Annotated in this window: 50 protein-coding genes, 3 tRNA genes, 1 other RNA gene and 1 pseudogene (2 of these 55 cut by a window edge); 24 read left to right on the top strand and 31 right to left on the bottom strand. The window is 69.2% G+C overall.

All coding sequences use genetic code 11. The features are described from left to right. A protein-coding gene (locus CLV67_RS20885; RefSeq protein ID WP_106320885.1) for a TetR/AcrR family transcriptional regulator crosses the window boundary here: on the top strand, positions 1-368 show its 3' portion. The gene continues 223 nt to the left of window position 1, outside the view; 368 of the gene's 591 nt are visible here — the last part of the coding sequence; its start codon lies off the left edge, out of view; the stop codon is at positions 366-368. Here CLV67_RS20885 and CLV67_RS20880 read toward each other — a convergent pair. Beyond that, positions 365-922 carry a TetR/AcrR family transcriptional regulator gene (locus tag CLV67_RS20880; protein ID WP_106320883.1) on the bottom strand — a complete coding sequence of 186 codons (558 nt, stop codon included), beginning with the start codon at positions 920-922 and terminating at the stop codon, positions 365-367. The two genes, CLV67_RS20885 and CLV67_RS20880, sit on opposite strands and share 4 nt — an antisense overlap. 89 nt (positions 923-1,011) lie before the next feature. Between CLV67_RS20880 and CLV67_RS20875 the strand changes: the two genes are divergently transcribed. After that, entirely contained in the window at positions 1,012-1,767 is a 756-nt protein-coding gene (locus tag CLV67_RS20875; protein WP_106320881.1) for a dienelactone hydrolase family protein, read from the top strand. On the opposite strand, the gene CLV67_RS20870 is transcribed toward CLV67_RS20875, so the two are convergent. From CLV67_RS20870 to CLV67_RS20805, 14 genes are all read right to left on the bottom strand, one after another. Next, a complete protein-coding gene (locus CLV67_RS20870) occupies positions 1,760-2,182 on the bottom strand; it encodes a VOC family protein (protein ID WP_106320879.1) in 423 nt (140 codons plus the stop codon). The genes CLV67_RS20875 and CLV67_RS20870 overlap by 8 nt on opposite strands. Before the next feature lie 38 nt (positions 2,183-2,220). Further along, on the bottom strand, positions 2,221-2,571 hold the full coding sequence (locus CLV67_RS20865; protein ID WP_106320877.1) for a hypothetical protein: 351 nt from the start codon (positions 2,569-2,571) through the stop codon (positions 2,221-2,223). 11 nt (positions 2,572-2,582) lie between these two features. Then, positions 2,583-4,196, bottom strand: coding sequence for a DUF2334 domain-containing protein (locus CLV67_RS20860; RefSeq protein WP_106320875.1), 1,614 nt, complete (start codon positions 4,194-4,196; stop codon positions 2,583-2,585). Continuing rightward, positions 4,196-5,380, bottom strand: a complete 1,185-nt coding sequence (gene wecB / locus CLV67_RS20855; RefSeq protein WP_106320873.1) for a non-hydrolyzing UDP-N-acetylglucosamine 2-epimerase — start codon at positions 5,378-5,380, stop codon at positions 4,196-4,198. Before wecB ends, CLV67_RS20860 begins: the two co-directional genes overlap by 1 nt. Positions 5,381-5,424: 44 nt before the next feature. Next, positions 5,425-6,753, bottom strand: coding sequence for a glycosyltransferase family 2 protein (locus tag CLV67_RS20850; RefSeq protein WP_106320871.1), 1,329 nt, complete (start codon positions 6,751-6,753; stop codon positions 5,425-5,427). Between the two features lie 300 nt (positions 6,754-7,053). Then, the gene (locus CLV67_RS20845) at positions 7,054-7,848 is read right to left on the bottom strand and encodes a hypothetical protein (RefSeq protein ID WP_106320869.1); all 795 of its coding nucleotides are present in this window, start codon (positions 7,846-7,848) and stop codon (positions 7,054-7,056) included. Between the two features lie 121 nt (positions 7,849-7,969). After that, on the bottom strand, positions 7,970-8,596 hold the full coding sequence (locus tag CLV67_RS20840) for a GTP-binding protein (protein WP_093622394.1): 627 nt from the start codon (positions 8,594-8,596) through the stop codon (positions 7,970-7,972). After that, positions 8,574-9,035 (bottom strand): DUF742 domain-containing protein, encoded by a 462-nt coding sequence (locus CLV67_RS20835; protein WP_106320867.1) that lies wholly within the window; start codon positions 9,033-9,035, stop codon positions 8,574-8,576. Before CLV67_RS20835 ends, CLV67_RS20840 begins: the two co-directional genes overlap by 23 nt. Next, positions 9,032-9,478 (bottom strand): roadblock/LC7 domain-containing protein, encoded by a 447-nt coding sequence (locus CLV67_RS20830; protein ID WP_093622396.1) that lies wholly within the window; start codon positions 9,476-9,478, stop codon positions 9,032-9,034. The genes CLV67_RS20835 and CLV67_RS20830 overlap by 4 nt, the downstream gene beginning before the upstream one ends. Then, positions 9,475-12,468, bottom strand: a complete 2,994-nt coding sequence (locus CLV67_RS20825) for a sensor histidine kinase (RefSeq protein WP_106321331.1) — start codon at positions 12,466-12,468, stop codon at positions 9,475-9,477. The genes CLV67_RS20830 and CLV67_RS20825 overlap by 4 nt, the downstream gene beginning before the upstream one ends. Next, positions 12,455-13,612, bottom strand: coding sequence for a hypothetical protein (locus CLV67_RS20820; RefSeq protein ID WP_239166704.1), 1,158 nt, complete (start codon positions 13,610-13,612; stop codon positions 12,455-12,457). Before CLV67_RS20820 ends, CLV67_RS20825 begins: the two co-directional genes overlap by 14 nt. 455 nt (positions 13,613-14,067) lie before the next feature. Further along, a complete protein-coding gene (locus CLV67_RS20815; protein WP_106320863.1) occupies positions 14,068-15,738 on the bottom strand; it encodes a DUF885 domain-containing protein in 1,671 nt (556 codons plus the stop codon). Positions 15,739-15,757: 19 nt separating this feature from the next. Continuing rightward, entirely contained in the window at positions 15,758-16,819 is a 1,062-nt protein-coding gene (locus CLV67_RS20810; protein WP_106320861.1) for a PHP domain-containing protein, read from the bottom strand. Positions 16,820-16,835: 16 nt separating this feature from the next. After that, on the bottom strand, positions 16,836-17,780 hold the full coding sequence (locus CLV67_RS20805; protein WP_106320859.1) for a DUF4034 domain-containing protein: 945 nt from the start codon (positions 17,778-17,780) through the stop codon (positions 16,836-16,838). Positions 17,781-17,896: 116 nt separating this feature from the next. Here CLV67_RS20805 and CLV67_RS20800 point away from each other — a divergent pair, with 116 nt between their 5' ends. Continuing rightward, complete coding sequence (locus CLV67_RS20800) at positions 17,897-19,744, top strand: M48 family metallopeptidase (protein ID WP_106320857.1); 1,848 nt, start codon at positions 17,897-17,899, stop codon at positions 19,742-19,744. 2 nt (positions 19,745-19,746) lie between these two features. Next, positions 19,747-20,709 carry an S-methyl-5-thioribose-1-phosphate isomerase gene (mtnA, locus tag CLV67_RS20795; RefSeq protein ID WP_106320855.1) on the top strand — a complete coding sequence of 321 codons (963 nt, stop codon included), beginning with the start codon at positions 19,747-19,749 and terminating at the stop codon, positions 20,707-20,709. On the opposite strand, the gene CLV67_RS20790 is transcribed toward mtnA, so the two are convergent. The 3 genes from CLV67_RS20790 to CLV67_RS20780 are packed head-to-tail and all read right to left on the bottom strand — an operon-like array spanning position 20,706 to position 23,035. Then, the gene (locus CLV67_RS20790) at positions 20,706-21,278 is read right to left on the bottom strand and encodes a DinB family protein (RefSeq protein WP_106320853.1); all 573 of its coding nucleotides are present in this window, start codon (positions 21,276-21,278) and stop codon (positions 20,706-20,708) included. The genes mtnA and CLV67_RS20790 overlap by 4 nt on opposite strands. Positions 21,279-21,318: 40 nt before the next feature. Continuing rightward, on the bottom strand, positions 21,319-22,359 hold the full coding sequence (locus CLV67_RS20785) for a prephenate dehydrogenase (RefSeq protein ID WP_146169239.1): 1,041 nt from the start codon (positions 22,357-22,359) through the stop codon (positions 21,319-21,321). After that, complete coding sequence (locus tag CLV67_RS20780; RefSeq protein ID WP_106320849.1) at positions 22,274-23,035, bottom strand: M23 family metallopeptidase; 762 nt, start codon at positions 23,033-23,035, stop codon at positions 22,274-22,276. The genes CLV67_RS20785 and CLV67_RS20780 overlap by 86 nt, the downstream gene beginning before the upstream one ends. Before the next feature lie 86 nt (positions 23,036-23,121). On the opposite strand from CLV67_RS20780, the gene CLV67_RS20775 reads away from it, so the two are divergent. From CLV67_RS20775 to CLV67_RS20765, 3 genes are all read left to right on the top strand, one after another. Further along, on the top strand, positions 23,122-23,517 hold the full coding sequence (locus CLV67_RS20775; protein ID WP_106320847.1) for a hypothetical protein: 396 nt from the start codon (positions 23,122-23,124) through the stop codon (positions 23,515-23,517). Positions 23,518-23,879: 362 nt separating this feature from the next. Then, positions 23,880-24,389 carry a tRNA adenosine deaminase-associated protein gene (locus tag CLV67_RS20770; RefSeq protein WP_106320845.1) on the top strand — a complete coding sequence of 170 codons (510 nt, stop codon included), beginning with the start codon at positions 23,880-23,882 and terminating at the stop codon, positions 24,387-24,389. A gap of 26 nt (positions 24,390-24,415) precedes the next feature. Then, positions 24,416-24,832: a nucleoside deaminase gene (locus CLV67_RS20765; protein ID WP_239166707.1), complete on the top strand. Its 417-nt coding sequence runs from the start codon at positions 24,416-24,418 to the stop codon at positions 24,830-24,832. A gap of 22 nt (positions 24,833-24,854) precedes the next feature. On the opposite strand, the gene deoD is transcribed toward CLV67_RS20765, so the two are convergent. Then, positions 24,855-25,562 (bottom strand): purine-nucleoside phosphorylase, encoded by a 708-nt coding sequence (deoD, locus tag CLV67_RS20760; protein WP_106320841.1) that lies wholly within the window; start codon positions 25,560-25,562, stop codon positions 24,855-24,857. Positions 25,563-25,677: 115 nt separating this feature from the next. Here deoD and CLV67_RS20755 point away from each other — a divergent pair. The 4 genes from CLV67_RS20755 (at position 25,678) to CLV67_RS20740 (ending at position 30,357) form a co-directional block, all read left to right on the top strand. Next, positions 25,678-25,767 (top strand) — tRNA-Ser (locus CLV67_RS20755). A 343-nt stretch (positions 25,768-26,110) separates the two neighbouring features. Then, positions 26,111-26,320 (top strand): hypothetical protein, encoded by a 210-nt coding sequence (locus CLV67_RS20750; protein WP_106320839.1) that lies wholly within the window; start codon positions 26,111-26,113, stop codon positions 26,318-26,320. 189 nt (positions 26,321-26,509) lie between these two features. Further along, entirely contained in the window at positions 26,510-26,851 is a 342-nt protein-coding gene (locus CLV67_RS20745) for an STAS domain-containing protein (protein WP_106320837.1), read from the top strand. 215 nt (positions 26,852-27,066) lie between these two features. Continuing rightward, entirely contained in the window at positions 27,067-30,357 is a 3,291-nt protein-coding gene (locus tag CLV67_RS20740; RefSeq protein WP_170153939.1) for a TIR domain-containing protein, read from the top strand. Positions 30,358-30,402: 45 nt separating this feature from the next. On the opposite strand, the gene CLV67_RS20735 is transcribed toward CLV67_RS20740, so the two are convergent. Next, on the bottom strand, positions 30,403-32,733 hold the full coding sequence (locus tag CLV67_RS20735; RefSeq protein ID WP_146169238.1) for an RCC1-like domain-containing protein: 2,331 nt from the start codon (positions 32,731-32,733) through the stop codon (positions 30,403-30,405). Between the two features lie 180 nt (positions 32,734-32,913). Continuing rightward, positions 32,914-33,001: transfer RNA gene (locus tag CLV67_RS20730), tRNA-Ser, on the bottom strand. 84 nt (positions 33,002-33,085) lie between these two features. Between CLV67_RS20730 and ffs the strand changes: the two genes are divergently transcribed. From ffs to CLV67_RS20685, 9 genes are all read left to right on the top strand, one after another. After that, positions 33,086-33,182, top strand: an RNA gene (gene ffs / locus CLV67_RS20725) — signal recognition particle sRNA small type. An 85-nt stretch (positions 33,183-33,267) separates the two neighbouring features. Beyond that, positions 33,268-36,627: a DNA polymerase III subunit gamma and tau gene (locus CLV67_RS20720; RefSeq protein WP_106320831.1), complete on the top strand. Its 3,360-nt coding sequence runs from the start codon at positions 33,268-33,270 to the stop codon at positions 36,625-36,627. Positions 36,628-36,912: 285 nt separating this feature from the next. Next, positions 36,913-37,212, top strand: coding sequence for a YbaB/EbfC family nucleoid-associated protein (locus CLV67_RS20715; protein WP_239166708.1), 300 nt, complete (start codon positions 36,913-36,915; stop codon positions 37,210-37,212). Positions 37,213-37,215: 3 nt separating this feature from the next. Then, positions 37,216-37,809 (top strand): recombination mediator RecR, encoded by a 594-nt coding sequence (recR, locus tag CLV67_RS20710; protein WP_106320827.1) that lies wholly within the window; start codon positions 37,216-37,218, stop codon positions 37,807-37,809. A 155-nt stretch (positions 37,810-37,964) separates the two neighbouring features. Next, positions 37,965-39,629, top strand: coding sequence for an ABC transporter substrate-binding protein (locus CLV67_RS20705; RefSeq protein ID WP_106320825.1), 1,665 nt, complete (start codon positions 37,965-37,967; stop codon positions 39,627-39,629). 94 nt (positions 39,630-39,723) lie between these two features. Further along, positions 39,724-40,728, top strand: coding sequence for an ABC transporter permease (locus CLV67_RS20700; protein ID WP_106320823.1), 1,005 nt, complete (start codon positions 39,724-39,726; stop codon positions 40,726-40,728). Further along, positions 40,725-41,684 carry an ABC transporter permease gene (locus CLV67_RS20695; protein WP_106320821.1) on the top strand — a complete coding sequence of 320 codons (960 nt, stop codon included), beginning with the start codon at positions 40,725-40,727 and terminating at the stop codon, positions 41,682-41,684. The genes CLV67_RS20700 and CLV67_RS20695 overlap by 4 nt, the downstream gene beginning before the upstream one ends. Before the next feature lie 8 nt (positions 41,685-41,692). Continuing rightward, positions 41,693-42,688: an ABC transporter ATP-binding protein gene (locus CLV67_RS20690; protein ID WP_106320819.1), complete on the top strand. Its 996-nt coding sequence runs from the start codon at positions 41,693-41,695 to the stop codon at positions 42,686-42,688. Next, on the top strand, positions 42,685-43,797 hold the full coding sequence (locus CLV67_RS20685; protein ID WP_239166705.1) for an ABC transporter ATP-binding protein: 1,113 nt from the start codon (positions 42,685-42,687) through the stop codon (positions 43,795-43,797). The genes CLV67_RS20690 and CLV67_RS20685 overlap by 4 nt, the downstream gene beginning before the upstream one ends. 49 nt (positions 43,798-43,846) lie before the next feature. Here CLV67_RS20685 and CLV67_RS20680 read toward each other — a convergent pair whose 3' ends face one another. The 5 genes and pseudogenes from CLV67_RS20680 to CLV67_RS20660 all read right to left on the bottom strand — a co-directional run bounded on the left by CLV67_RS20680 (position 43,847) and on the right by CLV67_RS20660 (position 49,032). Then, on the bottom strand, positions 43,847-45,397 hold the full coding sequence (locus CLV67_RS20680) for a beta-N-acetylhexosaminidase (protein ID WP_239166706.1): 1,551 nt from the start codon (positions 45,395-45,397) through the stop codon (positions 43,847-43,849). Positions 45,398-45,426: 29 nt separating this feature from the next. Then, positions 45,427-45,666 (bottom strand): annotated as a pseudogene (locus CLV67_RS20675) (hypothetical protein); the annotation flags it as partial. A gap of 5 nt (positions 45,667-45,671) precedes the next feature. Then, a complete protein-coding gene (locus CLV67_RS20670; RefSeq protein WP_203737507.1) occupies positions 45,672-46,313 on the bottom strand; it encodes an HNH endonuclease family protein in 642 nt (213 codons plus the stop codon). A 37-nt stretch (positions 46,314-46,350) separates the two neighbouring features. After that, positions 46,351-48,072, bottom strand: coding sequence for a 2-isopropylmalate synthase (leuA, locus tag CLV67_RS20665; RefSeq protein WP_106320813.1), 1,722 nt, complete (start codon positions 48,070-48,072; stop codon positions 46,351-46,353). A gap of 192 nt (positions 48,073-48,264) precedes the next feature. After that, positions 48,265-49,032: a hypothetical protein gene (locus CLV67_RS20660; protein ID WP_106320811.1), complete on the bottom strand. Its 768-nt coding sequence runs from the start codon at positions 49,030-49,032 to the stop codon at positions 48,265-48,267. A gap of 176 nt (positions 49,033-49,208) precedes the next feature. Here CLV67_RS20660 and CLV67_RS20655 point away from each other — a divergent pair, with 176 nt between their 5' ends. Beyond that, a complete protein-coding gene (locus tag CLV67_RS20655; protein ID WP_106320809.1) occupies positions 49,209-50,474 on the top strand; it encodes an aspartate kinase in 1,266 nt (421 codons plus the stop codon). Positions 50,475-50,482: 8 nt separating this feature from the next. Then, the gene (locus tag CLV67_RS20650; RefSeq protein WP_106320807.1) at positions 50,483-51,547 is read left to right on the top strand and encodes an aspartate-semialdehyde dehydrogenase; all 1,065 of its coding nucleotides are present in this window, start codon (positions 50,483-50,485) and stop codon (positions 51,545-51,547) included. Positions 51,548-51,855: 308 nt separating this feature from the next. Here CLV67_RS20650 and pyrE read toward each other — a convergent pair whose 3' ends face one another. Further along, positions 51,856-52,383: an orotate phosphoribosyltransferase gene (pyrE, locus tag CLV67_RS20645; protein ID WP_106320805.1), complete on the bottom strand. Its 528-nt coding sequence runs from the start codon at positions 52,381-52,383 to the stop codon at positions 51,856-51,858. A 151-nt stretch (positions 52,384-52,534) separates the two neighbouring features. On the opposite strand from pyrE, the gene CLV67_RS20640 reads away from it, so the two are divergent. Then, positions 52,535-52,804 carry a hypothetical protein gene (locus CLV67_RS20640; protein ID WP_106320803.1) on the top strand — a complete coding sequence of 90 codons (270 nt, stop codon included), beginning with the start codon at positions 52,535-52,537 and terminating at the stop codon, positions 52,802-52,804. 76 nt (positions 52,805-52,880) lie between these two features. Here CLV67_RS20640 and CLV67_RS20635 read toward each other — a convergent pair whose 3' ends face one another. The 3 genes from CLV67_RS20635 to CLV67_RS20625 form a co-directional block, all read right to left on the bottom strand. Further along, on the bottom strand, positions 52,881-53,441 hold the full coding sequence (locus CLV67_RS20635) for a helix-turn-helix domain-containing protein (protein ID WP_106320801.1): 561 nt from the start codon (positions 53,439-53,441) through the stop codon (positions 52,881-52,883). A 419-nt stretch (positions 53,442-53,860) separates the two neighbouring features. Further along, positions 53,861-53,937, bottom strand: a tRNA-Pro gene (locus CLV67_RS20630). A 74-nt stretch (positions 53,938-54,011) separates the two neighbouring features. After that, entirely contained in the window at positions 54,012-54,905 is an 894-nt protein-coding gene (locus tag CLV67_RS20625) for a metallophosphoesterase (RefSeq protein WP_106320799.1), read from the bottom strand. 25 nt (positions 54,906-54,930) lie between these two features. Here CLV67_RS20625 and CLV67_RS20620 point away from each other — a divergent pair, with 25 nt between their 5' ends. After that, positions 54,931-55,383 (top strand): GatB/YqeY domain-containing protein, encoded by a 453-nt coding sequence (locus tag CLV67_RS20620; protein ID WP_106320797.1) that lies wholly within the window; start codon positions 54,931-54,933, stop codon positions 55,381-55,383. 57 nt (positions 55,384-55,440) lie between these two features. On the opposite strand, the gene CLV67_RS20615 is transcribed toward CLV67_RS20620, so the two are convergent. Further along, positions 55,441-57,340, bottom strand: partial view of a transglycosylase domain-containing protein gene (locus CLV67_RS20615; RefSeq protein ID WP_106320795.1) — the 3' portion only. It continues 512 nt past the right edge of the window; 1,900 of the gene's 2,412 nt are visible here — the last part of the coding sequence; its start codon lies beyond the right edge, outside the window; the stop codon is at positions 55,441-55,443.

Here is a 57,340-nt window from a genome sequence, read left to right as displayed (position 1 = left end):
TGGTCCGGGCACGCCCGGCGAGCGAGTCGCCGTGGGCGGCGCTCACCGCGGCGGCCGAGGAGCACTACGCCGGCCTGGGAGATCTCGACCCGGAGTGGGTGGCCCGGGGGCGGCTGGTGCGCCGTCATCCGTCGCTCGCCGCGGCCCAGGTCCAGACCTTCGCCACCATGGAGAGCGAGCTGGCCGCCGAGGTCGCGGCACGACTTCAAGGTCAAGATCCATTGGGTGTACGGGCGAAGCTCGTGGCCGCGACGTTCATGGCCGTGCTGAGGGTCTCGTTGAACGTGTGGCTGGAGCATCCGGCCGAGATCAGTTACTGGGAACTGGCCCGCGAGTCGCTGGCCGAGACGGGCCGCGGATTCACCTAGCGGGCGCCGAGGCCGCCTATGACCAGGGTCAGCTGGCGCCGCCAGGCGTGGGGGTCTGCGGAGTGCTGGGCCACACCCGCGTTCGCCATCATCAGCAACGCGAAGTCGCGGCCGGTGAAGTCGGCTCGCAGGCGGCCGGAGCGCTGGGCCCGGATGAACACGTCGGCGGCCCTCTGCTGGGCGGTGGCCCGCAGGTCGGCGAGCCGTTCGTCGTCGTCGAAGGCGGTGGTCACCAGCAGCTGGGCCAGGCCGCGGTCGGTGGCCTGCAGCTCACAGACCCGGGTCAGGTAACCGACGAACGCCGCCCACGGGTCCGGATGGTCCAGCGCCTGCTCGGCCAATTGGACCGCGGCGGTCATGTGGCTCGCGAAGACCTCGGCGATCAGGTGCCGGCGGCTCGGGAAGCGGCGGTAGAGGGTGGCGTTGCCGACTCCGGCCCGCCGGGCGATCTCGTCCAGCGAGGCATCGAGGCCCTGCTCGGCGAAGACCTCGCGGGCGGCGGCGAGCAGGGCCGCTCGATTGCGGCGTGCGTCCGCGCGCAGCCGGGTGGCCATGCGCCACAGGATACGACGTTCCGCGGAAAAGACGGAGATCGAATGTTACGGTCCGCATGATCATCGGGAATGGCGCGGGAGGTGCGGGAATGCCGCGGATCGAGACAGAGGTGCCCGCTGCGGACGGCGTCGCGGAGGCTTGTCTCGTCACGCCGGACGGCGATGGCCCGTACCCGGCGGTGCTGATGTTCATGGATGCGTTCGGCCTGCGGCCGCGGATCGTCGAAATGGCCGGGCGGATCGCTGAGCGGGGTCATGCCGTCCTCGTCCCGAATCTGTTCTACCGCAGCGCCCGCGGGCCGCTGATCACCCCGGACGAACTGCTCGACGGCGACAAGCGGGGTGCCGCGTTCGGCCGGATCGCCCCGATGATCCGGGAACTGACTCCGGCGCGGATCGGCGCGGACGCGGCCGCCTACCTCGACTTCCTGGACGGGCGGCCGGAGGTGGCGGACGGGCCGGCCGGGATCGTCGGCTACTGCATGGGCGGGCGGAACGCGCTGCTCGCGGCACAGGCGCACCCGCTTCGGTTCGCCGCGCTCGCGAGCTTTCACGCGGGCGGGGTGGTCACCGATGCCGCGGATAGTCCGCATCTGGGTGTCGCCGCGCTGACGGCAGAGGTCTACTTCGGACATGCCGACGACGACGGTTCGATGACGCCGGACCAGATCAAGACCCTGGAGCTGGCCCTCGCCGAGACCGGGGTGGAGTACACCTCCGAGCTCTACGAGGGCGCGCCGCACGGTTTCACGATGAGCGACACCTCGATGTACGACCAGGCCGCCGAACAGCGGCACTGGCAGGTGCTGTTCGCCCTGCTGGAGCGTGCGCTGCCGGTCAGGTGACGCAGAACTCGTTGCCCTCGGGGTCGGACATCGTGAACCACTTGTGCGGGCCCTGGCTGGCCTCCCAGAGGAAGGTCGCGCCGCGTTCGACCAGTTTGTCGCGCTCGGCGTCCCGCTTGTCCTCACCCACCCGTACGTCGACGTGCCAGCGGTTCTTGACCGTCTTGGCGGCCTCGTCGAACTGGAAGAGCAGCCGCCGGTCGTTCTCCGGGTGCCGGATCGCCGCACCGGTCCGCCACACCAGCTTGCCGCGGTGATGGGTGGTCTCGGCGTCGGTGGCGAACCCCTTGGCGACCATCTCCTTGATGAACCCCTCATCCTGGGGCTCGACGTCCCAGCCGAGGGTCTCCGCCCACCAGTCGGCGAGGTCGTGCGGGTTCGTGCAGTCCACGGTGACTTGGAAGTCGTAGGCCATGGATCGCACGCTACCGACGCTTGCGGTCACTTACCGGCCTAATTGGTGTAGAGATCCGGGAAGTACCTGTCGATCGCGGTCACGTCGTACACATGCCGTATCTCGTTGATCTTCTGATTGTCGACGCCGAGGAACTCGACCAGCCGCGCCGTTCCGAACGGCGCGGCCAGGTCGTAGATCAGAGCGGCACCGTCCACCGCGTCGGTTCGGGCGACCAGCGTGACGTGGTCGGCGAAGGCGGCGATCCGGTGCAGCACCTGCAGGAGTTCCTCGTCGTCGACCGGAGCGTCGAAGTTCCACTCCGTCTCGACGTCCGGGGCGAGGAGCTTCCTCGCCCCGGGCAGGTCGTCACTGGTCCAAGACTTGACCCAGAGATCGACCACGTCCATGAGGTTCTCCATCAGCCGTTGAGCATCGTGTCAGCGCTCACGAAGGTGTAACCGGCCTTGATGATGCCCGGAACGAGCTCCTTGAGGTAGTCCGTGCCGAGGTACGGGTGGTAGAAGAAGCTGGCGACACCGTCCCGGACCACGAGGTTGCGCTCGGCGTCGGCGACCAGGTGGGAGGGCAGGCGGACCGGGTGGGTGTTGTACGCCTCCGGCTCCACGTTACCGATGTTCTCCGGCACCACGACCGAGCCGTACACGTCCCGGACGGTGTAGGGGAAGAACTGGCCGAACTGGCGGGCGTAGTCGTACTTCCCGCCGGTCAGCACGCCCGGGAAGTAGAGGCCACGGTCGTACCGCTTGCCGAACAGCGCCTGCACCGCCTGGTAGTCGGCCGGGCTTGCCGCGTAGTGCGGGAACTCGAAGATCTTCGGCACGCCCAGTCCGGTCGCCGCGAAGACCGCGCCGGCCGCGACCATCCGCGAGGTGGCCCAGGCGGCCGAGTCCTCCTTGACCGGACCGTCGTAGATCACCCGGTCGGCCGAGTCGACGTGCGCCATGTAGAACTCGAAGTCGTTGCCGCTGCTGCCGTCGTACGGGTTGTTCACCGCGCCGTACTGGTGGGTGTAGCCGTGCATGAGCAGCGTGCCGCCCTTGGCCTGCATGTACTTGAGCGCGGCCACCACCTCGGGCCGCTTCGCCAGGGTGTAGTCCTCGGCCACGCCGTCGTTCTTGGCGCCCTTCGGGTCGCGGTACCGCGGGTAGGCCGCGATGCTGAACGGCACCTTCATCGACCACAGGTAGTCGGCGATCGCCCGCAGCTGCGCGGGGTCGGCGTCGGGGCCGACGTCCTCGAGCCGGAGCAGTGCCCGGTGCCGCTCGGCGGTCTTCGGCGCCAGCGCGTCGAAGAGCAGGTCCGCGAAGATCAGGTAGCGGTCCTCGTGCGTCACGTACGAGAACGGGATCTCGCTGACGTAGGTGAGGTTGCCGGACCGGACCGCCCACGGCAGGGTCCCGTCGGCCTTCTTCGCGGTGGCCAGCGTGGTGACCTTGGCGGCGTCGCTGATCGACAGGTTCATCAGGCCGGACTTGTTGTCGGCGCTGCGGCCCAGCACCCGGCCCTTGTAGGTCACCTCGGCCACGTCGGCGAAGTCGAAGAGGCCGCTGGTGAAACCGAACTTCGCCGCGAAACCGTCCACCTTGGTCAGCTGCCAGATGTTGTCGCGCACCCAGATCACCGGAAGCGTCGTGGCCATGACGTCAGCCAGGAACGCGGCCGGCAGCGGCTCGTCGTAGGTCGAACCCAGGTAGATCACCGCGGTGTGGTTCTTCAGGTCGCCGGACTTGTACGCGGCCACGGGTGCGGCCGTCCAGGAGCCGAAGTGCGAGGCCAGGTTCGCCGTCTGGGTGGCGTAGACCTCGCCCAGCCAGCCGTAGTCGCCCGTGGTGTCGTACAGCACAAGGGTCTTCGCCGTGCCGCCGCCGGGCGCCGCCTTGCCGGTCTTGACGGTTGCCTTGCCGGTGACGGCGGCGTCGGCCGCGAGGGTGTGGAAACCGACGGCGGCGGCCGTGGCGGCGGCTGCTCCGGCGACGAGGACGCTGCGGCGGGAGACGGGGTTGTTCAGCATCAGGCAACGGCTCCGGTGGCGAGGGCGGTCTGGGGGACGGGCATGGCCTCGGGGGCCGGAGCGAGACCGAGCAGGTTCGCGGTGGCCTGGGCGGTACGGACGGCGGCGAGGCCATCGCCGTACGGGTTGCCGCCGGCCGTCATCGAGTCGCGTCGCGCCCGGCTGTCCAGCAGCGCGGACGCCTCCGACACGATCAGGCCGGTGTCCGAGCCGACCAGCTTGGCGCAGCCGGCGTGCAGCGACTCCACCCGCTCGGTGACGTCCCGCAGCACCAGCGCGGGCACCCCGAACGACGGGGCCTCCTCCTGGATCCCGCCCGAGTCGGTGAGCACCAGGTACGCCTCGGAGAGCAGGCGGGACAGGTCCGGGTAGGGCAGCGGGTCGGTGACCGTGACCCGCTCCACCCCGGCCAGCGCGGCCTCCACCTGCTCGCGGACCGCCGGGTTGGGGTGGCTCGGCAGGATCACGTCGATGTCGTCGTAGCGGGCGATCAGTTCCTTGACCGCGGCCAGGATCCGGTCCAGGGGCTCGCCCCACGACTCGCGGCGGTGCGCGGTCACCAGGACCAGGCGGTTCGTGCTGCCCGCGCGGGCCGCGGCCACGTTCTGGTTCTCGAATGGCAGCTTCCGGCCGGCCACCGCGAGGGTCGCGTCGACCACGGTGTTGCCGGTGACCAGCACGTCGCTCGCCGGGATCTTCTCGTCGAGCAGGTTCATCGCGGCCAGCGGGGTGGGCGCCAGGTGCAGGGCGGCGACCTGGGCGACCAGGCGGCGGTTGCCCTCCTCCGGGAACGGCGACTCGAGGTCACCGGAGCGCAGGCCGGCCTCCAGGTGCACGACCGGGATGCGGCGCCAGAACGCGGCCAGCGCGCCGGCCAGGCTCGTCGTGGTGTCACCCTGCACGATCACGGCGGCCGGAGTGCGTACCGACCAGAGCTCGTCCAGCTCCCGGATCATCGCGGTGAGCAGTTCGGCCTGGCTGCCGGTCGCCCGGTCGACCTGGAGCGTGATGTCCGGCTCGAGGCCGAAAGCGGCGAGTGCCTGGGTGACCATCGTGGGGTGCTGGCCGCTGGCGAGCAGGACCGGCTCGAGGAGACCGGCGTCGCGCATGGCCAGGGCGACCGGGGCGAGCTTCACGGCTTCGGGGCGGGTGCCGCCGACCAGGTGAACTTCACGACGAGACATGGGGGAGCCTTCTCTCGCTTGTTTCGAAAGGGGGGAGGGGTGGATCAGGCCGGGAGAGCCAGTGGTTCTTCGACGAGCCGTTCGGTCTTGGCCCAGGCCTGGCGCCCGCTGGCCTGGCGGCCCAGAGCGCGGTAGGTGGCGGCGAGACCGAGGATCAGGAAGGCGGGGTACGCGAGAGCGGCGGTCAGCATGCGTCCCACGCCCTCGTCTCCGTGCTTGCGCTGGTGGACGGCGGCCCAGAGCAGACCGGGGAAGGTGGTGACGCCGACCCAGACGCCGAAGCTCAGGGCCAGGGCCTCCCAGGTCGGGATGAACACGATCGGGTGGCCGATCAGCAGCCCGCCGAACCCGGCGATCCCGGTGCCGATCAGCAGCACCGTGATCATCGCGTTGGCCCACGGGGAGAGCAGGTAGTGCAGCATCTCGGCCAGCGCGATCCGGGCGACCCGCGGCGACGAGAAGAGCTTGCCCAGGTAGCGGGCGCACTGCATGTTGCCCTGCGCCCAGCGGGTGCGCTGCCGGGTGAGGCGGCGGACGTCGACCACGGCCTGCTGGGTGACCGAGGCGCGGGAGGTGTAGCGGATCCCGTCGCCGTTCAGGTGCATCCGCAGGCCCAGTTCCATGTCCTCGACGAGGCAGCTGGACCAGGGGGCGGTGCCGAGCTTCTGCAGGGTGGAGAGCCGGCTGAACTGGCCGTTGCCGCCGAGACCGACGGTGTCCAGGGCGTCGCGCATGTTCTGGCAGGCGTCGACGATCGCGCCGAACTCGAGGTCCTGCACGGCGCCGAGGAGCTTGTTGCGGTTGCGGATGCGTACCTGCACCTGGGCCGCGCCGATCCGCTCGTCGCGCATCAGCCGGGAGATCTCGACCAGGATGTTCTCGCTGCCCTGGCCGTCGCCGTCGATGATGCCGACGACGACCTTCTCCGGGGCGACACCGGCCTGGGTGGTCAGCATCGAGATGTGCCGGTAGGCCGCGTTCAGCGCCTCGCCCTTGCCCTGCCGGGCCTCGGGCAGGTCGCGCCGCATGACGTGCAGGCGGGGGTGGTCGATCGCGGCGAGCACCTCGGGGGTCCGGTCGTCCGAGCCGTCGTCCACGACCAGCACCCGGGACAGGGTGCCGGACGGGCCGCGCAGCTTGAGGGCCGCACCGACGGTGTTGGCGACCACGGCCTCCTCGTTCAGGGCCGGGACGATGATCCAGAAGTGCTCGGGGCGTCCGTTGCCGCCGGCCACCGACCGGTTGACGGTCTTGGCGCGGTGCGTGCCGTTGTAGCGGAGCGCGAACCAGACCAGTACCACCGTGGTGATCGGCCAGGCCAGCAGGACCGCATAGCCGCCGACCGCGAAGAGCCAGCTGTCAGACGCGGTCATCCGAACCTCCCCCGTGCTCGTCACTGTCCGTTTGCATCCTGGATCGGGGTGACCCCAGCTCCTGGACGTAATAGGACATTAAGGTGCTACGGAGCGTCACTCAAGAGCGGTGAGCGGAACGGAGGAGGAGATCGGCCAAAAGGGCGAACCCAGACATCTCAGACTGCGCTCAGCAGGCGAAACCGGGCGCGTTCAGCGCCATTTCCGGCAAATGGGGGAGGTGTCAGAGCGAGATCAATCAACTGCGGAGAGTGACTTCACCGGACGTGCAGGTGCGACTACGGAAAGTAGTCGCAAGTGCTACTGAGGGCCGTCGAGCAACGTGGGGTCGCTGCGCAGCATGGCTGCCAGCCGGCGGGCCGCCTGCTCGGTCTCCTCCGGGCGTTCCACCTTCAGCGGGATCGGCTCGGGCAGCGGCTCCGGGAAACCGGGCTGCGGCTCGGCGTGCTGGGTCTGGAAGGACGCGGCGGGTGCGGAGGCGTACGGATGCGGCTCCGGCTGGGGTGGCGGCGCGTAGGGGGGCTGCGCGGCCGCGTACGGATGAGGGGGGTTGTTCTGCGGCGGGACCGCGGGCGGCGGTGTCGCGGCGAACGGATGCGGAGTGATGTTGCCTTGATCGGCGTAGCCGGCCGGATCGTAACCGAAGGCCTGCTCGTGCCGGTTGGAGACGAACGGCTGCTCGGCCGTCGTGGGCTCCTCGTAGTCGTACTCGTAGTCGGTCGGCCCGAACCGGTCCTGGTCGTCGCGGCTGGCCCGTGGCCGCTCCGCGGCCGGCGGCTCCTCGGCGGGCTCCTCGACGTCTATCTCGAAGTCCGCGTGTCTGGGCCCGGCCTCGGTGGCGCGGGTCGCGACCGAGTTGTCGGCGGTCACCTGGACCACGCCGTCGGCCATCGCGAAATGCAGCAGCACCGGATCGCCGGCTCCCTCGACACCGACAGTGACGCTCATCTCGGGATTGCGGGACACCACGCCCGCGATCGCCTCGACCAGCTCGGTCACCGCCGGCGGAGTGCCGTTGCTCTCTCCGGCGGCCCGGCGCCTCAGCTCGTCCCGCCGGGCGAGCTTGTCGAGCGCGTCGTCAAGTCCGCCTCGCACGTCACCGTCCTCTTTCCTACGCGGTCGCCCGGTACCCCAACTCTGCCCCTCCGCGGGCCGGTTTGGGAACCGCTCTGCCCCGGGTTCGTGGGAATCCGTGACCGGGCGACCGGACCACACCCTACGACTTCATGCGGATCGCCTTGTCGAGAGCCTGGTCCAGTACCACGAGCAGAGCGTCCCGCACGGATGCGCGGAAGCGTGCATCGAAGGATATGACCGGCACGTCCTCGCGTACCGCGAGGGCCCACCTAACCTCTTCCACGCTGTAGCTCATCTGCCCGTTGAAGGTGTTGATGCCGACCACGAACGGCAGGCCGGCACGCTCGAAGTAGTCGACCGCCGGATAACAGTCGTCTATTCGGTTGGTGTCCACCACGACCAGCGCGCCGAGCGCGCCCTTGACCAGGTCGTCCCACATGAAGGCGAACCGGGTCTGCCCCGGCGTGCCGAAGATGTAGAGCTTCAGGGTCTGGTCGATGGTGAGGACGCCGAAGTCCATCGCGACCGTGGTGCCGGTCTTCATGGTGGCCTGACCGGGATTGTCGATACCGACCGACTCGGAGGTCATCTCGGCCTCGGTGGTCAGGGGCGAGATCTCGGAGATGGCGCCCACGGTGGTCGTCTTGCCCACCCCGAAGCCGCCGGCCACGATGATCTTGACCGGGACCGGCGCCTTCTTGGGGGCCGGGGCTCCCGGTATGCGCGCGGTGCCGACGACGCGGTTAGCTGATGGATCGAAGTCCACGGATCACTCGCATGATGGTGTCGGGGTCAGGTGTGTCGTTTTCCAGCACATGGACGTCGAGCTGGCCGGAGGCACGAAGGTCACCGACCAGGATTCGGGTCACACCCAGGTGCAGGCGAAGGCGCGCGGAGATCTCGGCTACCGAGATCGGACTCTCCTCGCAGAGAGCCACGATCGCCCTGGTTTCCGGGGAGAGCCGGGACGGTGGCGCACCGTGCACCAACGTCACCTGAGTCTCCATACCGATGTCGGGGTCTCCTCCATCGGTCCGCCCGGACGTGATGACGAACGGGCGCAGCTTGTTGGTCGAAGCCTCGACCGGCGGCTGCTCCCCGGTAGGGGTATAGCCACCGGTCGAGTGCTGAGGACCGGATTGCAGGAAGGGCCGGACTCCGGGGCGCGCCGGAGCAACCGGGTCGTCGGGGTCCGGGTAGGTCATTGCTGAACGGCGTTCTTCAGCTCGGCGATCAGGCGCGGGCTGAGGGCGCCACCGGCGCGGGTCGCGAAGAGCGTCATCTCGTACGCCAGCGTGCCGAGGTTGGCCGAGCGGTCCGCGATGACACCCAGGACGGAACCGGCGCTGATCGCGGTGACCAGCAGGTAGCCGTCCGCCATGTCGATGATGACCCGGTTCAGCGCGCCCAGCCGGTACCAGCTCGCGGCACCGCCGGCGAGACTCGTCAGGCCGGAGACCACGGCCGCGAGACGCTCCGCATTGGGCCGGTCCTTGATCGCCGACATGGCCATCAGCAGGCCGTCCGACGAGACCGCGATGGCTTCGATCACACCCGCGGTGCCGGAGGTGAACGAGTCGAGCAGCCAGTTGAAGGTTTTGGCTTCAGCGCTGAGCTGACTTTGCGCGGGGGAGTAAGGGGAAGTCATCGCGGTTGTCCCTCGTGTTGTGGCTGACTTTCGTTCAGTGCGAGTGCGACTCCGTACTCGAACTGATCCATGAGAGCTCGGGCTGCCTCAGGGTCGAGCGCGGCCGGAGCGGGCGGTGTGATCGGTCGGTGCATGTCGTCGGCAGGGAGGGTCGCTCCCGGCACACGACGGGTCAGCGGAGCGCCACCACCGTTGGACGACGGCGGAGCGGGCGGCGCGGCGGGAGCGTCCCACTGCGGCGCCGGAGCCGGAGCCGGGGTGTTCCAATCCGCGGGAGCCGGGTTGTCCCACTGTGCCGGAGCCGGGGTGTCCCAGCTGGGCGCGGCGAAGTTCGGCGCCGGGATCGACGCGCTCGTGTCGTGCGCCCGGACCACGCCTGCCTCGAAGGCGTCGAACGCGGCCCGTGCGGCCAGGGCGTCGTCCTGTGACTTCGGTGCGGCCAGCTGGTGCGGAACGTGCTCCTCCGGCAGCTGACTGCCGGGAACCCGGCGGCGCAGCGGGGTGGGGCCACCGTTGCGCTGCGGCTCCGGTGCGGCCGGAGCCACGGGGGAGACCGGCGCGGCCGGAGGTGCGGGGATCTCGTGGGCGGCCGGGGCCGGAACGTTCCAGCTCGGCTGTACGGCCACCTCGGCGCTCCAGCTGGGCTGGGCCGGGGGAAGCTCCGGCAGCGCGGCCGGAACGCGACCGGCGACCGGGGTGCCCATGTCGAACTGCTGAACCGGCTCGGGGTAGCCGCCAGCGGCCGGGTATGCCGGTTCCTGGTAGGCCGGGCCCGGCGAGTAGACCGGCTCGGCGTCGTAGACCGGCTGACCGGCGTACGGGTCGGCCGGGGCACTGCCGAGCGCCGGGGCGCCCGACCCGCCGAAGGCGTTCCACGAGTGACCGGACTCGACGACCTGGGTGGCGCGGTTGAGCATCACCGGGTCGAACGGCTGCTGGCTGCCCGGCACCGAGCGAACACCGGCGCTGGTGATCGCGACCTCGGTGGTGTTGCCGCGCAGTGCCCCCGAGTACGCGGGAACCGCACCGGACGGGTAGTCGGCGGCCTGGATCTGCGGCACCGCGATCGGTGCCGCGAAGGCCGGAGCCGGGTACGCGGCCGGGGCGATCGGGGTGAGGTTCTCCACCCGCGAGATCAGGTGCGACGGGTTGAGGTCGATCCAGGCGGTCAGACCGCCGTCCGGGGTGTCGGTCAGGGTCACCTCGATGCCGTGCCGGCGGGCGAGCCGGCCGACCACGAAGAGACCCAGAACCTCGGTGGGCGCCAGGTCGAGGCGCTCACGGCGGGTCAGTCGTGCGTTCTCCTCGGCCAGACGCTCGGGCGCGAGGCCCAGGCCGTGGTCGATGATCGCGAGACGGGCGCCGCCGCGCAGCTCGTCGGCGGTGACCGTGACGGTGGTGTGCGGCGGGGAGAAGGTGGTGGCGTTCTCCAGCAGCTCGGCCAGGAGCAGCGTCAGGTCGGCCAGGACGGCCGGCACCACGACGATGTCCTCGGGGATCTCCACCTCGACGCGGGTGTAGTCCTCGATCTCACCGAGGGAGAGGCGGACGACGTCGGAGAGGGCCAGCGGAGCCATGTGCTCGTTCGCGCCGGCGCCACCGGAGAGCACGACCAGCGCGGACGCGTTCCGGCGCAGACGGCTGGACATGTGGTCCAGTCGGTAGAGCTCGCGCAGGCGGTCGCTGTCGGTCTCCTTGCGCTCCAGCGTGTCGATCAGGGACAGCTGACGGCCGACCAGGTTCTGGGTACGACGACCGACGTGACCGAACATCTGGGCGACGTTGCGCCGGCCGTCCACCTGACGCTGCACCAGCCGGGCGGCGGTGGTCTGCACGCGGTCGAACGCTCGCGCCAGGTCGCCGATCTCGTCCTGGGCCTCGACGTCGACCGGGTCCAGTCGGATCGGTCGTACCTGGGCCTCGGCCTCGTCGTCGGCCACCCGCTCGAGCTCGGCCTCGGCGGCGCGGGCGATGCGGTCGGCCGAGGCGGTCAGACGCCGCAGCGGCCGGGCGACCGCGCGGGCCATGAAGATCGACAGCGTGATCACCAGGATGAGCAGCAGGAACGCGCCACCACCGATGAGTGCCGCCTGCCGGATGGCGCTGTCCCGGCTCTCGGTCACCGCGAGGTCCACGTCCTGGGCCACGCGCTGCTCGACGAAGCTACCGAGGATGGTCACGGACTGCAGTGACGGGAAGAGCAGCTGGATCTTGAGGTCTTTCAGCGCCAGCGTCGGGTTCGTCTCGAGCGCCCTGGTGAACTTGTCGCCCACGCGCGCCGCGAACGCCTGCTGGGTGCTGAGGTAGAGCTTGTACTGCGTGTCGGTGAAGTACGACCGCGACGAGGTGATGATCGACTGGATCTGGGCGAACGTCGCGTTGAACTGGCTCAGCAGCAGGGCCGCGTCCTGCGGGTTGCGACCGGAGACGACCGCGGCGGCCAGCCAGCACGAGGCCTGGCTGATCAGGTCGTCGGAGCGCATGGCGCGGTCCAGGGCGTAGATCTGCCGGCCGTCCTGGGTGGTGAGGTCGGCGTTGCCGGACAGGCCCAGGCCCTCGATCATCGGGTTGATGACGTTGGTGAAGTCCTCGATGACGGTCGGCGGCTTGATCGACCGGTTGAGCACGTTCTGCCGGGTGCTGTTCAGCTTGGCCGCGCCGGACAGGGCGCGACGCAGGGCGATCGGGGCCTCGTCGTCCTGGGCCAGGTCGGCCACGATGTCGGCGGACTCGGCCGCCTGCAGGACCAGCGTCGGCCGGTCGACGATGCCGAGCAGGTAACCGACCGAGAGGAGCCGCTCCTCCTGGAGCTCGATCAGGGCCGAACTCACCGAGGTGGCCCGCTGGACCGCGTCCGAGTGGTCCTGGGCGACCTGGGCCTCGTTGATGCGCTCGTAGATGACCGGGACCGCAAGGCCGACGACGCCGAGCAGCGGCACGAGGATCAGCAGGGCCAGTTTGCCCAGGATGCGGAACTTACCGAAGAGCACCGGAACGCTCCCGACCGGCACCGCTGCCGTAGTTGGGGTTGTCGCCGTACGCGGGCACCGGGTCGTACGGGCTGTTGCCGTAGCCGTTCGAGGCGGGGGCGGAGTTGCCGGGGGCGTCGCTGAGGACCGAGACGTCCCGGCCGCTCATGCCGGAGTCGAGGCCGGTCCGGGCGGCGCGGCCACGGGCGACGAACGCGGCACCGATCAGCAGCACGATGCTGACCGAGAGCATGACCCAGGCCTCGGCGCGGCGGTAGTTCAGGTCGTCGAGGCGATCCTCGAGCAGCGTCGACATCTCCTTGAGGAGGACCGTGCTGAGGGCCTTGAGGGCGTTGGTCAGCGAGCTCTGGGCGGTCACCAGAACGGACACGTCCGGGGTGCTGCCGAGGTGGGCGCCACGGTTGGCGTTCTCGACGCCCTGGCGGAACTGGTCCAGGTTGTTGACCGTGTTGCTGGCGAGGGTCGAGCTCTCGGTGTCCTCGGCCGCGGCCTGCAGGTTGTCCGTCAGCTCGGCGACGCTCTCCTCGACGGCCTTGATCTCGGCGCCGAACAGGACCGCGAGCGCGGCCCGCTGGCGCTCCTTCGCGGCGGCGACCATGTTGGCCAGGTCGGCCATGCGGCTCACGTGAGTTACGGCCTCCGGCATGTTGACCGTGACGGTCTCCTGGAGGTACCAGATGTCGCTCTGCTGGTCCTGGTTCAGCCGCGAGTTCTCACGGATCTCGCTGTAGAGCTCGAGAGCGAGGTCGCTGACCTCGATGTGGGCCTCATAGACCTGCTCCGCGGTCCCGCTGATGCCGGGAAGACGGCCGATCTTCTCCTTGAGGCCGGCCCAGCGGCTGCTTGTGTCGAGGTCGTCGCCGAGGTTCTCGTCGACGCCCTGCACGCGCGCGACGGCGGCGGTCAGCGAGGCCGGCTCGGCGGTGACACCCTGCAGGGCCGAGGACTGCGACTCGGCCAGCGCGCTGATCAGCGGAGCCAACTCGGCGAGGTACTCGATGCCCTTTTGCTTGAGCTCCGTGTCGTCCCGCTGAGTGGTGTTCTCGTTCAGGACGCGCAGGAACAGGACTGCGGTCGGCAGCACGACGAGGACCGTCAGCACCACCGCGAGGGCGGAGCCGAAACGGGATCGCCGGCTTTTCACCGAGACTGACATTGCTTTAGTCCTCCGCCATGCACACGCGATGGGCCGATGGGGGGCTACGGAGAGTAGCCATGCGGGCGCACCGATCCGGGTCAATCTATCCGAGAAATCCTCAGAAAACCCCTTTCCAAGGGTCAGAGTTCGCTCGGCTGATCGGGGGATACGCGGCGCCGCCGACTTCGCTGTACGAACTCCCGCCCGGCGGCCTGAAAGGGGAAGGCCCAGTCCACGCGGGTTCCGGAACAAAGTGAGAAGCGCCGCGGGAGATCGTATCCGCCCACCTGGCGGGACGTGAATATGAGTTCTACTTCGGATTTGTTACGTCTCGGCGTCTTCGTGCTTACGCCATGTGGCGGATCAATAGCTCTGCGGAGTGAAGTCACGCATGGTGAGCAAGTGAATACAGAAAGGTGGGTCTCTCCGTCCTGATTTAAGTACGGAGAGACCCGATTGACTCAAATCCTGGCCAGTGCCTTTCGGAGCGGGTCAAGCCCCAGAGAGCCAAGATTCAGGGCGTCACGGTGGAAAGTCTTGAGGTCGAAATCACTTCCTTTGCGAGCTTTCGCCTCGTCGCGAGCCTGCAGCCAGATGCGCTCGCCGACCTTGTACGACGGCGCCTGTCCCGGCCATCCCAGGTAACGCTTCCACTCGAACCGCAGGACCTCCTCCTGCATCCGGGTGTGCGCGCGCAGGAACTCCCAGCCCAGCTCCGGTGTCCATCGCTCACCCGGGCGGAAACCGAACGGATTGTCACGCGGGATCTCGAGCTCGAGGTGCATGCCGATGTCGACGATCACCCGCGCCGCACGCAACGCCTGGCCGTCGAGCATGCCCAGCCGGTCACCCGGATCGCCCAGGTAGCCGAGCTCGTCCATCAGGCGTTCGGCGTACAGGGCCCAGCCCTCGCCGTGCCCGGAACACCAGCAGAGCAGCCGCTGCCAGCGGTTCAGTGTGTCGGCTCGCAGCAGCGTCTGGCTGATCTGCAGGTGGTGGCCCGGAACGCCCTCGTGGAACACCGTGGTGACCTCACGCCACGTGGAGAAGCTCTCCTGCCCCTCCGGCACGGCCCACCACATCCGGCCCGGCCGGGAGAAGTCCTCACTCGGCCCGGTGTAGTAGATGCCACCGTCACTGGTCGGGGTGAGACAGCACTCCAGCTTCTGCGCCGGCGCCTCGATGTCGAAGTGGGTGCCGTTCAGCTCGGTGATCGCCCGGTCGGAGAGTGCCTGCATCCAGTCCCGGAAGGCCTCCTTGCCGGGAATCGTGCGGGCCGGGTCGGCGTCGAGCACCGCCACCGCCTCGTCCACCGACGCACCGGATCCGGCGATCCGCGCCGACACCGAGCGCATCTCCCGCTCCAGCCGGTCCAGCTCGGCGAACCCCCACAGGTACGTCTCCTGCAGGTCGACCTTCGCGCCGAGAAAGTACTGCGAGGCCAGCTCGTACCGTTCCGGGCCGGCCGCCTCCTTGTCCCTGCCGAGGGGAGCGAGCTCGTCACGCAGGAAGGCGCCGAAGGCGGCGGTCGCCGCGGTGGCCGCCTCGGCGCCGCGGCGCAGCTCGGCGGCGAGGGCCCCGGACGCGTTCAGCCGGCCGGCCAGCCCGTGGAAGAAGTCGTCACGGGTCGGATCGGTCCACGCGTCGCACTGCTCGGCCACCGCCGCCAGCTGCTTCGCCGCGCTGACCCGGCCGTCGGCGGCGCCCTCCAGCAGGGTCCGCCGGTACTGATCGAGCGCGCGCGGGAACTCCTTGAGCCGGGCCGTGATGTCGGCGACCGCCTGCTCGCCCTCGGTCGGCATCACGTCGAGCACCATCCGCAGCTCGTGCAGCGCGCTGGTGATGACGCTGACGTCGGTGCTGACGTAACCCGCGTCGTACTGGGCCAGCTGCAGGCCGAGACGCTCCATCATGGCGTCCTTGGCGACCTGTTCGGACTCGTGCTCCGGCTCGGTCACGTCGAGCTCGTTGACGGTCCGGCGGATCAGCTCGGCCTGCGCCGCGAAGCCCTCGGGCGAGAGGTCGTCGGTCTTGTCCTCGAAGCCGGTCATGCCGACTGCGGTGGCGCCCGTCGGGTTGAGCGCGGCCCACTCGTCGACATAGCGGTTCGCGAGTTCGTCAATTTGTCCCACGGCGCGACACTACGGGACCTCACGCATGCGAGGCAGTCCAGTTAATCAGGCCCTCGACCGGCCAGGTATTGACGATCCGCTCGGCCGGGACACCGCACAGCGCGGCCCTTTCGCAGCCGAGATCCAGCCAGTCCAGCTGACCCGGCGCGTGCGCGTCGGTGTCGATCGTGAAGAGACAGCCGGCCTCCACCGCGACGGTGAGCATCCGCTTCGGCGGGTCCAGCCGGTCCGGCCGCGAATTGATCTCGACGGCCTTGCCGTGCTCGAGGCAGGCGGCGAGCACCTTCTCCAGGTCGAAGTCGCTCGGCGGCCGGGTCCGGACCTTCGAGTGGGCGGCGTCGCCGGCACCGGCCGCGGCCACCTTCCGTCCGGTCATGTGCCCGAGGACGTCCAGGTGCGGGTTGGCGATGGCGGTCACCATCCGCCGGGTCATCCGGGCCGAGTCGTCGCGCAGTTTGCTGTGCACCGAACCGACCACCAGGTCGAGCCGGGCCAGCAGCTCGTCCTCCTGATCCAGGCGGCCGTCCTCCAGGATGTCCACCTCGATGCCGGTCAGGATCCGGAAACCGTCGGGCAGGGCCTCGTTGAGCCGGGCCACATGGTCGAGCTGACGGCGCAGCCGGTCGGCGGTCAGCCCGCGGGCCACGGTCAGCCGCGGCGAGTGGTCGGTCAGCACGAAGTACTCGTGGCCCAGGTCGGCGGCGGCCAGGGCCATCTCCTCGATCGGCGAACCGCCGTCGGACCAGTCCGAGTGCACATGGCAGTCACCGCGCAGCGCCGCCCGCAGCGCGGCCGCCTCGGCCGGCAGGTCGGTGCCCGCGGTCGCGGTGATCCGGCGCAGGTAGACCGGCTCCTCACCGGCCAGCGACTCGGTCACGCACCGGGCCGTCACATCGCCGACGCCGGACAGCTTCGCCAGGGTGCCGGCGGTGGCCCGCTCGACCACCTCGTCGCGTGGGGTGTTCGCGATCGCCGTCGCCGCCGACCGGAACGCGCGTACCCGGTAGGTCGCCTCGTTGGCCCGTTCGAGCAGGAACGCGATGCGTCGCAGGTCGGCGACCGGATCACGGGACTCAGCCATGTCCGCAGCCTAGGCGTCAGCGGCCGAAGGCGTACGCGTCCTTGCGAGCCGAGACGAACTGCTTGGCCGCGTTGCCCCGGTACTCCCACGGCCACTCGGTGACGTGATCGCCGATCAGGTCGAAGACGCGTGCCGCGTGCGCGTACTCACCGCTCATGTGGAGCGCCATCGCGAACGTGTTGGCCCGGGACGGCCAGCCGGGGACGAACCGGAACGCGGGGTTCAGCACCGACTGGTAGGTCGCGGCGACCAGCTCCTGCCGTACCTGCGGATTGCGCATGTGCTCCTGATCCTCACCCGACGGCAGGCTGAGCCAGTACTCGATGTGCGCGGCCGGGATGATGTTGTGCACCAGGCTGCCGGGAGTCGCCCGGCCGGCGGCCGCGCGGGCGAACGAGAACATCTCCTCGTGGCTGCCGAACCACTTCTTGCAGAGATACTGAAGCCGCTGCTCATGCGCCATCACGTGCTCCGGCGCGTACTTGAGCACGGCGTCGAACCGGGCCGCGGCCTCGTCCGGCTGGACCTGCCGGCCGCGCGCCGACGCGGTCAGGAACGCCCAGGCCGTGGTGTCCTCCGGGGTCCGCGCGGTGACCTCGTCGAGGCAGTTCTCGGCGATCCGGAGCCGCCGGAAGAACTCCTCGAACCGGTCCTTCGAGGTGTACTCGGCCCGCGCCGCCCCGCGTGCCTCCCAGGCCCACCAGACCCCGTGGCAGCCACGGATCAGCAGCGGCAGCGTGGAGTCCGGCTCCTCCTCGATCCACCGGGGGATCCAGTCCTGCACGCCCGGCACGTCCGCGGCCAGCGAGATCAGGAACGCCCGGGCGTCCGGATCGTGCACGTCGGCCAGGCACGCCCGGACCGTGTTCCGGTCCTGGACGGTGAGCGCGTTCACCAACGCGCGCGCCCGCGGATCGCCGTGTGTCGGATCGATTGCCGGAGTTCTGTCGAACGGCCACATGTCGGATACCTCCCCGTGATGGGTGCAGATCTTATGGTCTTGCCCGGCACATATCGAGGTGGGTACCTTCCGACGGCCGCCCGCACGGGCGGTCTCACGGGGAGGAAAGCACGGTCATGTCCACAGCTCTGCGAGCCGCCATATCGGTGGCCATGCTGGTCGGCTTCTATCTGCTCGGCCTGCTCCAGCTCGCCCTTGTCGGCTGGCTCCTGTACGAGATCTGGACCCACACCCAGAGCGCCGGCGCCGCCAAGGCGAGCTGGCTCCTGCTGGCCGCCGTCGGCGCGGTCGTGGTCGGCCTGTGGAAGGCGATCCGGGCCCAGCCGGGTGAGCCGGAGGGTCTGCTCCTCACCCCCGAGCAGGCGCCCGACCTGTGGCGGACAGTCCGTGAGCTGGCACAGGAGGCCGGCACCCGGGCACCCGACGAGATCCGCCTGGTGCCCGAGGTCAACGCCGCGGTCAGCGAGGACGCCAAGGCGCTCGGCCTGATCGCCGGCACCCGTCGCCTGTACATCGGCATGCCGCTGCTGCAGACGTTCACCGTCGACCAGATGCGTTCCGTGCTCGCCCACGAGCTCGGTCACTACTCCGGCTCGCACACCCGGCTCTCCGCCGTCGCCTACCGCGGCCGGGCGGCCCTGCACGAGACCCTCAGCCGGGTCGGCAAGTGGAACGTCTTCGGCTGGGTGTTCAAGGGATACGGCCGCCTCTATCTGCTGGTCAGCAACGCGGTGACCCGCCGCCAGGAGCTTGAGGCAGACCAGGTGTCGGTACGTGTGGCCGGCGTCGACGCGGCGGTCGGCTCGATGCGGGAACTGCCCGTCGTCGCGGCGGCCTGGAACTTCTATTTCGGACGCTACGTCTCCAACGGCTGGGAGCTCGGCTACGCCCCGGACGACATCTTCGGCGGATTCGGGCAGCTCTACACGGCCCGTACCGAGGAACTGGCCCGCCTGCGCGACGAGGAGCCGGACCACGAGACCTCCCGCTGGGACACCCACCCGGCGATCGGTGTCCGGATCGCGGCCATGCGCGCCCTGCCTCCGGTCCAGCACGCCCCCGACCGGCGTCCCGCCTCTACCCTGCTGCCCCACCTCGGCGGTGCCGGGCTCGCGCTGCAGGCGGCGGTCGTCGACTTCGGTGACCGCACCGTGCTGCCCTGGGACGACTTCACCGCCGCGTCGATCACCGCGATCCAGCAGCGCCGGGCCGACCGGGTGTTCCGGTCCGCGGCCCGTCGTCTCGGCGTCCAGGAGGCCGGACTGGCCGAGATCTTCGGCCTGGTCAGCTCCGGTGGGCTGGGCGAACTCGCGGCCGAGTTCTTCCCGGACGCCACCCGCAAGGAGGCGGCCGTGGCCTTCGCCGACCCGATGGACGACCTCATCACCCTCGCCGCGGTGCGTTCCGGCGCGGCCCGCTGGCAGCACTCCTGGTCGGCGCCGGCCCGGCTGGTCGACCCGTACGGCCAGCCGGTCGACTACGCCGAGATCGCCAAGCTGGCCGTCGACCCGTCGACCGTCGACGAGGCCCGGCATCGGCTCGCCGCGATCGGGATCCACCTCGAGGCGGCCCGGGTGGTCGAGGCCAAGGCGACCGCGAGCGGCTCGGACGTCATCGGCGCGATGGCCAACGTGCGCGTCGACGACCAGGAAACCGACCTGATCCTGCTGGACCGCGGCTTCCTGTTCGTGCCCGCGCCCAAGGGCGGCAACGAGGGCGAGAAGCGGCTCAAGGATCTGCTGTCCAACAACGATCCGGCCACTCTGGCACACCACTACCGGTTCGTGCCGTACGAGGAGGTGACCGGCGCCCGGATCACCAAGGCGGTGCCGATCAACGCCGAGCTCGACCTGCACGGCGGTGCCACGGTGTCGATCAAGGAGCGTTGGTCGGGCGAGCAGCTCGGCAAGAGCCGGGACACACTGGAAGCCGTGCTGAAGCGGATCAACGAACGGGCGGAATAGTCTTGCGGACCATCGATTGGGTCAACGGGGCCGTCGAGATCATCGATCAGACCGCCCTGCCCGGCGAGGAACGGGTGCTGCGCCTGCACACCGTGGGTGAGCTGATCGCGGCGATCCAGTCGCTCGCGGTACGCGGCGCGCCCGCACTGGGTGTGGCGGGCGCCTTCGGCGTGGCGCTCGCGGCCCGGATCCACGTCGACGATCCGGTGGCGCTCGCGGTGGCCGTACGAAAGATCGAAACCGCACGTCCGACGGCGGTGAACCTGGCCCGTGGTGCGCAACGTGCCGCCGCCCGGATCTCGCACGGGCCGGAGGCCGTGCTCGCCGAGGCGTGCGCGGTGCGGGACTCCGAGATCGCGGCGTCGGCGGCGATGGCTCGGCTCGGTGCCGACCTGGTCGCCCAGCTGTGCGGAGCCCGGCCCCGGCTGCTCACGCACTGCAACACCGGTGGTCTCGCCGCGGTGACCGTCGGCACCGCGCTTGGCGTGGTCGGTGAGCTGCACCATCGTGGCCGGCTGGCCGGGGTGATCGCCAGCGAGACCCGTCCGCTGCTGCAGGGCGCCCGGCTCACCTCGTGGGAGCTGACACGCTGGGGTATCGAGCACCGGGTCGCCGTCGACTCGGCGGGGCCGTTCCTGATGGCCCGCGGCGAGGTGGACGCGGTGATCCTCGGCGCCGACCGGATCTGCGCCAACGGTGACGTGATCAACAAGATCGGGACGTACTCGCACGCCCTCGGCGCGCAGCGGGCCGGGATCCCGTTCATCGTGGTGGCGCCGGAGTCCACGGTCGATCTCGACACCCCGTCGGGCGCTCACGTGGAGATCGAGGACCGCGGCTCGGCCGAGGTCACCGCCTGGGGCGAGGCGGTGAACCCGGCCTTCGACATCACCCCGTCCGACCTGGTCACCGCGATCGTCACCGACCGCCGGGTGATCCGCGTCGACCGCGGCGAGATCCCCTAGTCGGCCTTCTTCCAGGGCTTCATCCACGGGGACTCGGGCCAGCCTTCGGCGGCCGCCATCAGCGGGTACGCGGTGGCGCCGTCGACGGTCTCCCGGATCAGGTCGGCGTGCCCGGTGTGTCGCGCCGTCTCCTGGATCAGGTGCAGCAGCACCCAGCGCAGCGACCAGAAGTCGTGGTCCTGCGGGTTCCACGGCACCGAGTGGTCGATCGGCACCGGGTGGTCGAGGTCCGCGATGTCCCGGACGGTCTTCTCGGTGGCCTCGGCGACCCGGTCGTAGTAGGCGAACAACTCCTCGACCGTCTCGCCGTCGGCCATCGAGAAGTTGCGCTCGTACGCCTCGTAGTCGATGCCCTGCGGCTCGGCCCGTACCGTCGTCATCCAGCCCTCCTCGGTGGAGGCGCAGTGCTTGATCAGGCCGCCGACGCTCAGCGTGCTGGCGCTCGGGGTGGCCCGCAGCTGTTCGGGCGTGAGGCCGTACGCGGTCAGCTTGATGACGTACCGCATCTGGGCGAGGTAGGCGAGCAGACCGTCCTGCTCGTCGGCGACGGGGCGGACCTGACCGGGCATCGCGGGCTCCCTAAGGCTGGTGTCGTGGACACCCCTAACGCTAGGGAATGAAGCGGCCACTTTCTGGCCGCAATCCGACAAGTTCCGTACCGTTCACCGAAGTCACCCATCCGCCCTCCCGGCCGAGCGCCAGAAGCGCCTGGACGTCAGCGGTCACCGCTGCCGGCTCACCGGGCGGCGCGGGCCAGGACCGGCGCAGCCTCGTCGACGCCCGCAGCACCGGCAGCAGCGCCTCCATCGGCTCGTCGGCGGTCAGCGCGTCCTCGAACCTCTCCAGATCTCCGATGAGCGAGTGCAACACCCGGTGCACCGCGCTCCAGTTGCCGCCGCACATCGCCGCGATCAGCTCGGCCCGCGTCCCGGCCACCCGGGTCCCGTCCCGGAAACTACCCGCCGCCAGTGTCCCGGCCAGCGGATTCTCGGCGAGTTGCCAGGCCAGCGCGGCGGCGAACAGGTGCGGGACGTGACTGATCTGTGCCACCGCGGTGTCGTGTTCGGCCGCTGTCACCGGCACCACCCGCGCGCCCATCCCGGTGAACATCGCGGCCAGCAGCAGCCAGTCGTCGAGATCCGTCTCGTGCGGCTCCAGGCACAACACCCACGCGCACCCGTCGAAGAGCCCCACCTCGGCCGCCGTGAAACCCGACGTCTCCTTACCGGCCATCGGATGCCCGCCGACGAACCGGCGACCTTTCAACAGGTCCCTGACGGGACCCTTCACCGACGTCACATCGGTCACCAGGCCGCTGTATCCGTCCAGGTCAGCGACCACTTCCGGGAGAATCTGCAGCGGTACGGCCAAAGCCGTCACCTGACTACCGGCCACCGTCTCGCGCACCGAGCCGGCGATCCGGAACCCCGCCTTGCGAGCCAGCACCCGCGTCTCCGGGTCGGCATCGAACCCGACGACGTCATGCCCGGCCGCCGCGAGCGCCCGCAGCAGCGACCCGCCGATCAGCCCCAGCCCGATGACCGCAATCCGCACGGTCCAGACTCTAGGCCTTGCAGTCGCTCTCCTTCTTCCAGGAGGCCACCGTGGCGACCGGGCTCTTCTGGCCGCCCTTACGCCACGACGAGAGATAGGTGTACGGCCAGACCACGCCGCGCCTCACCTTCCAGTCGCCGGTCCTGGCGCACGGCGGGGAGATGCCGTAGTGCAGGTGGCAGACTCCGCTCGAGTTGCCGGTCTTGCCGGTCAGGCCGAGCAGCTGACCACTCTTGACCCGGACCCCGGGCTTGATGCCGGACTGGACCTTGCTCAGGTGCGAGCCGTAGTAACGCACCCCGTCGTCACCCTCGATCGACACCGACAGGCCGCCGTTGTTGGGCCCGTCCGGGTTCCCCTCCACGTAGCGGTCGGAGAGGCTGACCTCCAGGACCGTGCCGCTCGTGGTGGCCACGAAACGCTCGCCGCAGTCGACGAAGAGGTCGGTCGCCGGGTACTTCGAGTGCGTGTTGCTCCAGTCCACGTTCGAGGCGTCGACAGGGAAGGCGTACTTCACCTTCGTATTCGCGGACTCGCTCGCCTTCGGTTTCGCCTTGGCGCTCGCGCTCGTGCTCACCGAAGGGCTCGCCGCGGCGCTCGTGGCCGCCGGCGGCTGTGCGAGAGCCGAGGCCGACTCGGCGCTCGCCGCGCTCGCCACCGGGTCGACGAACTGGGGAGTCGAGGCCGGAGACCCCGACCCGTTGGCGCCGCCGCAGCCGGCGAGGCACACGGCCGCGATCGTCAGACCGGAGAGGCTACGGAGTAAGCGCACCGCGCCATCCTGGCAGAAGACCGCAGATCGTGCAGACCTGCACCGGTGGCTAGGCTGCTGGTAAGAGCTGTGAGGAGGACCGACAGATGGCAGAACGGCAGGGTTCGTGGGCCGCGGCCGCGCCGCCGCCACCGGGCTACCTTCCGCCTCGGGACCTGCCGCCGCCGCTGTACAGCGGACTGCCGCCGCGCCCCACCTATCGCGAGCCGCACCCGGTCACCGCCGGGCCGGTCGTCAGCGGTCTGGCCGCCACCACGGTGTGGTTCGTGCTGTTCGGGAGCCTGGGCGCCGATCTCGGGTCGTACACCTGGTGGACGATCGGGGCCGCACTCGTCGCCTGGGGCGTCGCCGCGGTCCTGGCCATGATCGGCGACCGCGGGGTGGCCGTCGGCGTGGCCGTCGCGAGCGGGATCGGCCTGTCGGTCGCACTGTTGTTCACCACCCTCCGATGGGTCACCACGCAGGACTGGCCGTTGTGGTGATTTCCGCCACCCGATGTGCCCCTTCGGTAGCCCTGAGCAGTGGTTCTGCCGACATGCCCATCGAGCCTTGACTAACGCCGCGCGGCGTCGCACTCTCGGTCGCATGGCCCCCTCGCCACAACGGCTGGACCCCGATCGCAGCCGTCGCCGCCTCCAGCTGCTGGCGGCTCTAGCCCAGGCGAAATCGACACGTGAGTCGATGCCTTCGCCTCGTCTGCGCGGCCTCCGGCTCCGCGAGTTGATCGCGAAACGCCGCCGGCCCGTGAACTGACTTAGGTCACATCAAGGCGTGGCGCGATGCGCCCGCCGCCGCACCCGCTACCGTCAGGCGCTGAGACATAAGAGTCGCGTTGGGGGAAATCGTGTCGATTTTCGCTGCCGCCGTCGCCCGGGGAAAAAACGGATGGACGGCGTCGGAGCTGGAGCTTTCGGGCCTGGCCGACATCGACGAGGTGGTGGACGCGCTCCGGGATACCGAGCCGGACGCCGACCTCGCACTGCTGTTCGTCGAGAGCGACGACGAGTACCTGGCCGTGTTGCGCCTGGACGAAGGTGAGGACCTGCGGGTCTTCGGGTCGGACTCGGCCTTCGCCGAGGAGTCGCGGATCGGATCGGTGCTGCTCGGCGAGGTGGAGACACCGGCACTGGAGCTGGACGACCTGGACGACAAGGAAGACAAGGACGACGACAAGCCGGTCGACCCGGACGCCGACCCGATCGGTGACGCCGAACTGCTCGGCGACCTGGGCGTCAGCGCCCAGCGGCTGCTCGCCCTCTGCAGCATGGAGGGGATGCTGCCGTCCGACGTCACCGCCGAGATCTGCCAGAAGATCGGCTGCGGGGACGAGATGGAGGAGCTGCGCGAGGCGTGATCCGCCGTCGGCAGCATGAGGAGTGGATGCGGCGGGCGCTCGCCGTCGCGTCCACCTCACCCGAGGACGTCCCGGTCGGGGCGGTGATACTCGGACCCGACGGCGCCGAGCTGGCGGCCGCCGGGAACGAGCGGGAACTCACCGGCGACCCGACCGGCCACGCCGAGGTCCTGGCGATCCGCCGTGCCGCCGCCCGCCTGGATACGTGGCGCCTGGAGGGCTGCACCCTCGTGGTGACCCTGGAGCCGTGCACGATGTGCGCCGGCGCCCTGACCCTGGCCCGAATCTCCACCCTGATCTTCGGAGCCTGGGAGCCCAAGACCGGCGCCGTAGGCTCCCTCTGGGACGTAGTGAGAGACACTCGCCTGAACCACCGCCCCGAGGTCTACGCCGGAGTCCTGGAAAACGAGTGCGCAGCCCTCTTACGCAACTTCTTCCGCTGACCGCCAAAGGTCAGCCGGAGGATCAGGCGATTGCGGTGTCCAAGCCGATTCGGACCATGTTCGAGAAGCCCTGCTCGCGCTGGGCGGAGTCCATGGCTTCGCCGCGCTTGATGTGGTCGCTGACCGTGAGGATCGTCAGCGCCTTCGCCTTGTAGCGGGCGGCGATCGTGTAGATCGCGGCCGACTCCATCTCGACCGCGAGGACGCCGTAGTCGGCGAGGCTGTCGTAGAGGTCGGGGCGGTCGGTGTAGAACGCGTCGGCAGCCAGGATCGGGCCGACCCGCATCGGAACACCCTGCGCCTCGGCGGTCTCGACCGCGGTGCGCAGCAGGCCGAAATCGGCCACCGGCGCGTAGTCGACCAGACCGTCGAAGCGGGTCCGGTTCATGTTGGAGTCGGTCGCCGAGCCGATCGCGGCGATGACGTCACCCAGGTTCAGGTCCATGGCGAGAGCACCGCACGAGCCGATCCGGATGACCGACTTCACGCCGTACTCGTTGATCAGCTCGTGGGTGTAGATGGAGGCCGACGGCATACCCATGCCGGAGCCCTGCACCGAGACCCGCACTCCCTTCCAGGTGCCGGTGAAGCCGAGCATCCCCCGCACCTGGCTGTAGCAGACGGCGTCCTCGAGGAACGTCTCCGCGATCCACTTGGCCCGCATCGGGTCACCGGGCAGCAGAACCCGCTCGGCGATGTCGCCCGGCTTGCCGCCGATGTGCACGCTCATCTCAATCCTCCGCTTTCCATGCTTAGACCGTCGATCTTGCCAGGTCAGCGGTGCCGCGCACGGTTATGGGTGACCCGGCGGCAAAGCCTCTGCGGCGTCCGGTAACGTACTTCCCGGTGGTGTGTCCGAGTGGCCTAAGGAGCACGCCTCGAAAGCGTGTGAGGGTTTACGCCCTCCGCGGGTTCAAATCCCGCCGCCACCGCCATGAAAGAGCCCGGTTCATATGGACCGGGCTCTCTGGTTTTCCCACCTAGATCTTGTTACTGTGCGTGCCCGGTGGCGGGGTCCACCGAGCGCTGGAGCCGACACTCGTCCGTTCGGCTGTTCTCCATGATCAGCGCCATGGATGTAACGACGGTGTTTCGTCGCAGCTCAGCCCTGAGAACTACGTTCTGTAGTCAGGTGTGGACGGCCCTAATACATATGGTGTCGCGCAAGTCACGCGGGCCAAATACACCGGATCAGACAATGCGGTCTGACCGGGCGTCGAACAAGTTATACAGAATCGCCCCACCCAGGTTCGTCGATATCTGTCCTAGATTTGACATGTGAGAGTTGAGCATCACTGGTGGAATGGCGACGTCCGGCTCGGGCGCCGCGACGTCTACGTCCGCACCGACGGCACGTTCTGGGAGGTCGAAGCCCAGATGGGCGGCCCCGAGGGCAAGTCGAAGGTGCAGCAGTGTCCCGGCAAGGCGTCAGCGATGATCCTTGCCGACGCGTGGCGTGGTCCACGCTGGCGGTGGCGCGAGCTCTGATGCCGCGCCAGGAGCCCCCCTCAGGCTGCGCCGCACCTGCTTGACTGATCCCGGCCAGCCTCGAAACGGGCCGGACCCCACGTTGGGTCCGGTCCGTTCGTGTTTGTTCTGACGCACGTACTGTCCGATGTGTGGAAATGGTCGGGATCTAGGCTGAATCCCCATCGCACGGGTAGGAAGCCGATCATCATGCAAGCAGCAGTCACCGAGCATCGTGCCGAAGTCGCGGTTCTGCACCTCCGCGGCGAGCTGGACGCGGACACCGCCGGTCAGTTGCATGCCACCCTGGCCGGGCTGCTGGAGAGACCGGTCCCCCGGATCGTGGTCGATCTGACCGGGCTCAAGTTCTGCGACTCGGTCGGCCTGAGCGCGTTCATCACCAGTAAAGAAGTGATCTCCGCGCGCGGCGGATGGTTGAGCTTCGCCGGTGCGAACCCGTTCCTGAGCCAGCTGCTGGAGACGGTCGGCCTGGGGCGATACTTCGCGATCTTCCCGGAGGTCGAGGACGCGATAGCAGCCGCACAGATGTGAGACGGCAGTGTGAAATAGGCGAGGGCCGGCCCCGATCGGGAGCCAGCCCTCGCCCGCACTGTTTTCACCCCAGAGAATAGACCCGCCCCACGGAGGGTCGATCAGCGGGGCACAACGAGTGAAGGCCGTACTCATCGGGTACGGCCCTTTTCGCATCGTCCGCGGTCGGCGTGCAGAATCGGTCGGCGTTGATGACCGACTGCAGGGGCCCGGGCATGACTTTCGACGGCTTCATCTCGTACAGCCACGCCGCGGACGGGCGGCTCGCGCCGGCCGTACACCATGGTTTGCATCGTCTTGCGAAACCGTGGCACCGGCGTCGCGCCCTATGGATCTTCCGAGACCAGACCGGACTGTCGGTGACCCCGGCACTGTGGTCGTCGATCCAGAAGGCGCTGGACGGCTCCGAGTATTTCGTGCTGCTCGCCTCGCCGACGGCCGCACGGTCGGCGTGGGTCAACCGCGAGATCGAGCACTGGCTCGCCACCAAGCCGGTCGACCGGATCCTTCCCGTGGTGACCGACGGCGAATGGCGCTGGGATCCCGAGCTCGGTGATCTTTCCGTGGATTCGACGGCCGTACCGGACGCGCTGCGCGGGGTGTTCGCCGAGGAGCCGCTCTTCCTCGACCTGCGCTGGGCCCGCGACGGCCGGGAACTCAGCCTGCGGCATTCCCGGTTCCGCAACGCGATCGCGCAACTGGCCGCACCCATGCACGGCGTCAGCAAGGACGAGCTGGAAGGCGAGGACGTCCGCCACCACCGGCAGGCCCGCAGGCTGCGCCGGGTGGCCGTGGCGGCCGTGGCGGCGCTGACCATGGTGGCGTCGCTCACCGGTGCGCTCGCCGGGCACAACGCCGACCGGGCCACCGCCGCCTCGGCGGAGGCACAACACCAGCAGCAGGTCGCCTCGCAGCAGCGCGGCAACGCCGAGCGGTTCGCCGAGGAGGCGCGGCAACAGGAGACGATCGCCCGTACGCAGGAGGCGCGGGCCCGTGCCGCGACCTCCGAGACGAAGCGGCAGGAGCAGCGCGCCCGGGAACAGCAGGGTGCCGCCGAGCGTGCGGGCGCCGAAGCGCGACGCCAGCAGGCGAACGCCCGCCGCCAGGAACAGCTGGCGAGCCGGGCACAGGCGCTCGCCGAGGAACAGCGGGCCGTGGCCGAGGAGCAGAGCGAGCTGGCGAGGCAGTCGACACAGGAGACGGCCCGCCAGAAGATCATCGCGGAGGAGCAGCAGCGCCTCGCCGATGAGGCCACGGCCGAGGCCGAGCGCCAGCGGCACATCGCACGCCAGCAGCAACGCATCGCCGAGGAGTCCGGCGCGGAGGCTCGCCGCCAGGAGGCCCTCGCCCGCGAGAACGAGCGGAAGGCGAAGGAGGCCGCCGAGGAGGCTCGTCGGCAGGAGGAGAACGCCGCGGAGCAGAAACAGATCACCGTCGGCCGCCGATTGTTCAACCAGGCCCGGAAGATGATCGACAACGACCCGGTGACGGCGCTGCGGCTCGGGATCGCCGCGCAGGCGGTGCAGCCCGGCACCGAGGCCCGGGCCGAGCTCGCCGGACTCGTCAGTTCCACGCGCCGGCTCGGCACCATCAGCGATGCCATGTCGGTGACGTACGGCCCGGGGAATGTCATCGCCGTCATCGAGTCGGAGTTCTCCGCGTCGCTGTGGAGCGTCGCCGACCCCGCCACGCCGGTCCGGATCGCCGTCATCGACGACGACCACTACCTCGGTGAGCCGGTCTTCAGCCCGGACGGCACGACACTCGCCATCGTGGGCGCCCGGGACTTCCGGCCGGTTCTGTTCGACGTGTCCGATCCGGCCCATCCGATCAAGCTCGTGACGGTGGCCGCGCCGTTCACCGGCTGGATGGTCTACAGCCCCGACGGGCAGACGCTCGCCGTCTCCGGCCCCGACAAGAAGTGGACCCTGTGGAACATGGCGGACCGGAAACGGCCCGTTCTTCTCACCAGACAAAGCATGGGGTACGCGGGACCGGTCGCGTTCGGTCCCGACAGCCGGACCGTCGTGACCGCCGGGACACCCGGAACCGTCTGGGACATCACCGACCGGACCAAACCCGTCGCGGTCGGCACGCTGGCCGGTGAATGGCGAAGGATCACCTTCCATCCGGTACGCCCCCTCGTGGCCACCAACGACGGCGCCGGCAACCTCGCGTTCTGGCACATGGACGACCTCACGAAACCGCGGCGCTTCAACACGACGGTGACCCGTGGTCTGGACGCGACATTCAGCGACGACGGTCTGGTCCTCGCCACCAGCGACAACGACGGGACCGCACGGCTGTGGGACATGACCGACAACGCGCCCGTCCACATGGCCGACCTCGACGATCACAGCGGGTACGCCGAGGCGATCTCCTTCAGCCCCGACGGCCGTACGCTGGCGACCGCCGGGAACATCGGCTCGCTGAGCCTGTGGTCCGTCCGGGCACACGGCGAACCCGCGATGCTCGGCCGTGGTGAGGGCGAGTTCGACCGCGCGCTGTCCGCGATGATCACGCCGGACGGGCAGCGGCTGATCACGACCCACTTCAAGGGCACGGCCACCGTGTGGGATCTGTCCGGACCGGCCGGGCCCGTCGAGCGCGCCACCGTACGGATCCACCCCACGTACATCGACGCGGCCGCGATCAGCTCCGACGGCCGTACCGTCGTCGCGATCGGGTGGGACGAGAAGCAACCGGTGACGCTGACCGATGTCGGTGATCCGGGCGCGCCGGTGGCGCTGGGTGGATTGTCCGTCTCGGGCGGGACCGTGGCGTTCGATCCGGCCGGTCACACTCTGGCGATCGGCAACGGCTTCGACGTGGCCCTCTGGGACCTCACCGACCGGCGGAACCCGGTCCAGCTCGGCGACCTGCCGGGGAACGACCTCATCGCAGCCGTCGCGTTCAGCCCCGACGGGCGTACGGTCGCCGTCACCACGGGTCAGACCGTGAACCTGTGGAACGTGACCGACCGGTCGGAGCCGGTTCAGCTCGGCACGCTCAAGGGACACACCGACCGGGTGCTCGCCGTGGCGTTCAGCCCGGACGGGCGCACTCTGGCCACCGGCGGCGAGGACAGGACGGCGTCGCTGTGGAGCGTCGACGGGCGGCTCCGCCGGCAGGCCATCCTGACCGGCATCGGCGCCCCGGTGTGGTCGGTGGCGTTCACGCCCGACGGCAGGACCCTCGCCACCGGAACCGAGGCCGAGACCGTGGCGTTCTGGGACGTGGCCGAGTTGTCCGGGCCGGTCCGGGTCGCGGTGCTTCGGCGTACCGACCTGAAGTCGACCGCCCTGGTCTTCCACCCGGACGGGCGCAGGCTCGCGACCAGCGGGAACTTCGACAGCACCCGGGCCGTTCTCTGGGACTACTCGGCGCTCGACGGTCTGCGGGCCGATCCCGCCGCGGTCGCCTGCGCGGTCACCGGCGACGGCTTCACCCTTCAGGAGTGGGAGGCGTACATCCCGGAGACGCCGTACCGGCCGACCTGCGCCTGAAAGAACGAAGGCCGGACCCCTCGGGGTCCGGCCTTCGCCCTGTCCTCAATCGGCTCTGGGGCCACATCCGCGACAGATCGCCATGTACTCCCTCTGTGTGCCGGTCATCTGGTCGTTCCAGATCACGTTGACCATCCGATCGCCGCCGGCGACCGCACCCCCGGCGAGGATCACCCCGGGTGGGTCATAGCCGGACCAGCAGTAGGCCGAGTTGTCATTGCCCTGTGCGCAGAGGGCGCTGCCGACGGACAGCCTGGTGAAGGGCACCGGCATGGTGATGGTCGCCACCGGGGTCGAGCTCTCCGTCTGGTAACCCCAACCCGAACCCCAGCAGTAAGCCCTGCTGTCGTTACCCAGCCCGCAGGTGAAGTTGAAGTTCGCCGCCACCTCGGTGAGGGCTGCTCCGCCGGGGACCGCGACCGGTACCGGGATCGGCTGGCTCGTGGTGTTGCCGTTGCCGACCTGGGAGTTGCCGTTGAAGCCCCAGCAGTAGGTCCTGTTGTCGCCGCCGATCGCGCACGAGTGGTTCTGACCGCTGGCGACCTGGGTGAAGGTCACACCGCCCGGCAAGGTGACAAGCCCGGGAGCCGACTGGTTCGAGGTGCCGCCGTTACCCATCGCGCCGTTCTGGCCGAGTCCCCAGCAGTAGACCTTGCTGTCGCTGCCGATCGCGCAGGTGTGGTTGTGGCCGGCGGCGATCTGGGTGAAGGTCACCCCGCCCGGGGCGTTGACCGGCACCGGGCTCAGCCGATTGGTCGTGGTGCCGTCACCCACCTGGCCTTCAGCGTTCTGGCCCCAGCAATAGGTGGTGGCGTTGCTGCCGAGCCCACAGGTGTGGAAACCCTGAGTGCTGAGCCCGGTGAGGGTGACCCCCGGCGGGGCGTCGACCGGCGTCGGAGTCGAGACGTTCGCGGTGCTGCCGTTGCCCAGGACACCGTTGAAACCGCTGCCCCAGCAGTAGGTCCTGGTGTCGCTTCCGGTGGCACACGTATGGGTCGAGCCGAGGGCGAACTGCGTGAAGGTCACGCCGGACGGAGTGTTGACCGCCGTCGGTGCCTGCCGGCTCGTGGTGGTGCCGTCACCCAGCTGCCCGGAGTCGTTCTGACCCCAGCAGTACGCCTTCGCGTTCTCGTCGAGTCCACAAAGGTGAGACCCGCCGGCGAACACCCGGGTGAGACGGGAGCCGCCTGGGCCGGGCGGCGCCTGCCCCGCCTCCAGGACCTCGACCGGCGCGGACTGGCCGGAATTCTGATTGTTGCCCAGCTGACCGCTGTGACCGGAACCCCAGCAGTAGGCGTTGTTGTAGGGGTTGGCGAGTGCGCAGGTGTGGTTGGCACCAGCGGTGACGCGGTAGAAACTCGTCCCGGACGGGGGATCGACGGCCACCGGAGCGGGGTGATCCATGCCCGCGAACCGGCCCCAGCACCAAGGTCTGTTGTCCGACCCCATCGCGCAGGTTTGGCTGGCGCTGACGGTGAGTCGTTGGAAGATGATCCCCGGTGGCATGTTGACCGATACGGGACGCGACTGGATCGCGAAGTTGCCGTTGCCGAGTTGCGCGTAGCTGTTGTCGCCCCAGCAATAGGTCTTGTTGTCATTGCCGAGCGCGCACGAATGTACTGCCCCGCCAGGGGCAAGCTCGGTGAAGATCACACCTGCTGGTACGTCGACCGGCACCGGACTCGTCCGACCGTTCAGCGACCCGTCACCGATCTCACCGTGCTGGCCCATGCCCCAGCAGTAGGTCTTCGAGTCGTTTCCGATCGCGCACGTGTGACTGTAGCCAGCGGCGACCTGGGTGAAGATCACCCCGGATGGGCTGTTGACCTGGACGGGCCCCAGCCGGGACGTGGTGGTGCCGTCACCCACCTGGCCGTGGCTGTTCTGCCCCCAGCAGTAGGTCTTAGAGTCGTTTCCGATCGCACACGTATGGTGACCGGTACCGCTGATCCCTCTGAACGACACCCCGCTCGGCATGTCGACGGGGACCGGGGCACTTCGGTCCGATTCGGTGCCGTCTCCCAGCCTGCCGCCCAAGCCCATGCCCCAGCAGTAGGCCTTCGAGTCGTTGCCGATCGCGCAGGTGTGACTCTCGCCGAGGGTGATCTCGGTGAACTGCACCCCGGACGGCATCTGAACCGGCGTCGCGGCCGATCGGTTCGTCGTACTACCGTCGCCCAGCTGGCCATTGCTGCCCATGCCCCAGCAGAAGGCTTGCCCGGTGTTTTTCAGGCCGCAGGTATGGGAGTCGCCAGCGACCAGCTGAACCCACTGGGGACCCAGCATCTGAGCTGTGGCCATCGTGGCGGGAGCCACCGCGAGCGCCGCCCCCAGGGCTATCGCCGCCGCCACCATCGAGGTAATCCGTTTCGACACACCACCGACCGCACCATGGCCCCGTAGGCTCTACCGGCCTTGACCTCGGGGTTCACTCATTTAGGTGCAGTTTCGCAAAAGCCCTGCACATCGACCGATCGGCGTGCTGTGCCAGCGTCGGCCGAGAATGCGGCGAAGGCCGGACCCGCGGGGTCCGGCCTTACATGTTCGCCGTGAAGCTGGCGGAGGATACGAGATTCGAACTCGTGAGGGTTTTATCCCAACACGCTTTCCAAGCGTGCGCCCTAGGCCTCTAGGCGAATCCTCCGTGCGCCAGGATACAGAGGCCCGCGCCGTCACCGAAGGCAGGGGGCGCATCACACATGCCCAAGGTCGGCCGGGTATCCTCGACGACAGCCCCTCGTGCGGCGTGTATCTCGTGAACCTCCCCAGGGCCGGAAGGCAGCAAGGATAAGCGGGCTCTGACGGGTGCACGAGGGGTCCTTTGCATCCCGGCCCACTTCCGGGGCACGCCCGTTTGTTCTTGTCAGACCCTCGGCGGAGAATGACGCGGTCGTTCAGGAGGTGGCAGGAGTGGCTCTCGCCCTCTATCGCAAGTACCGGCCGCGCACCTTCGCCGAGATCATCGGCCAGGAGCACGTCACGGAGCCGCTGTCGCAGGCGTTGCGCAGCGGGCGGCTCAACCACGCCTATCTCTTCTCGGGGCCACGCGGCTGCGGCAAGACCTCCAGCGCGCGCATCCTGGCCCGCTCGCTCAACTGCGAGCAGGGTCCCACCCCCGAGCCGTGCGGCGTCTGCGGGTCCTGCAAATCGCTGGCCAACGACGGCGCCGGGTCGATCGACGTCATCGAGATCGACGCGGCCAGCCACGGTGGTGTCGACGACGCCCGTGAGCTGCGGGAGAAGGCGTTCTTCGCGCCGGCGAACAGCCGATACAAGATCTACGTGATCGACGAGGCGCACATGGTCTCGTCGGCCGGCTTCAACGCGCTGCTCAAGCTCGTCGAGGAGCCGCCGGACTATGTGAAGTTCATCTTCGCCACCACCGAGCCCGACAAGGTGCTCGGCACGATCCGCTCGCGGACCCATCACTACCCGTTCCGGCTCATCCCACCCGCGGTCCTCCGGCCGTACCTTCAGCAGCTCACCGACGCCGAGGGCATCACCGTCGAGCCGTCGGTGCTCCCCCTGGTCGTCCGCGCCGGCGGCGGCAGTGCGCGAGACTCGCTGTCGATCCTCGACCAGTTGATCGCCGGATCCGGGCCGGAGGGAGTCACGTACTCCCGGGCCGTGGGTCTGCTCGGTGTCACCGACGTCACCCTGATCGACGAGATGTGCGACGCCGTGGCCAACGGCGACGGCGCGGCCGCCTACGCCACCATCGACCGGGTCGCCGAGGCCGGTCACGAGCCCCGCCGGTTCGCTTCCGACCTGCTGGAACGCTTCCGTGACCTGATCGTGCTGCAGCAGGTGCCCGACGCCGTCGCCAAGGGCCTCATCGACGGCCCGGCCGACCAGCTGGAGGCGATGGCCGGGCAGGCGCACCGGCTGGGTGCGGCGACCCTGTCCCGCTGCGCGGACATCCTGCACAACGGCCTGGTCGAGATGCGCGGCACGACCGCGCCCCGCCTGCTGCTGGAACTGGTCACGGCCCGCATGCTGCTGCCCGGTGCCGACGCTTCGGCATCGGCGCTGCTGCAGCGCCTGGAGAGACTCGAGCGCGGGGTCACCCTGATGCCGTCCGGCACCGGTCAGATCCATTCCTCCGATGTACGGGGTGAGCACCCACCCACCGACGCCGGCACCCCGATCGCTCGCGTCGACGAGGACGGTTCCGCGGGGGGCCCGGCCGTCGTCGGGAACGCTCCTGCGGGAGGTGGCCCCGGTGGCGGCGGTAAAGCGGCTGCCATGGCCGCGGCTGCTGCCGCTCGGGCCGGCTCGGCACGCCCGTCTTCTGCCCGTCCGGTCTCGCCCGCCGCTCCAGCGCCGGCAGGTGCGGCCGCATCTGCGGGTTCGCCCGCCCATGCTCCGTCTCCGGGCGTCACGGGACCGGCCCCGTCTGCCGCCGCCGCTTCGGAGTCGTTCGGCGAAGCGGCGACCGCGACGGCATCTGCCGGGTCGGATACGGCTCCAGCGTCTGCTGCCAGTGGTGCGGGCGCTGTGATGCAGCCCGGAGCTTCGGCGGCGTCCGGTGGTTCGGGGCCCCGTTCCCGGGCCGACGGGCCGTCCGACCGGTCCGCGGTCGCCCCCGGTTCGGCGCCACGGCACGACGAGAACGGCGAGCCGGACTGGAACCGGGTCGCTGATGGCGGCGGGTCCGCGCCGGTCGACGCCGGTTACTACGACGAGGCGCCACCGTGGGACGAGGAGCCGCCTGAGGACGAGCCGCCCGCGCCGGTCCGGCCGCAGGCGGAGAGTCGTCCCGCCACCCGGCCGGAGGCGGAGAGCCGTGTCGACGGTCGGCCGCAGGCGGATCGTCATCCCGTCGTTCGGCCGGAGGCGGAGAGCGACCCCGCCGTCGGGCCGGACACGGGGATCGGTCCCGTCCTTCGGCCGGACGTGGAGGACGGTCTCGCCGTCCGGCCGGATGCCCGGCTGGAACGGGTCCGCGCGGCGTGGCAGGCATTGGGCCAGAACCAGCCGAAGGTTCGGGCGATGCAGGACTACGGCATCGGCGTCCGCGACCTGGAAGGCGACACCATCGTGTTCGCCGCACCTACCCAGGCGCTGGTGGAACGCTTCCTGAACTGGCGTGAGGCGATCACGACGGAGTTCCGGAAGTCCCCGGGGGGCGACTGGCGGATCCGCTGCGAGGTCGGCACCGCCGGCCCGGCCGCAGCCGCCGACCCCCGCGAACAATCCACCGGCCGCAGGCAGCCCGGGGGCGCTCCCGGCCGCCCGGCCCAGCAGCCGAACCCGGCCGGCGGATCGACGCGGAACACCGGCCGTACCGAGTCGCACCCGCCGCGACCCCAGCGTGCCCCGGCCGCTGACTCCGACGAGGACTGGCCGGAACCGGCGCGACCCGCTGTCCCCGGATCCGCTCCGGCCGCTGGTGACACCGGATGGCCTGAGCCTGCTCGCCCCGCTCAGCGTCCTGCCGGCGCTGCCCGCGGTGATGACGCCAGTTGGTCTGAGCCTGCTCGGCCCGGCGCTGCGGGGCGGGGCGGGGCGGGACAGTCGGCCGACCGGGCCGGTCCACTGGCGGACGCCGGGGCTACGGAGAGTTCCGCCTGGCCCGAGCCGGTGCGACCGGGTTCCGGTGCGGCCTCGACCGGTGGGGTGGCTGCTCCAGCGGCGGGTGGTGGTGCGCCTGCTGCGGGTCCCGGATCTGCTGCGGCTTCGGGCCTCGGTGCGGGCGGTGGCCGGCCCGGTTTCGGCGGTGGTGCCGGCCCAGGGGCGGCGGGCGGAGGCTCCGCGTTCGGCGGGGCCGCCGTATCGGCCCCGCCCTCTGGCGCGGGATCGGCTCCAGGTGGGGCCTCACGAGCGGCGTCTGGGGGTATGGCACCGCAGGGCGTCTCCCCGGCAGCGGCGGCCGTCGCGGGCAGCGGCGGGGCCTCGCCGGCGGCGCCCGTGCGGTCGGCTGCTGCCGAGGCGGCGCGGGCTGCCCTGGCCAACGCCCGCAGTGGGGTGGCCGCTCGGCCTGCTGGAGGCCCGGCTGCCGGCCGGGGAGCCGCTGGGGGCCCGGCTGCCGGCCGGGGAGCCGGGACGCCGAGTGGGTCGGCACGATCGTTCTCGGACGCGCCGCCGGTGGAGGAGGCGCCCTACGACCCCGAGTACGACGGTCCTGCGCCGGGCTATGAGGGGTTCGATCCCGGTGACGAGCCGCTCGACGACGTGATCGACGAGAAAACCGCGCGGCAGAGCGGCGAGGAGCAGGCGATCCAGCTGCTCCGGGCGGCCTTCGGCGCGGAGAAGATCGGCGAACTCTGATCGAGATCGGTCAGCTGCGCAGTGGCGCAGTGGGGGCGAGCGCAGTGGCGTAGTGAGGCCGAGCGCCGCGCGTGTTGAGGGTCGAGCGCGGCGGCGTAGTGAGGCCGAGCGCCGGGCGTGGTGGCGCCGAGCGGCGTAGGTGTGTCCGGCGGCGTCTCGGCGGGCATTGAGGGGGCGGCGGCTACGCTGGCGGCGGTAACTTCGACCGCCGCCTCGAGATCGACGGTGGACAACGAAACCGATTAGTTGAGGAGCGGTGCCATGCGCCCCGGTGCACAGCCGAACATGCAGCAGATCATGAAGCAGGCGCAGAAGATGCAGCAGCAGGTCGCCCAGGCGCAGGCCGAACTGGCCGAGGCCGAGCTGACCGGCGCTGCCGGCAACGGCCTGGTGACCGTGGTGATCACCGGTCTGGGCGAGTTCAAGTCGGTCAAGATCGACCCGAAGGTGGTCGACGCGGACGACGTGGAGACGCTCGAGGACCTGGTGCTGGCCGCGATCCACAACGCGGCGGAGGCGCAGCGTGAGCTGGCCGAGTCGAAGATGGGTCCGGCGACCGGCGGCTTCTCCCTGCCGGGGTTCTGATCCGTGTACGAGGGTGCCATCCAGGACCTGATCGATGAGCTGGGCCGGCTGCCGGGCGTGGGCCCGAAGTCGGCCCAGCGCATCGCGTTCCACGTCCTGTCCGCGGATCCGGCCGATGTGAACCGGCTGGCCACCGCATTGCGGAAGGTCAAGGAACTGGTCCGCTTCTGCACCACCTGCTTCAACGTGGCCGAGTCGGAGCAGTGCCGGGTCTGCCGTGACACCCGCCGTACCAACGAGGTGCTGTGCGTGGTGGAGGAGCCGAAGGACGTCGTGGCGATCGAGCGCACCGGCGAGTTCCGGGGGCGCTATCACGTGCTCGGCGGTGCCATCAACCCGCTCGAGGGCATCGGGCCGGACAATCTTCGCATTCGTGAGCTGCTGCACCGGGTCGGGACGGGCGAGGTCAAGGAGCTGATTCTGGCCACCGATCCCAACACGGAGGGGGAGGCCACGGCGACCTATCTGGCTCTCCTGATCAAACCGATGGGTCTCGCGGTGACCCGTCTGGCCAGTGGCCTGCCCGTCGGCGGCGATCTAGAGTACGCCGACGAGATCACCCTGGGGCGTGCTTTCGAGGGACGTCGCGCGGTCTGACGACAGGTGCCGGGGTGGGTGCGAAGCGAAGCAGCTTCGTAACAACACGATTGGATACCAACGGCTGCCCGGAAACTTACCGGGCCGTTAATGTCCGTCGCATCGGTGGCACACTCCACCGCGTTGACCACCCCACAAGGCAGAGGTGAAGCACGATGCGTTCATCGAGGCGGAAAGCCGCGATCGCGGTTACCGCAGTCGCTGTTCTGGCAGCCGCCGGCTGCGCCGAGAGTGACCGTGATCCCTCCGGCGGTAACACTGCCGTCAAGGACACACTGGTCTTCGGCGTCGCCGGTGACCCGAAGGTGCTCGACCCGAGCCTCGCCAGTGACGGTGAGTCGCTGCGTGTCGCCCGGCAGATCTTCGAGACCCTGGTCCGCCCGGAGGAGGGTGGCACCAAGCCGTCGCCCGGCCTGGCCGAGAGCTGGACCCCGGACGCGGCCGGCACGACCTGGACGTTCAAGCTGCGGACCGGCGTGAAGTTCCACGACGGCACCGACTTCAACGCCGAGGCTGTCTGCGTCAACTTCAACCGCTGGTTCAACTCGACCGGTCTCATGCAGAGCCCGGACGTCACGCCGTACTGGCAGGACGTCATGGGTGGCTTCGCGAAAAACGAGAACGCCGAGCTGCCGCCGAGCCTCTTCAAGTCCTGCACCGCCAAGGACCCCGCGACTGTCGACCTGGCGTTCACCCGGGTGTCCAGCAAGGTTCCGGCGGCGCTGATGCTGCCGTCGTTCTCGATCCACAGCCCGGCTGCCCTCAAGCAGTACGACGCGTCGAACATCACCGGTTCGGCCGATGACATCAAGTACCCGTCGTACGCGATGGAGCACCCGACCGGCACCGGCCCGTTCAAGTTCAAGACCTGGGACCTGCCGAACAAGTCGCTGACGATCGAGCGCAACGACGCCTACTGGGGTGACAAGGCGAAGCTGAAGACGGTCGTCTTCCGCACGATCTCCGACGAGAACGCCCGTAAGCAGGCGCTTCGTTCCGGTGACATCCAGGGTTACGACCTGGTCGGCCCGGCCGACGTCGAGCCGCTGAAGGCGGACGGCTTCAACGTCCTGACCCGTCCGGCGTTCAACATCTTCTACATGGCGATCAACCAGAAGGGCAACCCGGCGCTGGCCAAGCCCGAGGTTCGCCAGGCGATCTCGTACGCGATCAACCGTCAGGCCCTGGTCGACTCGAAGCTGCCCCCGGGTGCGAAGGCCGCCAGCCAGTTCATGCCGGACACGGTCGAGGGCTGGAACGCCGACGTCAAGAAGTACGACTACAACGTCGAGGAAGCCAAGAAGCTGCTCGCCGCGGCCGGCGTCAGCAACCTGAAGCTGAAGTTCCACTACCCGACCGAGGTCACCCGGCCGTACATGCCGAACCCGAAGGACCTGTACGAGCTGCTCGCCGCCGACCTGAAGGCGGTCGGCATCGAGGTCGAGGCCATTCCGCTGAAGTGGAGCCCCGACTACCTCAACGCCACCACCTCGGGTAGCGCGCACGACCTGCACCTGCTCGGCTGGACCGGCGACTACGGTGACGCGTACAACTTCATCGGCACCATGTTCGACCGCCAGAAGGACGAGTGGGGTTTCAACAACCCGCAGCTGTTCGCGCAGTTCAAGGACGCCGACACCACGGCGGACCAGGCGCAGCGCATCGAGAAGTACAAGGCTCTGAACGCCGCCATCGCGGAGTTCGCGCCGGGTGTGCCGATCTCGCACTCGCCGCCGGCGATCGTGTTCGGCAAGGGCCTCACCGGCATCACGCCGAGCCCGCTGACCGACGAGCGGTTCGTGGGAGCCACGTTCTCGTAAGTCACCTTTCGGTACCGCATTTCTGATTGATCGGCGGGCGGGCGTCATACCCTGACGCCCGCCCGCTGTCGACCTCCCACCTCACGAGGCGGCCTTGATTCGGTTCATCGTGCGACGCCTGCTACAGCTGATTCCCACGCTGTTCGGCCTGTCGATTCTTCTGTTCACTTGGTTGCACCGCCTTCCCGGCGGCCCGGAGACCGCGATCCTCGGCGAGCGCGGCACCCCGGAGCTGCGCGCGCAGATCCGGGCGAACCTCGGCCTGGACGAGCCGATCCTGGTTCAGTACGGCCGGTTCATGCAGCGCATGCTCAAGCTCGACCTGGGCACCTCGATCTCGACGAAGCGCGAGGTCACGACGGAGTTCATCGAGCGTTTCCCGGGCACTGTCGAACTCACCGTGATGGCGATGATCATCGCGATCGGTGTCGGCATCCCGCTCGGCTATCTCGCCGCCCGCCGCCGGGGAAGTTTCCTGGACAGTGCCTCGGTCGGCGGCTCGCTGATCGGCATCTGTGTCCCGGTCTTCTTCCTGGCGTACGTCCTGAAGGCGATCTTCTCGGAGCAGCTGCACCTGTTCCCGTCGAGCGGTCGGCAGGACCCGACCCTCGGGGCAACCCGGATCACCAACTTCTTCGTCCTGGACGGGTTGATGACCCGCGAGTGGGACGCCGCTCTGGACGCGCTCTGGCATCTCGTCCTGCCCGGCATCGCGCTCGCCAGCATCCCGCTGGCGATCATCGTCCGGATCACCCGGGCGAGCGTGCTCGAGGTGCTGAGCGAGGACTATGTGCGAACGGCGAAATCGAAGGGCCTGACCGAGAGTACGATCCGCGGCCGGCACATTCTGCGTAACGCGATGCTGCCGATCGTCACGGTGATCGGCCTGCTCACCGGCGGTCTGCTCTCCGGCGCGGTACTGACCGAGACGGTGTTCGCGTTCAGTGGCATCGGAGCGTTCCTCAAGGACGCCATCAGCAACCTGGACTACCCGGTGCTGATGGGCTTCATCATGATCATTGCGGTCGTGTATCTCCTGGTGAACTTGTTGGTCGACGTCTCGTACAGCCTGATCGACCCGAGGGTGAGGGTTCGATGAGCGTCAAGACCGACAAGATCGACCGGCTCAGCGAGCTGTCCGCGGTCAAGCAGGAGGAACAGGGCGTCAGCCTGTGGACCGAGGCGTTCCGGCGCCTGCGCCGCAGCCCCAGCGCCATCATCGGCGCCTCGATCCTCCTGATCTTCGTGATCGTCGCGATCATCGGCCCGTGGGTGGCGCCCTACTCGCCGACCGACACGATCGGTATCCGTGAGGGTGTCGTGAAGTCCGGCCAGGGCATCATCCCGGGCGCGTCCGCCGAGCACTGGCTCGGTTACGACCACCAGGGCCGTGACCTGTTCAGCCGGATGCTGGTCGGTGCCCGCCAGACCCTGCTCGTCGGCGTCATCTCCACCCTGATCGGCCTCACCATCGGCGCGATCATCGGTGGTATCGCGGGTGCCGCGGCCGGTCTCGGTGGCCGGGTCGGCCGGTGGGTCGACAACGTGCTGATGCGCTTCGTCGACATCATGCTCGCCCTGCCCAGCCTGCTGCTGGCGGTCAGCATCGCGGCACTGCTCGGCGCCAGCCTGACCACCGTGATGATCGCGGTCGGCCTGGTGTCGGTGCCGATCTTCGCCCGGCTGCTGCGTGGCGCGATGCTCGCCCAGTCCGGCGGCGACTACGTGCTCGCCGCGACCTCGCTCGGCGTGACGAGGAGAAGGATCGCGCTGACGCACATCGTGCCGAACTCGCTGGCGCCGGTGATCGTTCAGGCGACACTGACACTGGCCACCGCGATCATCGAGGCCGCCGCCCTGTCCTTCCTGGGACTCGGCAACCCGGACTCGTCGGTTCCGGAGTGGGGTGTGATGCTCGCCGACGCGCAGTCGTACCTCGGGATCCGTCCCGGTCTGGCGATCTATCCGGCGCTGGGCATCATCATCACCGCGCTCGGATTCACCCTGCTCGGTGAGGCGATGCGTGAGGCCCTCGACCCGAAACTGCGGAAGTGAGGCCCGCCATGCCTTTGCTTGACGTCAAGGATCTGTCCGTCACCTTCGCCCGGCGCGGTCAGCGTACGGTGCGGGCGGTCGACGGTGTCTCGTTCTCGGTGGAGGCCGGTCAGGTCGTCGGCCTGGTCGGCGAGTCCGGCTGCGGCAAGAGCGTCACCTCGCTGGCGCTCATGGGCCTGCTGCCGAAGCAGCGTGGCGTGACGGTCGGCGGGTCGGCGATCTTCGCGGACGACACCGACCTGCTCAAGACCGACGAGCGCACCATGCGGGACATCCGCGGCCGTGATGTCGCGATGATCTTCCAGGACCCGCTGTCCTCGCTGAATCCGGTGGTGCCGATCGGCGTACAGGTGACCGAGGTTCTGACCCGGCACCGCGGGATGACCGGTGACGCCGCCCGCAAGGAGGCCACCGACCTGCTCAACAAGGTGGGTATCCCGGACCCGACGCGGCGGCTCAAGGAGTACCCGCACCAGCTCTCCGGCGGTATGCGGCAGCGTGCGCTGATCGCCATGGCGGTGGCCTGCAAGCCGCGCCTGCTGATCGCGGACGAGCCGACCACGGCTCTGGACGTGACGATCCAGGCGCAGATTCTTGAGCTGCTGCGCGGCCTGGTCCGTGAGTCCGGGACGGCGCTCATCATGATTACGCACGACCTCGGTGTGGTGGCGGGCATTTGCGACACGGTCAACGTGTTGTACGCCGGCCGCGTCGTCGAGTCGGCCCGGCGCAAGCCGCTGTTCGCCGAGCCGCGGCACCCGTACACTCACGGGCTTCTCGGCTCGGTGCCGCGCCTCGACTCCGGTCGTGGCGAGAAGCTGCACGCGATCCGCGGCTCGGTGCGCGACGTCCTGCCCTGGCCGGACGGCTGCGCCTTCGCTCCGCGGTGCGACCGCCAGGTCGACGCGTGTGTCGGAGAGCCTCCGGCGCTGGTCGAGGGCATCCACCGGCACGCCTACCGCTGTGTCAATCCCGAGCCCGCGACCGCGGAGGTGTCCTCGTGACCGAGGTGCTGGTCGAGGTCGACGACCTCAAAGTGCATTTCCCCATCAAGCGCGGGGCGTTCTTCGACCGGGTGGTCGGCCACGTCAAGGCGGTCGACGGGGTGTCCCTGCGGATCGAGAAGGGCAAGACGTACGGCCTGGTCGGCGAGTCCGGCTGCGGGAAGTCGACGCTGGGCCGGGCGTTGCTGCAGCTGACCAAGCCGACCGGCGGCACGGTCAACTTCGACGGCACCGAGCTGACGACGCTGCCGACAAAGCAGCTGCGCTCGATGCGCCGCCGGATGCAGATGATCTTCCAGGACCCGATGTCGAGCCTGGACCCGCGGCAGAACGTCGAGTCGATCCTGACCGAGGGCCTGCAGGCGCACGGCATCGGCGGGGACCGGGCCGAGCGGCGCAAGCTCATCGCGAAGACGCTCGACGCGGTCGGCCTGCCGCAGTGGGCGCTGTCGCGGTACCCGCACGAGTTCTCCGGCGGTCAGCGGCAGCGCATCGGCATCGCCCGCGCCGTGGTGCTCAACCCGGACCTGATCGTGGCCGACGAGCCGGTCTCGGCCCTCGACGTGTCGATCCAGGCACAGGTGATCAACCTGCTGGAGGACCTGCAGGAGGAACTGGGCCTCACCTACCTGGTGATCGCCCACGACCTCGCCGTGGTCCGGCACATCTCCGACACGGTCGGTGTGATGTACCTGGGCGCACTGGTCGAGGAGGCGTCGGGAGACGACCTCTACGAGCGGCCGCTTCACCCGTACACCCGGGCTCTGATGTCTGCCGTGCCGGTCCCGGACCCTGAGGTGGAGGACCGCCGGGAACGGATCCTGCTCGCCGGCGACCTGCCGTCACCGGCGAACCCGCCGTCCGGCTGCCGGTTCCACACCAGGTGCCCTTGGGCGCAGCCGACCCGCTGCGGCGATGAACGGCCCGGCCTGCGGGTCATCGGCACGGGTACGCACCGCGTGGCCTGCCACTGGGCCGAGCAGATCGAGTCCGGTGAGATCCGGCCGCACGCGGTGACGGCCGAGGTCGTCGCGGACGGCGCCGGGGCTGTGGAGGCTCACGGCACCCTGGCCGCCGCGTTGGAGACCCCGGGCGGCCCGGTCGTCTGAGCCTGGTCGACTGTGGTGCGGGCCGTCCGGGTGGCGGCCCGCACGCATGTCAGGACCAGCGGATCTGTGGTGACCGGTGAAAGCCGACGTCCTGGCGGACCCATCGAGAGCCGTACGTGCCGAGGCGGGCCCGGAACGACTCCCAGTCGTGGCTCCGCGCGGGAGACCAGCCCAGTTCGGCGATGGCGACCAGCCGGGGGAAGGCCAGGAACTCGATGTCGGCGTAATCGCGCAGCGTCTCGGACCACAGCGGCGCCTCGACGCCCAGGATCGCGGTCGCGGGCACATCGGCGAGCAGACCGTCCGGGTCCCAGTCGTAGGCGGTCCGCACCTCGATGGCCCCGGCCCAGTCGAGACCACCGGGGGTGAGGCTGTCGTATTTCATGTCGAGGTAGGTGCGGTTCGCCGGTGACATGACCAGCTTCGCGCCCGCGGCGACGGCGGTGTTCACCATCGGGTTGTCACGCTCGCGACCCCAGAACTGAAGCAGTGCGTCTCCGGCGGCCGGTGACTGGCCGATCTCGTGCCAGCCGTACGGGATCTTGCCGTGCTTCCGGACCAGCGGGAGCACCCGGCGCTGGAACGCGAGATAGCTGCCGTGCGGGGTCGCGAACGTCTCGTCCCCGCCGACGTGCAGGTACGGGCCGGGCGTCATCTCGGCCAGCTCGCGGATCACGTCCTCGACGAACCGGTAGGTGGTCTCCTCGCGAACGCAGAGCGAGCTGTAGCCGACCCGCATGTCGGTGCGCGGCCGTGGGGCCACCCCGTCACAGGCCAGCTCGGGATAGGCGACCTGGGCGGCATTCACGTGCCCGGGCATGTCGATCTCGGGGATGACCGTGATGTACCGCTCGGCGGCGTACCGGACCAGCTCGCGGTAGTCGTCCTTGGTCAGGAATCCGCCACCGTCGCCGCCCACCCCGGTCCCGGGCGCGCCACCGACCTCGGTCAGTCGTGGCCAGCTGTCGATCCGGATGCGCCAGCCCTGATCATCGCTCAGATGCAGGTGCAGGTAGTTGATCTTGAACCGGCTGATCTGGTCGATGTAGGCGCGCACCTCGGCAGCCGTGTGGAAATGGCGGGCCAGGTCCAGCATGGCGCCGCGATAGGCGTACCTCGGCCGATCGTGAATCCGTCCACCCGGGACGGTCCACCGCCGGCGCTGGACGGTGTCCGACTCGATCTCCGGCGGGAGCAGTTGGCGCAGCGTCTGCACCCCGAAGAACAATCCGGCCGGGTACGTCGCACGCAGCTCGACACGATCCTGGCGGACCTCCAGGCGGTACCCTTCGTCCGGATGGCCGGGCTCCAGAGCCAGGTCGATCACGGGACCGCGACTCGCCCGTACCAGCCGAAGATCGAAGCCGGTAGCCGGACGAAGCGCCTCGGCTAGCTGCCCGGCAACCGCAAGGGCGCTCTCCGTCGCGCTGATCTCGGTGTCCGCGGTGATCCGGAAGTCACCGCCCGGGTCCGGGGCCGCCTCGGCGACGGCCGGCAGCACATCGGTCAGAGCGATCGGCCGGGTCGGGTGTGGACCGGCCGAGGCGGTGACCAGCGGCAGGACCAGCAGCAGCGCGACGGCCAGGCGGAGAGGACGCACCCGCCCGACCATAGCCATCGAGGGCCAGCTCAGCCCTCCGGCCGGTGCAGCAGGCCGACAGCGATCGCGTGCACGGCATCCAGATCGGCGGGATCGGCCAGCTTGGCACGGCCGCCGGTCACCGCGTACCACTCCTCGGCGTCCTTGTACTGAACGCTGACGACGGCGTCGCCGTCGGTCAGTTCCGTGCGCAGGGTCAGGTCGCCGGTGACGACGCCGACCTCGTCGGTCATCACCCCGCCCGGCCCGGGCACGATGTCGGTGGTCTTGCTCATCAGCAGGTCCCCAGCATCTCGGTGAGAGCTTCCTTCTCCTTCTTCGTGACCGTCAGTTTCCAGTAGCTCTTCACCTCAATCCAGTCCTGCGCATAGACGCACCAGGCGTTCTCGGCCGGCGGCTTCCAGGTGGACGGGTCCTGGTCGCCCTTCGACCGGTTGGAGGCGGCGGAGACGGCGAACAGCTGGGGCCGGTCCAGGTCGTTGGCGAAGTCGCCGCGCTCGTCGTCGGTCCACACGTCGGCGCCCGAACGCCAGGCATTGGCCAGCGGCACCATGTGGTCGATGTCGACCTGGGTGGGTGTGTTCAGGACCTTGCCGTCGTACCAGCTGTCCCAGGAGCCGGCGACGACGTTGCAGCCGGAGAACTTGACCTTGTCACCGTCCCGCTTGAGCACGGTGTCCCGGACGTCGCAGTTCTCTCCGGCGTCGCGCCAGTGCGGAAACTTCTCCCGGTTGTAGCCCCGCATCGAGCGGGCGTCGGCGATCGTCAGGCTGTCGAGGGCGGTCGTCGCGTTCTTGTCGGAGCCCGAGCCCGACGGTGCGCCGGAGTCTCCGGTGCCCGTGGTGGACACCTCACAACCGGAGGCGGCGATCAGAGTGAGGACGAGGGCGGCGAGAACTGAGCTACGTGGGGCCACGTAGCTCAGTCTCGTACCGGATCTTGAAGTTCGCCAATCAGCGGGCGCGGTTGATCGCGCTCGTCACCGCTTTGATGGACGCGCTGACGATGTTGGCGTCGATGCCGACGCCCCAGACCGCGACGTCGCCCACCTCGACCTCCACATAGGCCGCCGCCTGCGCGTCGCCGCCGGAGGTCAGGGCGTGCTCGTTGTAGTCCAGCACCCGCGCCTTGATGCCCAGCGGCTCGATGGCCTGCACGAACGCGTCGATCGGGCCGTTGCCGACACCGACCAGCGGGCGCCGGACGCCCCGGTGGAACACCTCGACGTCGATCTCGACCTTGCCGTCGACCGTGGCGGTGCTGTAGTTCTCCAGCGCGAAGGCCGTCGACACCTGGTGCTCGATCAGGTACTCGGTGGCGAAGTAGTCCCACATCTGCTGCGGGTTGACCTCGCCACCGTCGGCGTCGGTGTGCTGCTGCACCACGCCGGAGAACTCGATCTGCAGCCGCCGCGGCAGGTCCAGCTTGTGCTCTTCCTTCATGATGTACGCCACGCCGCCCTTACCGGACTGCGAGTTGACCCGGATGACGGCCTCGTAGGTGCGGCCCACGTCCTTCGGGTCGATCGGCAGATAGGGAACGCCCCAGGTGAACTCGTCGATCGGGGTGCCGTCCGCGTCGGCGTCGGCCTCCAGGGCGGTGAAGCCCTTCTTGATCGCGTCCTGGTGCGAGCCGGAGAACGCGGTGTAGACCAGATCGCCCGCGTACGGGTGCCGCTCGTGCACCGGCAGCTGATTGCAGTACTCGACGGTCCGCTTGATCTCGTCGATGTTCGAGAAGTCGATCTGCGGGTCGATGCCCTGGGAGAACAGGTTCAGTCCCAGCGTGACCAGGTCGACGTTGCCGGTCCGCTCGCCGTTGCCGAACAGGCAGCCCTCGATCCGGTCGGCGCCGGCCAGCAGGCCCAGCTCGGCGGCGGCCACGCCGGTGCCCCGGTCGTTGTGCGGGTGCAGGCTCAGGATGATGCTCTCGCGTCGCGGCAGGTTCCGGTGCATCCACTCGATCGAGTCGGCGTACACGTTCGGCGTCGCCATCTCGACGGTGGCCGGCAGGTTGATGATCAGCGGCCGGGCCGGGGTCGGGTCGATCACGTCGATCACCGCGGAGCAGATCTCCAGTGCGTACTCCAGCTCGGTGCCGGTGTACGACTCGGGCGAGTACTCGTAGAAGATCTCGGTGTCCGGGGTGTGGATCTCGGCGTACTTCTGGCAGAGCCGCGCGCCGGTCGTCGCGATGTCGGTGATGCCGTCCTTGTCCAGGCCGAACACCACACGCCGCTGCAGCGTCGAGGTCGAGTTGTAGAAGTGCACGATGGCGCGCTTGGCGCCGCGGATCGACTCGAAGGTCCGGTCGATCAGGTGCTCCCGGCACTGCACCAGCACCTGGATCGTGACGTCGTCCGGGATCAGGTCCTGCTCGATCAGCTGGCGTACGAAGTCGAAGTCGGTCTGGCTCGCGGCCGGGAAGCCGACCTCGATCTCCTTGTAGCCCATCTTCACCAGCAGCATGAACATCCGCCGCTTGCGCTCGGGCGACATCGGGTCGATCAGAGCCTGGTTGCCGTCACGCAGGTCGACCGCGCACCAGCGAGGGGCCTTTTCGGTCACGCGGCCGGGCCACTGCCGTTCGGGCAGGTTGATCGAGAACTGTTTTTGGTAAGCCTCGTAGCGCTGGAACGGCATGGGGCTGGGCTGCTGAGGGCCGTAAACGGACATGTGGGACTGCTCCAGTCAGGAAGAAGACGAGCAGGCGGCGTGCGTCACCTCCGCGACGAGGTGCCGCCCTGGGAAGGGGCCTCGTCGCGGCAGCGAAGGAGAAGGTTCACCTGCCACATGTCGCCAGCCACGTTACGTCATCGAAATCGGTTCGGCTAACCGTTCGCCCGGATCGTGGGAAGGGGTGGTGGATCAGGCCGAGGGGACCAGTCCGGTCGGCTCGACGACCGGAGGCGGGGCGGTCATACCCATCGGCTCACCGGCCACCTCCGGGCCCGGCAGTTGCAGCGTCTTCGGGCCGGCCACCTGCCGGACCAGCTTGAGCTGCCCGAAGTCGACCCGGGCAGCGGTCAGCAGCCCGTCCGGGGCGTAGCAGTAGATGCCAACGTCGACCGGCTGGTCCAGGGCGGCGGTGACCGAGTCGACCGCATAGCAGGAGCCCTGCACGCCGGGCAGCGGCTGCACCGCGGAGACCGCCAGCGGCGCCTTGCGGTCGGTGAAGACCGGCAGCCACTGCCGGAACAGGCGCTGCACGCGGGGGTCGTACTTGCGGGGGACCTTGTCACCGCGTTCGGCCACCCGCACGCAGGTGGGGCTGACCGGTGCGCTCGGGGTGGAGAGCGTGCACTGATGAAGACCGGTCGCGACCCGGATGATCGTGACCCCGGCGGTACCGCCCAGCGCGCCGGCCGGGATGTCCACCCGCCAGCTGCCGTCCTCGGCGACGGCCGCCACCACCTCGCGGGTCGAACCACCCGACTCGAGGCTGTAGAGAGCGGCGTACCGGCGGTCCAGGGCGAGCGCGGCCAGGCCCGCGAACTCGCTGCGGGCCTCGGGCTCGGGCACGGCGGCGGAGACGGACGGCGATCCGGGAGCCGGCTCCGGCGTGGCGTCGCTGTCGCCGCAGGCGGCCAGACCGGCGGCCAGCAGCACGGCGATCGACGCGGAGGGAAGGCGCATCGCGTCATTCTGCGCGTCTTTGCCGAAACGGCGCGGCGCGCGTCACCGGCGTGTCGCGCGTGACCTCAACCGGAATCTGGGATCGCCTGTCGAGGCCGTGCCCGAGCGCGACTAGTGTGGTGGCGACTGCCCTGACCGGCGTCGTTGTTCCGTATCGCCGAAGGAATGGTTTCGCCGTGGCTCTAGTGGTGCAGAAGTACGGTGGTTCGTCGGTAGCGAACGCTGAGCGCATCAAGCGGGTGGCCGAGCGCATCGTGGCCGCGCGCAAGGCCGGTGACGACGTGGTCGTCGTGGTCTCCGCCATGGGCGACACCACCGATGAGCTGCTCGACCTCGCCAACCAGGTCAGCCCGCTGCCACCCGGCCGCGAGCTGGACATGCTGCTCACCGCCGGCGAGCGGATCTCGATGGCGCTGCTCGCCATGGCCATCCACAACCTGGGTTATGAGGCGCGGTCGTACACCGGCTCCCAGGCCGGCGTGCTGACCACCTCGGTGCACGGCAAGGCCCGGATCATCGATGTCACACCCGGCCGCCTGCGGACCGCGCTGGACGAGGGCGCGATCGCCATCGTCGCCGGCTTCCAGGGCGTGTCGCAGGACACCAAGGACATCACCACCCTCGGCCGCGGCGGCTCGGACACCACGGCGGTCGCCCTGGCAGCGGCCCTGCACGCCGACGTCTGCGAGATCTACACCGACGTGGACGGCGTCTTCACCGCCGACCCGCGGATCGTGCCGGACGCCAAGCACATCAAGAAGATCACGTACGAGGAGATGCTCGACCTCGCGGCCGGCGGGGCGAAGGTGCTGATGTTGCGATGCGTGGAGTACGCGCGGCGTTTCAACGTGCCGATCCACGTACGCTCGTCGTACTCGAACAAAGAAGGCACGCTAGTCACAGGCTCGATGGAGGACCCTGACGTGGAGAACGCACTGATCACCGGGGTCGCGCACGAGCGCAGCGACGCGAAGATCACGATTGTCGGCGTGCCCGACGAGCCCGGCGCGGCCGGCCGCATCTTCGAGACGGTCGCCAAGGCCGAGATCAACATCGACATGATCGTGCAGAACGTGTCGACCGAGGGCACCGGCCGCACCGACATCTCGTTCACCCTGCCGAAGGCCGACGGCCAGACCGCGATGAGCGCGCTCGACAAGATCAAGGACCAGGTCAAGTTCAAGGGCCTGCTCTTCGACGACCACATCGGCAAGGTCTCGCTGGTCGGTGCCGGCATGCGCTCGCACCCCGGTGTCGCCGCCGAGTTCTTCGCCACCATCGGCGCCGCCGGCGTCAACATCGAGATGATCTCCACCTCGGAGATCAGGGTCTCGGTCGTCTGCCGTGATACCGACCTCGACACCGCGGTGCGTGCAGTGCACGCCGCGTTCGAGCTAGGCAGTAACGAGGAAGCTGTCGTCTACGGCGGCACCGGCCGGTAACCCGGGCGATGGCGCAGCCCACGCTCGCCGTCGTCGGAGCCACCGGCTCCGTCGGGACCGTCATGCTCGAGCTGCTCTCGTCCCGGCGCAACGTCTGGGGCGAGATCAGGCTCCTGGCGTCGGCACGGTCCGCCGGCAAGTCGCTGAACTGCCGCGGCGAACGCATGGACGTCCGGGAACTCACCGCGGACTCCTTCGACGGCGTCGACGTGGCGATGTTCGACGTGCCCGACGCGGTCTCCGAGCACTGGGCGCCGATCGCGGTCTCCCGCGGCACGGTCGTGGTGGACAACTCGTCGGCCTTCCGCATGCGGCCGGACGTGCCGCTCGTGGTGCCCGAGGTCAACCGTGAGGACGCCGCTCACCGGCCGGTCGGCATCGTGTCCAGCGCCAACTGCACGGTGGCCGCGATGATCATCGCGGTGGCGCCGTTGCACCACGAGTACGGCCTGCGTGAGCTCGTCCTGGCGTCGTACCAGTCCGCCTCCGGCGCCGGTCAGTACGGCGTCGACACGCTCCACGACCAGCTCACCAAGGTGGCCGGCGACCGGCTGCTGGGTTCACGGCCGGGCAACGTGCGCCAGGCCATCGGTGACGACCTCGGACCCTTCCCGGCCCCGCTGGCGCTCAACGTGGTGCCATGGTCCGGGGATCCGGCGGACAACGGGTGGTCCTCCGAGGAGCTCAAGCTCCGCAACGAGTCCCGCAAGATTCTGGGCCTGCCGGCCCTCAAGGTCTCCGCCACCTGCGTACGGGTACCGGTCGTCACCGGCCACTCGGTGGCCGTGCACGCGGTCTTCGCCTCCGAGGTGACCGCCGACGGCGCACGTCAGGTGCTGCGCAACGCCCCCGGCGTGATCCTGGTCGACGACCCGGAGTCCGGCGAGTTCCCGATGCCGATCGATGCGGTCGGCACCGACCCGTCATGGGTGGGCCGCATCCGCCGGGCCATGGACGACCCGCGCGCGTTGTCCCTCTTTATCACCGGCGACAACCGTCGTAAGGGCGCGGCTCTGAACACTGTCCAGATCGCCGAGCTGATAGCCGCCGAGATCGCCAAGCGCACCGCCTGACAGCCCCCACCCCAGGGCCGCAGCCAAGCGCACCGCCTGACAGCCCTCGGCTCAGGGCCGCAGCCAAGCGCACCGCCTGACAGCCTCAACCCAGGGCCGCAGCCGAGCGGCACCGCCTGACAGCCCCAGCCTCGGGCCGCAGCCAAGCGCACCGCCTGACGGCGCTCACTTCAGGACGCACGCCGTGCGTGGTGACCTGTGGCGCGTATCGGACCGTTGGTCACCACGCGGGCGGCTCACCCGTACAGCGTGGTGAAGTCTGGTCTGGATCGGACCTTAGGTCACCACGCTGGGGTGGGTGAGAGCGGTCAGGCGGCGGCTTCGAGGTCGGCTCGGGTCAGCAGCGCGCGCAGCGTGATGCCCTCGGCGGCGAGCGCCTGGGAGCCGCCCTCCTGACGGTCGATGACGCAGACCGCGTGGTCCACGTGCGCGCCGAGCTTGCGCAGGTCGTTGGTGGACAGAACGACCTGTCCACCGGAGGTGACGACGTCCTCGACGATCAGGACCCGGCGACCGGCGACCTCGGCGCCCTCGGCGAGACGGGCGGTGCCGTACTGCTTCGCCTGCTTGCGGACGAACGCGGTGGGCAGCTTCGCGTGCCGGGCCAGGGCGGTGACGACGGCGATGCCGCCCATCTCCAGGCCGGCGAGCACCTCGGTGCCTTCGGGGATGAGTACGGCGAGGCGCTCGGCGAGCTGGTCGAGCAGGACCGGGTCGGCCTCGAACTGGTACTTGTCGAAGTATTCGGTGGCGGTCCGGCCGGAGCGGAGCGTGAACTCGCCGGTGAGGCGGCTCACGCTGCGGACCTGGCGGGCGAGGTCGATGGAGTCAGTCACAAGGTCCCACCTTGTCAGGTGGCCCACCGGGTCCGGACGGCACCCCGGCGGGTCACCCGTTGGCGTACTTGATCTCATCGTTACCGCAACGTATGCCTTTTTAGGGTAATTTTCGCCTAATTAGTGGCTTGCGCCCCGGAAGGATAGTTCTGTGACACCCTTCGCGATGCTCTTCCTGCTCGCCCTCGCTGGATCGTCGTGTTTCGCCCTCGGCCGGGCCCTGGGCCGTGGCGAACGCTACGAGCGCGGCTACCGCGAGGGCTTCCGTGACGGTGAGACCGGCTCCCTGGCCCGCGCCACCCGGCTCATGCAGCTCTCCGAGCGCCCGTCGATCGCCCCGGTCGTCGAGTCGATGATCGGGCCGTACGCGGTGCCCCAGCAGATGGCTCCGCGCACGGTCGGACCTCAGCTGGCTCTCTGAACGTCGAGTGGCCCGCGGTCGAGCGACCGCACCGACGGCCACTCACCGCTTCGCTCGTCCTCAGGAGCCGGCTGTTTCAGGAGCCGGGCTCGTCGCCCGGCCGGAACTCGTCGCCGGGCTGGTACTCGTCGCCCGGCTGGTAGATGCCGAATCCCGCCTCGGCCGCGATCTCGGCTATCCGGGCGAGTGCTCTGTACGGGTCTTCGTGATGATGGCTCGCCAGTTCCCCCACCTGCCGCAGCAGATCGGGAAGGTGCCCACCGCCCAGCTCACGGACCCGTTCCACGATCCGCAACAGCGCGGTGAGGTCGGCGATCGTCTCCCGGAGACCCTCCGGATCCAGGGTTCCGATCATGACGGCTTGCCGATCCGGGCCCGGAGCGGGCTCGCCGGCCGCCCGAAGCACTCCGATCCGGAAGCCGATGGCCACGGCATGCGCCTGGTCCCGCGCTCCGAGCTGCTGATACAGCGTCTTCAGCCGGGACTTGACGGTGTTGGGCGAGATGTATAGGCGAGCAGCCATCTCGCGGGCCGTCTGCCCGGCCGCGAGTGACTCGATGATCTCCTGCAGATGAGGTGCCAGGACAGGCCCTTGCGCAGCGGCCTTGATGTGGCTTCGATGCGTTTGCAGCGACATGCCCGAGAATGTAGATCTTACCGGTGGCGATGTGATCTAGGCCTCCCCCGGCATGATCGTCCGTTTCGGGTGATGGTTCCGGCAGGGTAGCGTGCCCGACATGGACGCCGGATGGGTGATCGTGCAGACGGCTGACGGCAGTGTCGGCTCGGGGAAGCTCCATCGAGCCTGGGACGCTTGACTGCGAGGCTGGGGCATCGACTGGAACCCGTTCGGCCCGGATGAGGTTCGCATCCACATGCCGCGTATCCAGAAGCCGGACGGCACCTTCGGTTGTTCCTTCACCCGGATGGTGACGTCGACCGCGCTGCTGCGCCTGGGGATCGAGCCGCCGGAGAACACCGAGATCGAGTGAATAGGTCGTGCAAATGAATCAGGGCCTGATCTCCGCTTCCGGAGATCGGCCCTGAATGCACATCTGGTCGGGGTGGCGGGATTTGAACCCACGGCCTCTACGTCCCGAACGTAGCGCGCTACCAAACTGCGCCACACCCCGGTGGTGCGAGATAAATACTAGCGGAGGCCCCCGCCGCCTCCGCAACCGGTATCCCTAAGAGGTAAAACCGCAGGTCAGCGTGGAATCAGGGTGAGCAGCGAGGCCTCCGGGCGGCAGGCGAAGCGGATCGGCGCGGTCGGGTGGGTGCCCAGTCCGGCGGAGACGTGCAGCCAGGCGTCCGAACCTGGCCAGCGGTGCAGGCCCTTCGCCATCGAGGTGGGCAGGTCGCAGTTGGTGGTGAGCGCGCCGACACCCGGCACACAGACCTGGCCGCCGTGGGTGTGGCCGGCGAGCAGGAGCGCGAAACCGTCGGCGGCCATCGCGTCCAGGACTCCGGATGCGGGCGTGTGGGTGACCCCGAGGTGCAGGTCGGCTCCGGAGCTGATCGGACCGGCCACCGAGGCGTAGTCGTCCCGCTCGACGTGCGGGTCGTCCACGCCGACCAGCTCGATCGAGCGGCCGCCGGCCTTGAGGACGGTGCGAGCGTTGTTCAGATCGGCCCAGCCCGCATCGGTCAGGGCCGCGCGCAGCTCGTCGGCGGGCAGCTCGACGCCCTGCACGTACTCCCGATCGGGCATCAGATATTGCAGTGGGTTCTTCCAGACGGGGCCGCGGTAGTCGTTGGAGCCGAAGACGAACGCGCCCGGCACCGACAGCAGCGGGTCGAGGGCGCGCAGCACGCCGGGCACCGCCTCCGGGTCGGCCATGTTGTCGCCGGTGACGACGACCAGATCGGGGTCGGCACCGCCGAGCGCGGCCACCCACTCCTGCTTGCGCCGCTGGTCGGGCATCATGTGCAGGTCGCTCAGGTGCAGGATGCGCAGCGGTTCCGCGTCCGGCTCCAGCACCGGGACGTCGAAGCGCCGGAGGGTGAACATGTTGCGCTCGACCAGGGCGGCATAGGCGAGCGTCGCGGCACCGAGAGCGGACAGAGTGGCGGCGGCCGAAATAAGGGAGCGCTTACGCATGCCCGCAAGGGTAGTTTCTCCGTCCATGGGAACGTTGAAAGACCGCCTGAACGATGACCTGCACACCGCCATGAAGTCCCGCGACGAGCTGATCACGTCGACGCTGCGGATGGCGCTGGCCGCGGTGCGGACCGCCGAGGTCGCCGGCAAGGAGGCCCGTGAGCTCTCCGACGAGGAGGTGCTGTCGGTGCTGACCAAGGAGACGAAGAAGCGCCGCGAGGCGGCCACCGCCTTCGCCGACGCGGGCCGGGCGGACCAGGCGGCCAAGGAGACGGCCGAGGGCGAGGTCCTCGACCGTTACCTGCCGAAGCAGCTCACCGACGCGGAGATCGCCGATGTGGTCGCGCAGGCGCTGGCGGCCGGTGGATTCAGCGGCAAGGGACAGATGGGCCCGGCCATGAAGGCGGCTCAGGCAGCTGTGGCGGGACGCGCTGAGGGCGGCCGTGTCGCCGCCGAGGTGCGTCGCCAGCTCGGCTGACCGGCGGACGGAAAACGGGCGGGAGATCGGCTCTCCCGCCCGTTTCCGGTTCCGTTGCTAGTTGCCTGGCCTGCCGCCCGGCGGGCCAGCACTGGTGCCGGGCTCCGGAGCTCCGGTCTTCCCGTTACTGATCTGGAGTACGACCGCGCCGTTCTTGATCGTCCGACCCGACGGATCGGTGCTCGCGACGGTCCCCTTCGGGCACTCGGAGTCGACCTCGGCGCCGGTGGAGACGTGGAAGCCCGCGTCCTCGAGCCGGTTGGTGGCCGAAGAGACCGAGTCGCACTTCACATTCGGGATCGAGCGCTGCTCACCGAAGACGATCTTGCTGCTGCCCGGCTTCTTGAACTGGACCTTCGGCTTGCCCTCCATGTACTCCTTCACGGTGTACTGGACGGCCGGGTTGATGATGTCGTGCTTCATCTGGTCGCGGTGGTCGGGCCAGTCCGGATTGGCCATGTAACCGGCGACGACGATCTTCGTGGTGCCGACGATCAGTGAAGCGGTCTTCTCCGCGTCGGTGGTGCCGGACTTGCCGAAGACCGGGTGCCCCACGATGCCCTTGGTCGGACCGGCGGTGGCACCGTTGCAGGCGCCGAGCTGGGCCGAGTCACCGACCGGGCAGCGGGCGGCGTCCAGGGCGGCGCGGGCCACGTCCTTGGTGGTGGCCTGGTTGCAGAACGGCTTGCCGATGTCGATCTTCTCGCCGTTCAGCGTGGTGATCTGCTCGATCGGGGTCGGGGCGCAGTACTTGCCATCGGCGGCGAGGGTCGCGTAGGCGTTCGCCATGTCGAGCGGGGTGGAGGCCGTGACGCCCAGCGAGAACGCGCCGAACTGGTTGGCGCCGCCCTCCTTGGTGGTCATGTCGGCATCCTTCGGCTGCCGGAACTGGACGCCGAACCGCTTGGCGACGGCGATGACCTTCTCCGCGCCGACCCGTTCCTGGAGCGGGATGAAGTACGTGTTGATCGACTTCGCGAAGGCGGACCACATCGTGTAGACGCCGGCGCCACCGCCACCCGAGTTCTTCGGGCAGTAGAAGTGCCCGCCGCAGGTCGCTGGGCCGGGACCCACGATGTAGCCGGACTTGTACTGTTTCTCCGCCTTGATCGTGTAGCTGAGCGGGTAGTTGTTCTCCAGTGCCGCGATGATCGGGAAGATCTTGAACACCGAGCCGGCCTGATAGCCGGTGATATCGCCGCCACCGCTCATCAGCGGGTTCGTCGTGTTCGGGTGGGTGCCCCGGATCTTCAGCTTCGCCTTCTTCGGATCCGAGTTCAGCTTGTTCTCCGGTTTGGCCGGGTCGTCGAGCTTGAACTTACGGTTCGCGGCGAGCAGCCGGACCTTGCCGTTGCCCGGTTCGATACCGGCCAGGAGCAGCGCGTTCTGGCTGCTGTCCGACTGGCGCTCGGCGATCTCCCGGCGGGCGCCGCTCTGACCCTTCAGGTCGAGGGTGGTGACGACCTTGTAGCCGCCGCTCTTGAGGCGACGCTCCCGGTCGTACGTGGTGGCGCCGAACGACTCCTGGTCCAGCCACCAGCGGTAGAAGAAGTCGCAGAAGAAGCCCCAGTTGTTCCTGGCCACCCAGGCGCAGCCGCGGCCGACCTGCCTGACCTTGGTCGGGACCGCTTCCTTCTTGGCCTTCTCGGCGTCCGCCGCGGTGACCGCGCCCATGTCGACCATGGCCGGGATGATGTAGTTGTTGCGGCGGTCGGTGATCAGCTCGTGACCGCCCGGCGTCGTCGGGTTGTAGTCGCTCGGCGCCTTCACCATGCCGGCGAGCATCGCCGACTCGCCGACGGTCAGGTCCTTCGGCTTCTTGTTGAAGTAGACGTGGCTGGCCGCGAAGATGCCGTAGGTCTGGAGTCCGAAGGGCGCGATGTTCAGGTAGCGCTCCAGGATCTGGTCCTTGGTGAGCTGCTTCGAGATCTGCATCGCGTACTTCATCTCGGTGATC

It is taken from the genome of Actinoplanes italicus (genome assembly GCF_003001815.1).
Taxonomy (GTDB): domain Bacteria; phylum Actinomycetota; class Actinomycetes; order Mycobacteriales; family Micromonosporaceae; genus Actinoplanes; species Actinoplanes italicus.
This window is presented reverse-complemented; position numbering and strand designations above follow the sequence as displayed.

Coding starts and splice junctions, on each gene's coding strand:
- CLV67_RS20880 (WP_106320883.1), bottom strand. CDS start 922: ATGGCCACCCGGCTGCGCGCGGACGCACGCCGCAATCGAGCGGCCCTG.
- CLV67_RS20875 (WP_106320881.1), top strand. CDS start 1,012: ATGCCGCGGATCGAGACAGAGGTGCCCGCTGCGGACGGCGTCGCGGAG.
- CLV67_RS20870 (WP_106320879.1), bottom strand. CDS start 2,182: ATGGCCTACGACTTCCAAGTCACCGTGGACTGCACGAACCCGCACGAC.
- CLV67_RS20865 (WP_106320877.1), bottom strand. CDS start 2,571: ATGGACGTGGTCGATCTCTGGGTCAAGTCTTGGACCAGTGACGACCTG.
- CLV67_RS20860 (WP_106320875.1), bottom strand. CDS start 4,196: ATGCTGAACAACCCCGTCTCCCGCCGCAGCGTCCTCGTCGCCGGAGCA.
- wecB (WP_106320873.1), bottom strand. CDS start 5,380: ATGTCTCGTCGTGAAGTTCACCTGGTCGGCGGCACCCGCCCCGAAGCC.
- CLV67_RS20850 (WP_106320871.1), bottom strand. CDS start 6,753: ATGACCGCGTCTGACAGCTGGCTCTTCGCGGTCGGCGGCTATGCGGTC.
- CLV67_RS20835 (WP_106320867.1), bottom strand. CDS start 9,035: ATGACCTACCCGGACCCCGACGACCCGGTTGCTCCGGCGCGCCCCGGA.
- CLV67_RS20830 (WP_093622396.1), bottom strand. CDS start 9,478: ATGACTTCCCCTTACTCCCCCGCGCAAAGTCAGCTCAGCGCTGAAGCC.
- CLV67_RS20810 (WP_106320861.1), bottom strand. CDS start 16,819: ATGGCTGAGTCCCGTGATCCGGTCGCCGACCTGCGACGCATCGCGTTC.
- CLV67_RS20805 (WP_106320859.1), bottom strand. CDS start 17,780: ATGTGGCCGTTCGACAGAACTCCGGCAATCGATCCGACACACGGCGAT.
- CLV67_RS20800 (WP_106320857.1), top strand. CDS start 17,897: ATGTCCACAGCTCTGCGAGCCGCCATATCGGTGGCCATGCTGGTCGGC.
- CLV67_RS20790 (WP_106320853.1), bottom strand. CDS start 21,278: ATGCCCGGTCAGGTCCGCCCCGTCGCCGACGAGCAGGACGGTCTGCTC.
- CLV67_RS20775 (WP_106320847.1), top strand. CDS start 23,122: ATGGCAGAACGGCAGGGTTCGTGGGCCGCGGCCGCGCCGCCGCCACCG.
- CLV67_RS20765 (WP_239166707.1), top strand. CDS start 24,416: ATGCGGCGGGCGCTCGCCGTCGCGTCCACCTCACCCGAGGACGTCCCG.
- deoD (WP_106320841.1), bottom strand. CDS start 25,562: ATGAGCGTGCACATCGGCGGCAAGCCGGGCGACATCGCCGAGCGGGTT.
- CLV67_RS20745 (WP_106320837.1), top strand. CDS start 26,510: ATGCAAGCAGCAGTCACCGAGCATCGTGCCGAAGTCGCGGTTCTGCAC.
- CLV67_RS20740 (WP_170153939.1), top strand. CDS start 27,067: ATGACTTTCGACGGCTTCATCTCGTACAGCCACGCCGCGGACGGGCGG.
- CLV67_RS20715 (WP_239166708.1), top strand. CDS start 36,913: ATGCAGCAGATCATGAAGCAGGCGCAGAAGATGCAGCAGCAGGTCGCC.
- CLV67_RS20705 (WP_106320825.1), top strand. CDS start 37,965: ATGCGTTCATCGAGGCGGAAAGCCGCGATCGCGGTTACCGCAGTCGCT.
- CLV67_RS20695 (WP_106320821.1), top strand. CDS start 40,725: ATGAGCGTCAAGACCGACAAGATCGACCGGCTCAGCGAGCTGTCCGCG.
- CLV67_RS20690 (WP_106320819.1), top strand. CDS start 41,693: ATGCCTTTGCTTGACGTCAAGGATCTGTCCGTCACCTTCGCCCGGCGC.
- leuA (WP_106320813.1), bottom strand. CDS start 48,072: ATGTCCGTTTACGGCCCTCAGCAGCCCAGCCCCATGCCGTTCCAGCGC.
- CLV67_RS20660 (WP_106320811.1), bottom strand. CDS start 49,032: ATGCGCCTTCCCTCCGCGTCGATCGCCGTGCTGCTGGCCGCCGGTCTG.
- CLV67_RS20650 (WP_106320807.1), top strand. CDS start 50,483: ATGGCGCAGCCCACGCTCGCCGTCGTCGGAGCCACCGGCTCCGTCGGG.
- CLV67_RS20635 (WP_106320801.1), bottom strand. CDS start 53,441: ATGTCGCTGCAAACGCATCGAAGCCACATCAAGGCCGCTGCGCAAGGG.
- CLV67_RS20625 (WP_106320799.1), bottom strand. CDS start 54,905: ATGCGTAAGCGCTCCCTTATTTCGGCCGCCGCCACTCTGTCCGCTCTC.
- CLV67_RS20620 (WP_106320797.1), top strand. CDS start 54,931: ATGGGAACGTTGAAAGACCGCCTGAACGATGACCTGCACACCGCCATG.